The organism is Agrobacterium tumefaciens, from assembly GCF_009649785.1.
In the GTDB taxonomy this organism is placed as follows: Bacteria; Pseudomonadota; Alphaproteobacteria; order Rhizobiales; family Rhizobiaceae; genus Agrobacterium; species Agrobacterium tumefaciens.
In genome coordinates this window covers 57,672-115,342 of sequence record NZ_WJOK01000007.1, presented here as the reverse complement: position 1 = coordinate 115,342, position 57,671 = coordinate 57,672, and the positions used below count along the sequence as shown (strand labels likewise).

47 protein-coding genes and 1 riboswitch (1 of these 48 only partly in view) are annotated in these 57,671 nt (G+C 59.5%); of the genes, 36 read left to right on the top strand and 11 right to left on the bottom strand.

The genetic code is table 11. From position 1 onward, the window contains the following. From GH784_RS09525 to GH784_RS09515, 3 genes are all read right to left on the bottom strand, one after another. A protein-coding gene (locus tag GH784_RS09525) for an HAD-IA family hydrolase (RefSeq protein WP_065704242.1) crosses the window boundary here: on the bottom strand, window positions 1-13 show its start. The gene continues 701 nt to the left of window position 1, outside the view; only the first 13 of its 714 coding nucleotides appear in the window; its start codon is at window positions 11-13; the stop codon falls past the left edge of the window. Window positions 14-269: 256 nt separating this feature from the next. Further along, window positions 270-1,643 carry an aspartate aminotransferase family protein gene (locus tag GH784_RS09520; protein WP_065704240.1) on the bottom strand — a complete coding sequence of 458 codons (1,374 nt, stop codon included), beginning with the start codon at window positions 1,641-1,643 and terminating at the stop codon, window positions 270-272. A gap of 14 nt (window positions 1,644-1,657) precedes the next feature. Further along, window positions 1,658-2,494, bottom strand: a complete 837-nt coding sequence (locus tag GH784_RS09515) for a GNAT family N-acetyltransferase (protein WP_065662552.1) — start codon at window positions 2,492-2,494, stop codon at window positions 1,658-1,660. A gap of 324 nt (window positions 2,495-2,818) precedes the next feature. Between GH784_RS09515 and GH784_RS09510 the strand changes: the two genes are divergently transcribed. After that, on the top strand, window positions 2,819-3,487 hold the full coding sequence (locus GH784_RS09510; protein ID WP_003511068.1) for a haloacid dehalogenase type II: 669 nt from the start codon (window positions 2,819-2,821) through the stop codon (window positions 3,485-3,487). Window positions 3,488-3,501: 14 nt separating this feature from the next. After that, window positions 3,502-4,776 carry an NAD(P)/FAD-dependent oxidoreductase gene (locus GH784_RS09505; protein WP_065659587.1) on the top strand — a complete coding sequence of 425 codons (1,275 nt, stop codon included), beginning with the start codon at window positions 3,502-3,504 and terminating at the stop codon, window positions 4,774-4,776. A 269-nt stretch (window positions 4,777-5,045) separates the two neighbouring features. On the opposite strand, the gene GH784_RS09500 is transcribed toward GH784_RS09505, so the two are convergent. The 6 genes from GH784_RS09500 to argE all read right to left on the bottom strand — a co-directional run bounded on the left by GH784_RS09500 (window position 5,046) and on the right by argE (window position 11,802). Continuing rightward, window positions 5,046-6,503, bottom strand: coding sequence for an NAD-dependent succinate-semialdehyde dehydrogenase (locus tag GH784_RS09500; protein ID WP_065704238.1), 1,458 nt, complete (start codon window positions 6,501-6,503; stop codon window positions 5,046-5,048). Window positions 6,504-6,518: 15 nt separating this feature from the next. Beyond that, window positions 6,519-7,562 carry a tartrate dehydrogenase gene (locus GH784_RS09495; protein WP_065704236.1) on the bottom strand — a complete coding sequence of 348 codons (1,044 nt, stop codon included), beginning with the start codon at window positions 7,560-7,562 and terminating at the stop codon, window positions 6,519-6,521. Window positions 7,563-7,575: 13 nt separating this feature from the next. Next, entirely contained in the window at window positions 7,576-9,039 is a 1,464-nt protein-coding gene (locus GH784_RS09490; protein WP_065704234.1) for an aldehyde dehydrogenase family protein, read from the bottom strand. Between the two features lie 307 nt (window positions 9,040-9,346). Next, the gene (locus GH784_RS09485; protein ID WP_013761644.1) at window positions 9,347-9,703 is read right to left on the bottom strand and encodes a cupin domain-containing protein; all 357 of its coding nucleotides are present in this window, start codon (window positions 9,701-9,703) and stop codon (window positions 9,347-9,349) included. A 26-nt stretch (window positions 9,704-9,729) separates the two neighbouring features. Continuing rightward, the gene (locus GH784_RS09480) at window positions 9,730-10,653 is read right to left on the bottom strand and encodes a 2-hydroxyacid dehydrogenase (protein WP_065704231.1); all 924 of its coding nucleotides are present in this window, start codon (window positions 10,651-10,653) and stop codon (window positions 9,730-9,732) included. 24 nt (window positions 10,654-10,677) lie between these two features. Continuing rightward, complete coding sequence (argE, locus tag GH784_RS09475; protein ID WP_065704229.1) at window positions 10,678-11,802, bottom strand: acetylornithine deacetylase; 1,125 nt, start codon at window positions 11,800-11,802, stop codon at window positions 10,678-10,680. Between the two features lie 211 nt (window positions 11,803-12,013). On the opposite strand from argE, the gene GH784_RS09470 reads away from it, so the two are divergent. The 5 genes from GH784_RS09470 (at window position 12,014) to GH784_RS09450 (ending at window position 16,665) form a co-directional block, all read left to right on the top strand. Further along, the gene (locus tag GH784_RS09470; protein WP_065704227.1) at window positions 12,014-12,892 is read left to right on the top strand and encodes a GNAT family N-acetyltransferase; all 879 of its coding nucleotides are present in this window, start codon (window positions 12,014-12,016) and stop codon (window positions 12,890-12,892) included. A 39-nt stretch (window positions 12,893-12,931) separates the two neighbouring features. Next, window positions 12,932-13,167, top strand: a riboswitch (cobalamin riboswitch). Window positions 13,168-13,332: 165 nt separating this feature from the next. After that, window positions 13,333-14,364, top strand: coding sequence for an ABC transporter substrate-binding protein (locus tag GH784_RS09465; RefSeq protein WP_019564729.1), 1,032 nt, complete (start codon window positions 13,333-13,335; stop codon window positions 14,362-14,364). Continuing rightward, on the top strand, window positions 14,361-15,389 hold the full coding sequence (locus GH784_RS09460; protein WP_003511052.1) for a FecCD family ABC transporter permease: 1,029 nt from the start codon (window positions 14,361-14,363) through the stop codon (window positions 15,387-15,389). The genes GH784_RS09465 and GH784_RS09460 overlap by 4 nt, the downstream gene beginning before the upstream one ends. After that, on the top strand, window positions 15,386-16,186 hold the full coding sequence (locus GH784_RS09455; RefSeq protein ID WP_065659581.1) for an ABC transporter ATP-binding protein: 801 nt from the start codon (window positions 15,386-15,388) through the stop codon (window positions 16,184-16,186). The genes GH784_RS09460 and GH784_RS09455 overlap by 4 nt, the downstream gene beginning before the upstream one ends. After that, a complete protein-coding gene (locus GH784_RS09450; protein ID WP_065704224.1) occupies window positions 16,183-16,665 on the top strand; it encodes a pseudoazurin in 483 nt (160 codons plus the stop codon). The genes GH784_RS09455 and GH784_RS09450 overlap by 4 nt, the downstream gene beginning before the upstream one ends. Window positions 16,666-16,838: 173 nt before the next feature. Here the strand turns inward: GH784_RS09450 and GH784_RS09445 are convergent, their stop codons facing one another. Further along, window positions 16,839-17,663 carry a class I SAM-dependent methyltransferase gene (locus GH784_RS09445; RefSeq protein ID WP_065704223.1) on the bottom strand — a complete coding sequence of 275 codons (825 nt, stop codon included), beginning with the start codon at window positions 17,661-17,663 and terminating at the stop codon, window positions 16,839-16,841. A gap of 113 nt (window positions 17,664-17,776) precedes the next feature. Between GH784_RS09445 and GH784_RS09440 the strand changes: the two genes are divergently transcribed. The 10 genes from GH784_RS09440 to GH784_RS09395 all read left to right on the top strand — a co-directional run bounded on the left by GH784_RS09440 (window position 17,777) and on the right by GH784_RS09395 (window position 30,777). Then, the gene (locus tag GH784_RS09440) at window positions 17,777-18,910 is read left to right on the top strand and encodes an ABC transporter substrate-binding protein (protein WP_003511043.1); all 1,134 of its coding nucleotides are present in this window, start codon (window positions 17,777-17,779) and stop codon (window positions 18,908-18,910) included. 94 nt (window positions 18,911-19,004) lie between these two features. Beyond that, window positions 19,005-20,144 (top strand): ABC transporter substrate-binding protein, encoded by a 1,140-nt coding sequence (locus GH784_RS09435; RefSeq protein ID WP_065704520.1) that lies wholly within the window; start codon window positions 19,005-19,007, stop codon window positions 20,142-20,144. After that, entirely contained in the window at window positions 20,141-21,208 is a 1,068-nt protein-coding gene (locus tag GH784_RS09430) for a FecCD family ABC transporter permease (RefSeq protein ID WP_019564724.1), read from the top strand. Before GH784_RS09435 ends, GH784_RS09430 begins: the two co-directional genes overlap by 4 nt. Further along, window positions 21,202-21,954, top strand: a complete 753-nt coding sequence (locus GH784_RS09425; RefSeq protein ID WP_003511038.1) for an ABC transporter ATP-binding protein — start codon at window positions 21,202-21,204, stop codon at window positions 21,952-21,954. Before GH784_RS09430 ends, GH784_RS09425 begins: the two co-directional genes overlap by 7 nt. A 209-nt stretch (window positions 21,955-22,163) precedes the next feature. Further along, window positions 22,164-22,664, top strand: a complete 501-nt coding sequence (locus tag GH784_RS09420) for an RNA polymerase sigma factor (protein ID WP_013761633.1) — start codon at window positions 22,164-22,166, stop codon at window positions 22,662-22,664. A gap of 111 nt (window positions 22,665-22,775) precedes the next feature. After that, window positions 22,776-23,771, top strand: a complete 996-nt coding sequence (locus tag GH784_RS09415; RefSeq protein WP_065704222.1) for a FecR family protein — start codon at window positions 22,776-22,778, stop codon at window positions 23,769-23,771. 148 nt (window positions 23,772-23,919) lie between these two features. Continuing rightward, window positions 23,920-26,754 (top strand): TonB-dependent receptor, encoded by a 2,835-nt coding sequence (locus GH784_RS09410; protein ID WP_065704220.1) that lies wholly within the window; start codon window positions 23,920-23,922, stop codon window positions 26,752-26,754. Between the two features lie 105 nt (window positions 26,755-26,859). Continuing rightward, entirely contained in the window at window positions 26,860-27,615 is a 756-nt protein-coding gene (locus GH784_RS09405; RefSeq protein WP_013761630.1) for a calcium-binding protein, read from the top strand. 14 nt (window positions 27,616-27,629) lie between these two features. Beyond that, window positions 27,630-29,477: a type I secretion system permease/ATPase gene (locus GH784_RS09400; protein WP_065704218.1), complete on the top strand. Its 1,848-nt coding sequence runs from the start codon at window positions 27,630-27,632 to the stop codon at window positions 29,475-29,477. Next, window positions 29,464-30,777, top strand: a complete 1,314-nt coding sequence (locus GH784_RS09395; protein WP_065704215.1) for an HlyD family type I secretion periplasmic adaptor subunit — start codon at window positions 29,464-29,466, stop codon at window positions 30,775-30,777. The genes GH784_RS09400 and GH784_RS09395 overlap by 14 nt, the downstream gene beginning before the upstream one ends. Before the next feature lie 33 nt (window positions 30,778-30,810). On the opposite strand, the gene GH784_RS09390 is transcribed toward GH784_RS09395, so the two are convergent. Next, window positions 30,811-33,162, bottom strand: a complete 2,352-nt coding sequence (locus GH784_RS09390; protein WP_065704212.1) for a helix-turn-helix transcriptional regulator — start codon at window positions 33,160-33,162, stop codon at window positions 30,811-30,813. Window positions 33,163-33,298: 136 nt separating this feature from the next. Here GH784_RS09390 and GH784_RS09385 point away from each other — a divergent pair, with 136 nt between their 5' ends. The 19 genes from GH784_RS09385 to GH784_RS09295 all read left to right on the top strand — a co-directional run bounded on the left by GH784_RS09385 (window position 33,299) and on the right by GH784_RS09295 (window position 57,649). After that, the gene (locus GH784_RS09385; RefSeq protein WP_003511023.1) at window positions 33,299-34,327 is read left to right on the top strand and encodes an ABC transporter permease; all 1,029 of its coding nucleotides are present in this window, start codon (window positions 33,299-33,301) and stop codon (window positions 34,325-34,327) included. Then, window positions 34,327-35,208 carry an ABC transporter permease gene (locus GH784_RS09380; protein ID WP_025595598.1) on the top strand — a complete coding sequence of 294 codons (882 nt, stop codon included), beginning with the start codon at window positions 34,327-34,329 and terminating at the stop codon, window positions 35,206-35,208. Before GH784_RS09385 ends, GH784_RS09380 begins: the two co-directional genes overlap by 1 nt. A 4-nt stretch (window positions 35,209-35,212) precedes the next feature. Continuing rightward, window positions 35,213-36,859: an ATP-binding cassette domain-containing protein gene (locus GH784_RS09375; protein ID WP_065704211.1), complete on the top strand. Its 1,647-nt coding sequence runs from the start codon at window positions 35,213-35,215 to the stop codon at window positions 36,857-36,859. 17 nt (window positions 36,860-36,876) lie between these two features. Beyond that, a complete protein-coding gene (locus tag GH784_RS09370) occupies window positions 36,877-38,433 on the top strand; it encodes a hydantoinase/oxoprolinase N-terminal domain-containing protein (protein WP_025595602.1) in 1,557 nt (518 codons plus the stop codon). Continuing rightward, on the top strand, window positions 38,426-39,559 hold the full coding sequence (locus GH784_RS09365; RefSeq protein ID WP_013761623.1) for a DUF917 domain-containing protein: 1,134 nt from the start codon (window positions 38,426-38,428) through the stop codon (window positions 39,557-39,559). Before GH784_RS09370 ends, GH784_RS09365 begins: the two co-directional genes overlap by 8 nt. A gap of 43 nt (window positions 39,560-39,602) precedes the next feature. Further along, complete coding sequence (locus GH784_RS09360; RefSeq protein WP_065704209.1) at window positions 39,603-41,198, top strand: ABC transporter substrate-binding protein; 1,596 nt, start codon at window positions 39,603-39,605, stop codon at window positions 41,196-41,198. A 115-nt stretch (window positions 41,199-41,313) separates the two neighbouring features. After that, window positions 41,314-42,390: a DUF917 domain-containing protein gene (locus tag GH784_RS09355; protein WP_065704207.1), complete on the top strand. Its 1,077-nt coding sequence runs from the start codon at window positions 41,314-41,316 to the stop codon at window positions 42,388-42,390. Next, window positions 42,387-43,925 carry a hydantoinase/oxoprolinase N-terminal domain-containing protein gene (locus GH784_RS09350; protein WP_065704205.1) on the top strand — a complete coding sequence of 513 codons (1,539 nt, stop codon included), beginning with the start codon at window positions 42,387-42,389 and terminating at the stop codon, window positions 43,923-43,925. Before GH784_RS09355 ends, GH784_RS09350 begins: the two co-directional genes overlap by 4 nt. 45 nt (window positions 43,926-43,970) lie before the next feature. Further along, complete coding sequence (locus GH784_RS09345) at window positions 43,971-44,915, top strand: isoaspartyl peptidase/L-asparaginase family protein (RefSeq protein ID WP_065704203.1); 945 nt, start codon at window positions 43,971-43,973, stop codon at window positions 44,913-44,915. 117 nt (window positions 44,916-45,032) lie between these two features. Next, window positions 45,033-45,938 carry a LysR family transcriptional regulator gene (locus GH784_RS09340; protein WP_065704200.1) on the top strand — a complete coding sequence of 302 codons (906 nt, stop codon included), beginning with the start codon at window positions 45,033-45,035 and terminating at the stop codon, window positions 45,936-45,938. Between the two features lie 180 nt (window positions 45,939-46,118). Continuing rightward, entirely contained in the window at window positions 46,119-47,063 is a 945-nt protein-coding gene (locus GH784_RS09335; RefSeq protein ID WP_003511005.1) for an ABC transporter permease, read from the top strand. After that, a complete protein-coding gene (locus GH784_RS09330) occupies window positions 47,060-47,878 on the top strand; it encodes an ABC transporter permease (protein WP_003511004.1) in 819 nt (272 codons plus the stop codon). Before GH784_RS09335 ends, GH784_RS09330 begins: the two co-directional genes overlap by 4 nt. After that, on the top strand, window positions 47,875-49,509 hold the full coding sequence (locus GH784_RS09325; protein WP_065704199.1) for an ABC transporter ATP-binding protein: 1,635 nt from the start codon (window positions 47,875-47,877) through the stop codon (window positions 49,507-49,509). Before GH784_RS09330 ends, GH784_RS09325 begins: the two co-directional genes overlap by 4 nt. A gap of 13 nt (window positions 49,510-49,522) precedes the next feature. Next, window positions 49,523-50,365 carry a serine hydrolase gene (locus GH784_RS09320; protein WP_065704196.1) on the top strand — a complete coding sequence of 281 codons (843 nt, stop codon included), beginning with the start codon at window positions 49,523-49,525 and terminating at the stop codon, window positions 50,363-50,365. A 29-nt stretch (window positions 50,366-50,394) separates the two neighbouring features. Further along, on the top strand, window positions 50,395-51,939 hold the full coding sequence (locus GH784_RS09315; RefSeq protein ID WP_065704517.1) for an ABC transporter substrate-binding protein: 1,545 nt from the start codon (window positions 50,395-50,397) through the stop codon (window positions 51,937-51,939). A gap of 127 nt (window positions 51,940-52,066) precedes the next feature. Continuing rightward, a complete protein-coding gene (locus tag GH784_RS09310) occupies window positions 52,067-53,509 on the top strand; it encodes a M20 family metallopeptidase (RefSeq protein ID WP_065704195.1) in 1,443 nt (480 codons plus the stop codon). A 362-nt stretch (window positions 53,510-53,871) separates the two neighbouring features. Continuing rightward, window positions 53,872-54,801: a sugar ABC transporter substrate-binding protein gene (locus tag GH784_RS09305; protein WP_003510994.1), complete on the top strand. Its 930-nt coding sequence runs from the start codon at window positions 53,872-53,874 to the stop codon at window positions 54,799-54,801. A 242-nt stretch (window positions 54,802-55,043) separates the two neighbouring features. Further along, complete coding sequence (locus GH784_RS09300; RefSeq protein ID WP_003510992.1) at window positions 55,044-56,585, top strand: sugar ABC transporter ATP-binding protein; 1,542 nt, start codon at window positions 55,044-55,046, stop codon at window positions 56,583-56,585. A gap of 32 nt (window positions 56,586-56,617) precedes the next feature. Then, entirely contained in the window at window positions 56,618-57,649 is a 1,032-nt protein-coding gene (locus GH784_RS09295) for an ABC transporter permease (protein ID WP_003510990.1), read from the top strand. Window positions 57,650-57,671 lie beyond the last annotated feature (22 nt).

Below are 57,671 nucleotides of genomic sequence, written 5' to 3'. Positions count from 1 at the left end.
GTTTCTTGGGCAATGTCGGTCTCCGCTTTGCCGCGCAGAGCCCTTGGGAAGGCTGCGGCATTTTATTCTGTTCCCGGACGGGATCCTTGTCCCGTTCCCATTCTTGCTAACGCCCTTTTTTATGGCGTTTAGTGCTTTTTCTGTTGATAGTTTGGCAGTTCCAGCGCGCCGGATTCTCCGAAAAGGATCGGGTCTTCGGCAGAATATTGCGAATATGTGCGGCGTTGCGACATTTCGAGAAGGTGCCGTAACGCCATCCACCGTTCGCCTCAGGCCATGGCGGCCCGCACTGCCGGGTCCTCGAGCGTCTGGTCGAGGGTTTTCCGCGTCCGCTCTATAATGGCGTCGATCTCGTCATCGGTGCAACACAGCGGCGGCGCATAGCCGAGGATGCCGTTGGCGAAGGCGCGCACGATGAGGCCGTTTTCCCAGGCGCGGTCAAAAACCTTGCGTGCAGGGGCCGCCGCAGCCGGCAGCGGGGTTTTCTTCTCTTTGTCGGTCACGAGTTCGATAGCGGCAAGCATGCCCCGGCCACGTACATCGCCAACCAGCGGATGGCTTCTCAATCCTTCCAGCCCGGCCATCAGCCGCTGACCGGCGCGCCGGCCGTTTTCCAGCAGCCCGCCCTCGTAAAGTTTCAGCACTTCGAGACCAACGGCGGCACTGACGGGATGGGCGGAATAGGTATAACCGTGCCCGACCGCGGCATCGCCGGCGAAGTCGGCTGTTGTATCATAAACATGGTCGGCCATGAAGACGGCGCCCATCGGCACATAGCCCGAAGTCAGACCCTTGGCGGCTGTGATGAAGTCCGGCACGATATCTTCGTCGGCACAGGCAAACAGTGGTCCCGTGCGGCCGAAGCCGGTGATGACTTCGTCGGCAACGAAGAGAATGCCGTAGGAACGGCAGAGTTCTCGCATGGCCTTGATCCAGCCAGGCGGCGGCACCAGAACGCCACCGGAGCCCTGAATGGGCTCGGCATAAAAGGCGGCGACCCGCTCCGGGCCGATAGCCTCGATCTTGTCCTTCAGGATTTGCAGGGAAGAGGCGATGATGGCGGCGGGGTCGCTGCCGACCGGATTGCGATAGGCATAGTGAGACGGAATTTTGTGCTGCCAGTCGTAAGGCACGCCGAAACCTGCATGGAAGGCAGGCAGCGCAGTCAGGCCTGAACCGGCGGTGGTGGAGCCGTGATAACCCTGTTCGATGGAAATGAACTGGTCGCGCTGCGGCTGGCCTTTGGCGTGCCAGTAATAGCGGATGAAGCGGATGGTGCTGTCCACCGCGTCGGATCCGCCAAGCGTGAAATAGACGTGGTTGAGATCGCCGGGCGCGCGGTCGGCGAGTTCGGAGGCGAGGCGGATGGCGGGTTCGCTGCCAATGTCGAAATAGGCAGTGGCATAGGGCAGTTCACGCATCTGCTTTGCCGCCGCTTCCACGATGCTGTCATGGCCATAGCCTGCATTGACGCACCAGAGGCCGGCAAAACCGTCGATCAGCTGGTGGCCGGTCATGTCGGTAATCGTGGCACCCTTTGCCGATTTCAGCACGCGAACGCCAAGCTTTTCATGGCCGCGGAAGGAAGAGACAGGGTGCACCAGATGGGCGCGGTCGAGCTCGATCAGTGAATTGCTTAACATGGGTCTCTCCGGATTCAGCCCAGCGCCTGGCTGGTCAACGCGAATGTTTTCAGTTTTTTGTCGGCAGAGGTTTCCGCCTTCGGCCGGCGCATGGCGATGCCGCCACCGACATGGGCAAGACCGTATTCGGCAAGCCAGGGACCGAGTCCCGTCTCGGTGGTGGTGTCTACGCGCAGGAATGCGCCGGGGCGCTCGGAAACGACGAAGGCAATCAAATCCTTCGCGATTTCAGCAGTTTCCGCGACAATCGGGCCGATGACTTCACCACGGCCAAAGGCGCGAAGGCCTGCAAAACCCATGATGGCGCCATGCTGTTGAACCACCGCAAACCGTGCCCTATCCGCAAGCTCGGTAAAGAGTGCTGTACGATCCGCACCGAATGCCTGCGCGTCGAGTGCGGCAAGCTCGGCCGGTACAATCGTTTCTGCCCATGCCACGTTAGCGGGCTTATCGGCGGCCGTAGGAATTCCCTGGTGCTGACGCACCTCGCCGCATGCGACGAACCCCATCTTCTCATAGAGTGGGAGGCCTTCAGCGGTGGCGGTCAGACGGCACTCGCGATTTTCCGCAGCATCGACGACCGCCTGCATCAGTTTGCGTCCGAGACCACGGCCGCGCATGGCCTCGTCCACGATCACCATGTTGACGGTGGCGCAGGTGTCTCCCAGAAGCGTGGCCATTGCGGTTCCGACGACGCGACCGTTTTCGATAGCGACGAAACCCTTGCTCAGTGAAAGGACGAGCGCCCAGTCTTCCCGGCGGTGTGGCCATCCGGCCTGGCGGGAAAGCTCGACGGCGGCGTCGAGGTGTTGCGGCTCAAATTTCTGGATATCGATGAGGCTGGCTTGCATGGCCCAACTCCGTTTTATTCTTCATGTTCATTGATAGACCGGCGGCAAAAGAACATTGTCCCGACGAATGGCAAGGTTCGATATGTTTCACTGTTGCTTTTACCCGCCGCCGCATCTTATGCCGCACATCATCTGCTTCCATCCGCAGAACGGGGGTGGGCGGCGGCTTCCGGTTTTGTCGCACGCAACTCTCTGCCAAACTGGCGGCCGCATACGCAACAATCTGCTTTCGCGAATGGCAATTGCAGTGCGTCGACCGGGCAAAGGCCTCTATGATCTTGTTATTGCAGCCACCACCCATCCCCAAGCAAGGACGACGACGACATGACCATCTTCCGCCCGAAATACATCACTTTCGATTGCCACGGTACGCTGATTCATTTCCAGATGGCAGAAGCTGCCCGCGATCTCTATGGTGATCGTCTGGGCGAGGCCGAGATGCAGCAATTCATCAAGGACTTCTCTGCATATCGCCTGGACGAGGTCATGCATGACTGGAAGCCTTACGCCGAAGTTGTCCATAACGCCCTGTCGCGCACCTGCAAGCGCAACGGTGTGGCCTTCAAGGACGAAGATGCGGTAATGGTGTATGAGCGCGTTCCGACATGGGGTCCGCATGCGGACGTTCCGGCCGGTCTGGCGAAGGTTGCCAAGGAAATTCCGCTGGTCATTTTGTCTAACGCCATGAATTCGCAGATCATGTCGAATGTGGCAAAGCTTGGCGCGCCGTTCCATGCTGTCTATACCGCCGAACAGGCGCAGGCCTACAAGCCGCATTTCAAGGCTTTCGAATATTTGTTCGACATGCTCGGCTGCGGCCCGGAAGATATCCTGCACGTGTCGTCCTCCTTCCGCTACGACCTGATGTCCGCGCACGATCTCGGCATCAAGAACAAGGTCTGGGTCAACCGCGGCCACGAACCGGCAAACCCCTATTACGGTTATACGGAGATCTCCGATATTTCCGGTCTCGCGGGCGTCGTTGGACTGTAAGGAAGGACCGGATCATGAAGCTCGTCTCCTATTGGCACGACACGGCGCCCCTGTTTGCGGGGGCGGCGCAAGGTCCTGTCGAAGGCCATTACGATGTGGCCGTCATTGGTGGCGGCTTCACGGGTCTGGGTGCTGCGCGCCAGCTGGCAAAAGCGGGCGCGCGCGTGGTTGTTCTTGAAGGACAGCGCGTCGGCTGGGGTGCTTCCGGGCGCAATGGCGGCCACCTCAACAACGGGCTGGCCCACTCCTACCTCTCCGCCAAGGCGGAACTCGGCAAGGAGCGCGCCATCGCGCTCTACAAGGCGCTGGATGCCTCGATCGACACGCTGGAAAGCCTGATCGCCGAGGAAGGGATCGATTGTAATTTCCGCCGCGCCGGCAAGCTGAAAATGGCTTCGAAACCGCAGCATTTCGAAAGTCTGGCGAAGAATTTCGAGGCTGTTCATGCCGAGGTGGATCCCGACACGGCGCTTCTGTCGGTTGACGATCTCAAGGCGGAAATCGGCTCTCCCTTTTATGGCGCCATGCTGTCCAAGAAGAGCGCCATGATGCATATGGGCCGCTATGTGGCCGGCCTTGCGCAGGCTGCCAGCCGCCATGGTGCGGTGATCTTTGAAAATGCGGCGGTGACGAAACAAACTCAGAACGGCAAGACACACACGCTGGAAACGGCGCGCGGCAAGGTCACCGCGGATAATGTTCTTGTGGCAACCGGCGCCTACACGCCCTCCGGCTTCGGCTATTTCCGCCGCCGCATCATCGCGGTCGGCAGTTTCATCATCGCCACGCGGCCGTTGACGGATGCCGAGATCAAGGCGTCCGTTCCGGGTAACCGCACCTACGTCAACACCATGAATATCGGCAATTATTTCCGCCTCGCACCGGACAACCGGTTGATCTTCGGCGGCCGCGCGCGCTTTTCCACGACATCGGACCAGCGTTCGGATGCCAAAAGTGGCGCGATCCTGATGGATAGCCTTCACCGCATATTCCCGCAGCTTGCGCATGTGCCAATCGATTATTGCTGGGGCGGACTGGTTGATATGACCAAGGACCGTTATCCCCGCGCCGGTTTCCATGACGGCGTCTGGTACGCCATGGGCTATTCCGGCCACGGCGCCCAGCTTTCCACCCATCTGGGCATGATCATGGCTGACGCCATTCTGGGCCGCCCGGACAACAACCCGCTGAAGGGGATGGACTGGCCGGCGGTGCCTGGCCATTTCGGCAAGCCCTGGTTTCTTCCCTTGGTAGGGCTTTACTACAAGATGCTGGATAAGATTCAGTAGCGCGTTAGTTCATTTCTTCATCATGCCGGACTTGATCTGGCATTCAGCCACTGCGCGCCTGCACTGTGAATAGTCTCTTACGATCAATGACGTGATCGCGCTGGACCCTGGATCTGGTCGGGGGTTACGACACGTGAATGCCGTGGCTTTGCCAAACCAATTCATGCCTCCGGATTTTTCTTCCACCCCTGGGAGTGCTGCTTTTCAATTTCGCACCAAAAAAGAAGGGCCGCAGAGCGGCCCTTTAGGCGGGGAGAAAGAAACAGTCTTCAGGCAAGTCCACCGATGTGGAACGTCTTCATTTCCAGATATTCCTCGATGCCGACCTGTGCGCCTTCGCGGCCGAGGCCGGATTGCTTGACGCCGCCGAAGGGGGCGACTTCGGTGGAGATCGCGCCGGTATTGAGGCCGACCATGCCGAACTCCAGCGCCTCGCCCACGCGCCAGGCGCGTTTGAGGCTTTCAGTGTAGAAGTAGGCGGCAAGGCCGAAGGGCGTGCCGTTGGCGATCGCAATCGCCTCCTCTTCCGTCTCGAAGCGGAAGAGCGGGGCGACTGGCCCGAAGGTCTCTTCGCTCGCCAGCCGCATGGCGGTTGTTGCGCCCGTCAGCACCACCGGTGCGGTATATTGCGAACCTTCAGGCAGATCATGAGGCTTGGTAATGATCTCGGCGCCCTTGGAAACGGCGTCATCGATATGCGCGCGGATTTTGGCGATTGCCGGCTCGTTGATCATCGGACCGATGGAAACACCTAGCTCCGTTCCGGGTCCGACACGCATGGCATCGACGCGATCAGCCAGTTTTTTCGCAAACGCATCGTAAACGCTCGCCTGAACGAGAATGCGGTTGGCGCAGACGCAGGTCTGACCGCCATTGCGGAATTTCGAAACGAGCGCGCCTTCGATGGCGAGATCGAGATCTGCATCGTCGAATACGATGAAAGGGGCATTGCCGCCGAGTTCCAGCGACAGTCGTTTTACACTGTCGGCCGCACCGCGCATCAGCAGCGAACCGACACGGGTAGAGCCCGTGAAGGAAATTTTCCGCACCGTCTCATTGGCCATGATCTCGTTGCCGATCTCCGTCGGCATGCCGGTGACGATGTTGATGACGCCAGCCGGGATGCCTGCACGTTCGGCGAGAACGCCGAGCGCTAGGGCCGAATAGGGCGTGAATTCCGAGGGCTTGATGACCACGGTGCAGCCAGCCGCCAATGCAGGTGCGACCTTGCGGGTGATCATGGCGTTCGGGAAATTCCACGGTGTGATGATGCCGCAGACACCGACCGGCTCCTTCAGCACCACGATACGGCGATCCGGCGTCGGAGAGGGAATGGTGCCGCCGCTGATGCGTCGGCCCTCTTCCGCAAACCACTTGACGAAGGATGCTCCGTAACGGATTTCGCCCTTGGCCTCTTCAAGTGGCTTGCCCTGTTCGATGGTCAACATCAGGCCGAGATCGTCGATGTGTTCGATCATCAACGCGAACCATTTTTCCAGAAGCGCCGCGCGCTCCGCGTGCGTTTTCTTCTTCCACGGCACGAAGGCAGCGTTGGCGGCTTCGATGGCCGCGCGGGTTTCCACGCTGCCCATATCCGGCACGGTGCCGATCACCGCCTGCGTCGCCGGGTCGATCACGTCGACCGTCTTGCCTGATGCGGCCGCTTTCCATTCCCCGCCGATCAAACCCGTTTGGCGAAAGAGTTCCTTGTCCTTCAAGCCCTGCATTATCTGTCTCCGAAATCAGTCGAGAGCCGCAAGAACTGCGGCAGTTATTACGTCTGTGTTGTCCTTGCCCGGCACGGTGCCAATGCCCTGGCCGGTCGCCTTTTCCAGCGCCGCCATGACCCGCCTGGCCGCATCCGCCTCACCCAGATGCTCCAGCATCATGGCGCCGGACCAGATGGCGGCGATGGGGTTGGCAATGCCGAGATGGGCGATGTCAGGGGCCGAACCGTGCACCGGCTCGAACATGGAGGGTGCCGTGCGGTTGGGATTGATATTGGCGGAGGCGGCAAAACCGAGGCCGCCCTGAATGGCCGCACCAAGATCAGTCAGGATATCGCCGAAGAGGTTTGAGGCGACAACGACATCAAGGCTTTCCGGCGCCATCACCATGCGCGCCGCCATGGCGTCGATATGGTAGCTGGAAACTTCAACATCCGGATATTCGGCGGCGAGCTTTTGCGTCACCTCGTCCCAGAACACCATCGAATATTTCTGGGCGTTGGATTTGGTGACGGAAGCCAACTTGCCGCGACGCTTTTGCGCCTGCTCGAAGCCGAAGCGCAGGATGCGTTCCACGCCCTTGCGGGTGAAGATGGAGGTTTCGACAGCGACCTCGTCTTCGGTGCCCTGATGCACGCGTCCGCCGGCACCGGAATATTCACCTTCGGTATTTTCGCGGATGCAGAGAATGTCGAATCCATCCGCTTTCAACGGTCCCTGCACGCCGGGCAGAAGCCGGTGCGGGCGGATATTGGCGTATTGCACAAAAGCCTTGCGAATCGGCAGAAGCAGGCCGTGCAACGACACCGAATCCGGCACCTCCGCTGGCCAGCCGACCGCGCCCAGCAGAATGGCGTCGAAGCCGCGCAGGGTCTCGATGCCATCCTTCGGCATCATCGCGCCGGTCTCCTTGTAGAAGGCGCAGGACCAGGGGAATTCGGTGCCTTCAAGCGCAAAACCGGAGCTTTTTGCTGCGGTGTTGAGAACCTGCCAGGCGGCATCAGTCACGCTTTTGCCGATGCCGTCTCCGGGAATGAGTGCGATGCGATGCGTTTTCAAGATGTTTCCCCTGTTACAGTCCGATCAGGACGCTTTTGCTCTTGCGGTTGGCGAGATAGGCCTCCCGCCCGAGATCCTTGCCGATGCCGGAGCGTTTGTAACCGCCGGTCGGCAGGATATGGTCGCGGGAGCGGCCATAACGGTTGACCCAGATCGTTCCTGCCTGGATGGCGCGAGACAGGCGCATGACGCGCGAGATATCGCGGCTGAAAAGACCCGCGGCAAGACCGTAGGTAGGATGATCGGCGAGCGCCAGCGCCTCTTCTTCCGTCTTGAAGGTTTGCAGGGTCAGCACTGGCCCGAATATCTCTTCTGTGACAGCAGGTGAGGTCTGGTCGACATTTGCGATCAAGGTCGGCTGGTAGAAATAACCCGGACCGTCCATGATCGCGCCGCCCGTCAGGCATTCGCCGCCATGGGCGACAGCCGCCTGCACGATGCCGTCAATGCGCTGGCGCTGCACTTCGGAGATGATCGGCGAATACTGTGTTGCTTCGTCCCAGGTCGGGCCGGGCTTCACCGTCTTCATGCGGGCGACGATTGCGGCGGAAAGCGCCTCTGCGACACTCTCTTCAACGATGATGCGCGAGCCGGCAACGCAGGCCTGCCCGGCATTGGACAGAATGTTGCCGGCGATCGCGGCGGCGGCTTTTTCGATATCGGCATCTGCAAAAACCAGCTGCGGACTTTTGCCGCCCAGTTCCAGCGTCATGGGCTTGACGCCGGTACGCGCGATATTTGCCATGATGGCCGAACCTGCTGCCGTCGATCCGGTGAAGCTGACCTTGGAAATTTCGGGATGGCCGGTGATGGCATTGCCTGTCACTGGCCCGTCACCCAGCACGATGTTGATAAGCCCGGCGGGCAGCCCTGCCTTGATGGCGAGTTGCGCCATGAAAATGCTGGAGAAGGGCGTCATCTCCGATGGCTTGAGCACCACGGCATTGCCGGCTGCGAGTGCCGGGCCAAGCTTCCAGCCCGCCATGGACACCGGAAAATTCCAAGGCGTAATGGCGCCCACGACGCCATAGGGCTCGGTCATGATCATGCCGACGCTTGTGTCGTCGGTCGGCACGAGATCACCGCCCTCCTTGTCCGCAAATTCGGCAAAGAAGCGGATCTGTTCGGCAGTGACGGCGATATCGCCGGCAATCAGGTGGCCCACGGGCCGGGTTGAGGAGAGCGCCTCGATTTTCGCCAGCGTCTCGGCTTCCTGCTCGATCAGGTCTGCCCAGCGTTGCAGCACCCTGGTGCGCTCACGCGGGCGCACGCCGCCCCAGTTACTGCTCTTCAGTGCGGCTTTGGCGGTTTGCACCGCCTCATCGACAAGTGCCGCATCCGCCTTCGGGCAACCGGCATATTCGATGCCGTCCGAAGGACGATGCATGTCGATGCCGTTTTTAGCCGGGATCAGCCGGTCGCCGATGAAATGGCCGATCGGCAGGGACAGGCTGTCTGGATCGAAGCTGAGCGTCATGGATGATCCTCTGTGGATATGCGCCAAAGCTACTCCCTGATGGCAAGCAGCATCGACCGACTGCGGCGGGGGCGGTGAACGAAAATCCTGTTTTGCTGGTGGCCCACAGCGCAATCTTCGGCGGGCATGAAGACCGCGCCGAAAACCTTGCGACGGGTCCGATCGAGGGCCGTAAATCCGGTCGAAAGGCATCCGGGCAGGATACCCATGTAAACCATGGCTGGCATCCACCTGCGGATTGCCAGCCATCGCTGTTCTCAAAAATGCCTCTGCATCAGCCGGGATGCCAGGCATGCTGTTCGGCAAATCATCCGTTCACGGTCACATAGATCTTGCGCACGGTTTCGATTGTCTTCCAGACGCCAACGAAACCGGGCTTCATGACGAAGCTGTCGCCCGCCGTGTAACGCAGCGGCGCGCCGCCCTCCGGTGTGATCTCGATGACGCCTTCGAGAATGTGGCAGAACTCGAATGTCTCGCCCTTGATCGAGCGGCTTTCGCCGGGGGTCGCTTCCCAGATGCCGGTATGCACGGTGCCATCACGGGCTTCATCTAGCGGCCAGGTTTTGAACGACGGGTCGCCGGCGATGAGGCGTTCGGGCAGGGCCTTGGAGGCTTTCGGTTCAAAGGCGGGATTGGTGTCGATGGTCTTGAGGAGAGACATGGGTGTCCTTTCTTGGAACGGTAGGATCAATATCCGCGGCTACGGTCAACGAGGCCGAGCGGTTCGAGACCGGATTCGTATCGTTTGATATTTTCGACGACGGTGCGGGCAGCGGAATGGGGCTGGGTGACGCTGGCAATATGCGGCGTCAGGAGAATTTTCGGATGGGTCCAGAAGCGGTGGTCTTTGGGCAGGGGCTCCGGATCGGTAACGTCAATCACCGCACCTGAAAGCCTGTCGCTGTTGAGTGCATCGAGCAAAGCGTCATGATCGAGCTGTTTGCCGCGCCCGGCGTGAACCAGAGCAGCCCCTTCGGGAAGCATCCCCAGACGCTCGGCGTTCAGAAGCCCCGTGGTCTCTTCGGTGAGAGGCAGCAGGCAGACGAGAATATCGCTGGTGGAGAGAATGGATTTGAGGCCGTCGTCGCCATGATGGCAGGTGACGCCATCGATCTGACGCTGTGAGCGGCTCCAGCCGGAAAGCGGAAAGCCGAAAGGTTTCAGCCGCTCCAGCGCCGCAACGCCCAGCATGCCGAGGCCGAGAACGCCCACCCGGCACTCTTCCGCCTGACGCTGGGGCAGGGCATTCCACAGTTGGTGGCGCTGCTGGTTTAAATAGACTGGCAGGTTGCGGTGGAGGGAAAGTACACCGAGGCAGATATATTCCTGCATCATGCGGATGATGCCCTCATCCACCATGCGTACGACCTTTACCGTCTCAGGGATCGCCTCGATGTGAAACTGGTCGACACCCGCGCCGATCGAAAACAGGACTTCGAGATTGCGGTAACGGGCAATGTCCTGCGGTACCGTCCAGGTGATGAGGTAACGGACTGCATCGGGATCGACAGTTGATGCATCCATCGAAAACGGCAGATCAGGCAGTTCTGCAGCTAGAGCCTGCCGGAAAATCTCGCCGCGCTTGGCGTCGGAATTGAAGAGAAACGTCATCTGAAATCTATGCTTCCCGAAGGTTCAAGCCGCACAGCGGCTTGCGAGTGTTTCCAGCATCGACTGGCAGGCCGAAAGTTCGCCCGTCGTTATGAACTCGTCCGGCTTGTGGGCGCGGCCGATATCTCCTGGTCCGCAGATGATGGCGTCGATGCCCGCCGCCTGGAACAGCCCCGCCTCCGTGCCGTAGCTGACGGCGGCGAGACAGGGGGTGCCGGTCAATTCCTCCAGAAGCAGAACAAGCGGAGCATTGGCTGCAAGCGAAAGCGCCGGATAATCGCTCATAGGCGTCCATTCGATATCGACACCCTTTGCTGCAAGAACCTCGACGCTTGCGCGAACCGGCCCGAGGAGTTCAAGCGGCGATATGCCGGAAATCGCCCGCGCTTCCAGCTCGATGGCCGAGAAATCGGGGATGATGTTGATCGCCTGGCCGCCCTTCATCGTGCCGACCTGCAGCGAGGAGTAGGGTGGCTCGAAAGTCGCTTCAAAGGGGCCTTTCGTCAGCTCATGTGCCGTCTCTACGGCCTTTGCCATGATGCCGGTCATCAGATGAATGGCATTCACCCCCTGATCAGGCCGGGATGAATGGCCGGAACGGCCACGGATGGTAATGCGAGCTGCTGCTTTGCCCTTGTGTGCACGAACCGCCCGCATATTGCTCGGTTCGCCGATAATTGCGCCGGCCGGTGCGGCGCACAGTTCAGGCAATCTGGCGAGAAGATGCGGAACGCCACGGCAACCCGCCTCCTCGTCATAGGAAAAGGCGATATGCACGGGACGTTTCAGCGCCATGCGCGAAAATGCAGGCGCCGCGGCGAGAACCGTGGCCAGAAAACCCTTCATGTCGGTGGTTCCGCGCCCGTAGAGACGATCATTTTCCGCCCGCAGTATAAAGGGATCGGAAGACCATTCCGGCTCGCTGGCGGGTACGACATCCATATGGCCGGACAAAACATAGCCGGCGCGATCGGCCGGGCCGAAGGTGGCGAAGAGATTGGCGCGGTCGCCCTCCGGTCCCGCAAGCAGCGATACTTTCGCGCCGTGGCTTTCAAGATAATCGGCGATCCAGCCGGCAATATCGCCATTGGCGGTTCCAACGACCGACGGGAAACCGACGAGACGCTCAAGGATTTCGATTGCGTTCAATGGTCGTCTCCGCTGACCGGATTGTCATCCCGAAAGCTTAGAATGGACTGCGACGTTTATCTGCTGAAATGCGAATGATTTCGGTAGATTGTTGTGACCTTCCAGTGCTTTCAGAAAATTCGTGCTGGCGTAACCGGCTACCGTCGGATGTCGTGGGCTAGGCCGGGACCGGATGAAGGTTGTGAGCCGTAGGGGATGAGGGCCGTTGGTTATGGACCTGCTCAAAGTCGATAGTTTCGAGCTGCGGACCGTGGATATCGCGGACGTGGATGCCGATCATCTGCATGCACTCTCCATGGCCGTCGGATGGCGATATCACGCGAATGAATGGTGTTTTCTGCGGCAATGCGGCGTGGGTCTCGCCGCCCTCGATGAGATCGACCGTGTTGTCGCAACCGCGATGCTCTTTCCCTATGATCAGGGGTTTGCGACGCTTGGCATGGTCATTGTTTCCCCCCGTTTGCAGGGGCAGGGCGTAGCACCATGGCTGGTGCAGAAACTTGTCGCGAAATTCCCCACTGTCTCCCTGCGATTGAACGCGACGGGAGCGTCGCGGCGGTTGTTTTCAAGGTTGGGTTTTGCCGGTGATACGGAAAAAGTATATCTGTTCCGGGGAAGGGCGAATTGCCTTTTCGAGATACCGCCGCCCGGCAGAAAACAACGAATAGAGCCGTTATCCGCAGGTCATCTGACTGATGTGGTGGAACTAGACCGGGCGGCTTTTGGCGTTTCGCGCCGGAACGTTTTGCAGCGACTTTTGACGCAGAATGCGGGTTACGGTGTGTTTGAGGCGGACCGTCTTACCGCTTTTGCGCTGCGCCGTGCGGCGGGGCGGGGCCACATTATCGGTCCGGTCGTTGCGGGTGCGGACATGGATGCGATTGCGCTTGTGAGGCGGCATTTTACCGATCTGGATGATGAGCTGGTGCGTCTCGACACCATCAGCGACAATAGTCTCTTTATTGATTTTATTGCGCAATCCGGGCTGGTCGTGATTGAAACCCTTACCACCATGTCCAAAGACGCGCCGCAACCGGCGCTTTCCGGCGCTACAAAAATTTTCGCGTTGGCGGGTCCGTCTTTGTGCTGAGCTGCAGCACTATCGCAATTGACGCCCCGGCGCTTGCCCCTTATGTCAGAAAGCGACGGTTCCTGAAGCCGAAGGGCAAAGGGATTAATAGGGAACATGGTGCGGGTGATTTCTATCGCCCAATGCCGTGGCTGCCCCCGCAACTGTAAGCGGATTGCCGTTCATCCTCGTGACGCCTGAAAAGCGTCATGCCACTGCACCCTTCAAGGTGCGGGAAGGCAGATGAACGGCGTATATTCGTGAGCCAGGAGACCTGCCGTCATAATATTGACCATCGTTACGGGCGGGGATGCCCGGAAGAGGAGCTTATTATGACCTTTCCGTCCGCGGAAACGTATTTAGAGTCCCGTTCTCCATCTCCACACTTGTTGTCGCTCTGTCACTACGCGTTTTGACGCGCGGCCTGCGGATCACGCCACTTTATTTAGACTGGAGAACATATGTTTCATTTCAAACGCCTGCCGGTTTCCGCCGGTCTTCTGGCTGTCGCATTAGCGGCCTTGCCCGCCGGTGCCGCTCAGGCTGCCGAAACCACCTATCCGCTGACGATCAATAGCTGCGGCCACGAAATCACCTTCAAGCAGGCGCCCGCCCGCACAGTATCGGTCGGCCAGAGCACGACCGAGGTTCTCTATCTGCTCGGCGTGGCCGACAAGGTCGTAGGCACGGCGCTGTGGATCGGCCCGGTTCTGAAGGGTTACGAAGACGCCAATGCCAAGGTGGAGCGGCTTGCCGACAATGATCCGAGCTTCGAGGCGGTGGTTGGCAAGAGGCCGGACCTCGTGACGACGCAGTTCCAGTGGCAGATCGGTCCCGAAGGTGTTGTCGGAACACCGGAGCAATTCGCCGAACTCGGTATTCCCGTTTATACTTCGCCTGCCGATTGCATGGGCAAGGACAATTCCGGCGGCGGCGACGGCGTGCGCAAGTCCGTTTTCACCATGGACCTGATCTACCAGGAGGTCCGCGACCTTGCGAAAATTTTCAACGTGCAGGATCGCGGCGAGGAAGTCGTTGCCGACCTGAAAAAGCGTGAGGAAGCCGCCCGCGCCAAGATCGCTTCGGCGAATGGCAAGATTTCAGCAGTCTTCTGGTTTTCCAGCGCCGAGCTGGATATCGATCCCTACGTGGCGGGCCGCAATGGTGCGCCGGGTTACATCATGTCCGCGCTCGGGCTGAAGAACGTTATCGAAAGCGATGAGGAATGGCCGACTGTTGGCTGGGAAACCATCGCCAAGGCCAATCCGTCCGTGATCGTTGCCGGCAAGATGGACCGCCGGCGTTTCCCCGCCGATGACGTCGCCGTCAAGCTCAAGTTCCTCGCTACCGATCCGGTTGCCAGCATCATGCCCGCCGTCAAGGCGGCCCATGTCTTCGAAATGGACGCGCAGGCGATGAACCCGACCATCCGCACGATCGAAGGCATTGAAACGCTGGCCGAGGCGATTTCAACAGCCGGTCTCGCCAAGTGAACGGTCTTTCCGTCAATCTTGGCAGGGCGGGTCTGGCTTTTGCCGCACTCGCCCTGCTGCTCGTCGCGCTGATGGCCGGTGCGGCCATCGGCGAGACTGCCATTCCGTTCGACGTGGTGGCAAAGACCATTGCCAATCGTGTCTTCCATGCGGGTTATCCGCTGGAGCCGCTGGATGAGGGCATCGTCTGGAGTTACCGCCTCAGCCGCGCCGTTGTTGCCGCGTGCTGTGGCGCCTCGCTGGCGCTGGCCGGTGCGGTGCTTCAATCACTTCTGCGCAACCCGCTCGCCGATCCCTATATCCTCGGTATTTCAGCAGGCGCCTCAACCGGTGCCGTGGCCGTGGCGCTTCTGGGCTTCGGGGCGGGGTTCCTGACGATGCCGGCCGGCGCCCTGATCGGGGCTTTTGTGGCTTTTTCGCTTGTCAGCCTTCTGGCGGTGCGGGCAGGGCACGGCAACAGCGCCATCATCCTGGCGGGGGTCGCCGGTTCGCAACTGTTCAACGCCATGACGTCGTTCATCGTCACCAAATCCGCCAATGCCGAACAGGCGCGCGGCATCATGTTCTGGCTGCTGGGCAATCTTTCGGGCGTGCGCTGGCCGGATGTCTGGCTGGCTTTGCCGGTCAGTATTGCGGGTCTTGGGGTGTGCCTCTGGTACGCACGCGCGCTTGATGCTTTCGCTTTCGGCGGTCAGGCAGCAGCTTCGCTCGGTATTCCGGTGCGCCGGGTCTATGCGGTGCTGATCTCGGTTTCGGCGGTCATGACGGCAGTCATGGTGTCGCTGGTCGGTTCCATCGGCTTCGTCGGTCTCGTCATCCCGCATGCGGCGCGCATCTTCGTTGGCGTTCGCCACGGCATGTTGCTGCCGGTGACGGCGCTGACCGGTGCAATTTTCATGATCATCGCAGATATTCTCTCGCGCACCGTCATTCCGGGGCAGGTGCTGCCGATCGGCGTGATCACTGCGCTGGTCGGCGCGCCCGCCTTCGCCTTTATTCTCGGGCAGAAGAGAGGCCGGTCATGAAATTATCCGCCCACGATCTGCATTTCCATGCCGGCAATCTCGACATCGTGCGCGGTGTTTCGCTGGAGGTCGCCACGGGCGAGTTTCTGGGTATCATCGGGCCGAACGGTTCGGGCAAAAGCACGTTGCTTTCCATGCTGGCCGGCATTCGCATGCCGCGTCGGGGTCATGTCATGCTTGGTGAGGAACGGCTTGCCACATTCGGGCGGCGCGAACTTGCCCGCAGGCTGGCCTTTGTGGAGCAGCAGGCCGAAACCACCGAGCGCATCAGCGCGCGACAGGCCGTGGAACTGGGGCGCACGCCCTATCTCGGCCCGCTTTCCGCATGGTCGCCAAAGGACGACGCCATCGTCGATGCGGCGCTCGGAAATGTCGATATGGCGGACAAGGCCGAGCGAAACTGGCATCACCTTTCCGGCGGCGAACGCCAGCGCCTGCACATTGCCCGCGCATTGGCGCAGGAGCCGCATATTCTGCTGCTGGACGAACCGACCAACCATCTCGATATAGGCCACCAGATCGGTCTGCTCGATCTGGTGCGCAGGCAGGGACTGACGGTTGTGGCGGCGCTGCATGATCTCAATCACGCCGCCATGTTCTGCGACCGCGTCGCCATCATGCATCGCGGTGAAATGATCGCTGTCGGCCCACCGCGCGAAGTTCTCACCTCTGCGACCATCGCCGATGTGTTCGGGGTGCAATCCGTCGTCACCACGGATGAAAGCGGATTTTCACATATTCGTTTTCTGCCGGCCCACGGTGCGGCCGATCACGCAAGGAAAGCAACGGCACGATGATGAAATTGAAAAGACTTGCAAATCTCCGCTTTTGCGCCCGACAGCTTTGCGTTTCCGCGGGACTTGCCATGGTTGTGGCCACAGGGTTTTCCATTCAAGCCGGAGCCGAGACCTTCGAGGTGAAGATGCTGAACCGTGGCGAAAAGGGGTCCATGGTGTTCGAGCCCGATTTTCTGAAGATCGCTCCCGGCGACCGCGTGCGCTTCGTGCCGAGCCACAAGAGCCATAATGCCGCGACGATCGATGGTATGGTTCCCGAAGATATTGAAGGTTTCAAAAGCCGGATCAACGACGAATTCGAGACCGGTTTCGAAAAGCCAGGCTTTTACGGCATCAAATGCTCGCCGCATTACGGCATGGGCATGGTCATGCTGATCAAGGTGGGGGACGCGGTTTTGCCGCAGAGCTACAGGACGGTAGAGGTCCCAGGCCGGGCGAAGCCGCGCTTTGAGGAGCTATTCGAGCGGGCGGAAAAATGAGGTGCCTTCGTCGCGTTTTCATGCGTCATGCCGGACTAGATCCGGCATCCAGCCAAGGCGCGTCTTCACCGTGAGAAACTATTATTACGCGATCAAGGACTTGGTCGCACTGGACCCCGGATCACATCCGGGGTGACGGTGAGCTGGGCGGCAGCTTGTGGGCTTTGGTCGCCCTATCCCTTGTCGGACGTGTGCGGCTTCACGGCGCATATTGCATAACGGTGCTGCAATCCCCGCAAGATGCCTTTCAGCAGACTGAAATTTTTTGCCTGGGCACGATGAATGGCCTGAAGTTCCTGATCGATGGCAACGGGCTCGAAGCCGGTTTCACGCAACAGCGCTGCAACGTCACCAGCTCTTGCACCCTGTGAAAAATAGACCCGCGATAGAATGCTGTTGAAGGTGTTTTCCGGATCCGCCGGCTTGTGCGGCTGGTCCGGCTTCACAAGGCCGATGCTTTCCAGACCCGCCGCCAGCTTCTTGACCAGTCTTTCGCGCCAGCCGGTGTTGACGAAATCGCCATCGACGATCAGCAGGCGTCCGCCGGGTTTCAAGACACGGAACCATTCGGCAAAGCTTGCCTTCGGGTCAACCAGCGTCCAGACCAGATGGCGGGTGATGATGACGTCGGCGCTTTCGTCCGGCTCCATCGTGTTTTCGGCGTCGCCGACAAAAAAGCGGATATTGCGCCCGCGGGTTTTCGCCTTCGCCCTTGCAAGCTCCAGCATGGTTTCCGACCAATCCATGCCGGTGACCTGAAAACCGAGATCGTCCATCAGGTGCGAGATAACGCCGGTGCCGCTGGCCAGATCCAGCGCCTTGCGGCCTTCTCCCTGGCCCAGATGCTTCAAAACCAGCGCGTGCCAGGCCTCGCGCTCTTCTTCGGAGAAAATCTCATGACCCGGGGAAAGGTCGAAAGTCGCGGCGCGGCCGGACCAATAGGTTTTGATTTCGTCTCTCAGACTGTCGTTTTTGCCATAGTGGATAGTGTCGATCATCGGTCTTCAGCTCACATACCGGTCAGTTAAGAATGGCTCTAAAACATAAAACTTGACTAGTATAGTCAGAAAATAATACAGCCGCGCCAGTCAACACTGGAGAGCAATATCCGATGCGCATCTCAGCCAAATCCGCGGCACTTGCCCTTGGCCTTCTCGTATCCGCAGCGTGGCCTGCATTGGCCGAAAAGGTCACCGTCAAGGATGTGACCGGCCGCGACGTGGAAGTCAATGTGCCCGTTTCGCATGTGATCCTCGGCGAAGGCCGTCAGATCTATTTCCTGGCGGCGCTCGACAAGGAAAACCCTTTCCAGCACGTTGTCGGCTGGCGCGACGACCTGGCGAAAGCCGACCCGGAAACCTATGCGGCCTATCTTGCCAAGTACCCTGATATTGCCAAGCTGCCGACCTTTGGCGGCATGAAAGACGGCACCTTCGACATCGAGCAGGCCATTTCGCTGAAGCCAGACGTGATCCTGATGAACATCGACGCGAAGACCGCGACGCAGGAGGCCGGTTACATCGAGAAGCTCGAAAAGGTCGGCATCCCGCTTGTTTACGTCGACTTCCGCGAAAAGCCGATGGAAAACACCGAGCCGAGCATGCGTCTGATGGGCCAGCTGACCGGCAAGGAAAAGATCGCCGAGGACTTCATCAAGTTCCGCGCGGACTCCATCGCCAAGGTCACCGATACGCTCGAAAAGGCCAATCCGAAGAAGCCCGTCGTGTTCGTCGAACGCGCCGGCGGTTATTCCGACGATTGCTGCATGTCCTTCGGCAACGAGAATTTCGGCAAGATGGTCGAACTCGCCGGCGGCATCAACATGGCCAAGGACATCATTCCCGGCACGTTCGGCAACGTCAATCCGGAACAGATCATCGCCTCCAATCCGGAACAGATCATCATCACGGGTGGCAACTGGAACGGTTATGTTCCCGGCGGCAACTGGGTCGGTGTCGGTTATGGCGCGGATATGAAGGAAGCCCACCGCAAGCTTGAAAACCTGACCAAGCGCCCGGCTTTCACCGGGGTACAGGCGGTCAAGAACGGCAATGTCCACGCTATCTGGCACCAGTTCTACAACAACCCGTATCAGTTCGTGGCCATTCAGGAAATCGCCAAGTGGCTGCACCCGGACCTCTTTAAGGATCTCGACCCCGAGGCGACCTTCAAGGAGCTGCATGCCCGCTTCCTGCCTCTCGACTACAAGCCCGGTTACTTTGTGTCGCTGAAGGACACGAAATAAGACAGGGACGGTGAAGGGGAGCGCCGTCCGATCGATGGATGAAGCCGCAGCCATGCGGCTTCATCATTTTCTTTTGGAAATAAGAGGATTTCTCATGCGGCTTAACGCTCTCAGGCATCTTGCGGTGCTGGCTTTGTCTTTTCTCGCTTTGCCGGCTTATGCCGGAGAAATCACCGATGTCACCGGACGCAAGGTCGAGCTGGACCTGCCGGTCAAACGTGTCATCGTCGGTGAGGCGCGCCAGATCCACGTCATCGCGGCGCTTAAGGGCGACCAGACCTTCGACACCATTGTCGGCTGGCGTGACGATCTCCTCAAGAAGGACCCTGACAGCTACGCCGCCTATGTCGAGCGCTTTCCGCAGATCGAAAAACTGCCGCGCTTCGGTTATGTGCCGCAGGGCGATTTCAGTCTGGAAACGGCCATTACCCTTTCGCCTGACGTGATCACCCTCAATCTGGAAGCGGAAAAATCCGCCAAGGAAAGTGGTTTCGAAGAGAAGGCCGCCGCCGCCGGAATCAAGATCGTCTATCTCGATTTTCGTATCGATCCCGAAAAGAACAGCGAAGCCTCGATTGAAATTCTCGGGAAAATGTTTGGCGCGCAAGAGCGTGCAAAGGAATTCATCGCCTATCGCCGTGCAGAAATCGCCCGCGTGACCGACCGGCTAGCCAGCGTCAAGGACCTGAAGCGTCCCGGCGTCTTCATCGAGCGCGCGCCCGGCATTTCCGGTGAGGACAATTGCTGCCGCACCTTCGGCCCGGTCAATTTCGGCGCGATGGTCGATCTCGCTGGCGGCCATAATATTGCCGACGGCATCATCAAGACGACGTTCGGCGATCTCAATCCCGAGCAGCTCGTCGTTGCCGATCCGGATCATGTCATCGTAACCGGCTCAAACTGGGCAGCTGAATCCGATATCAACCAGTTCGTTCCCGTTGGACGCGGAGCCGACATGGCTCTTTCCCGGAAAAGACTGGCAAACCTGATGAAGCGCACGCCGTTTCCGGAACTGAAGGCTGTCAAACAAGGTAATGTCCATGCCGTCTGGCACCAGTTCTACGGCGCGCCCTACGAGTTCTTTCCGATTCAGCAATTCGCCAAATGGTTCCATCCCGAGCTCTTCGCCGATCTCAATCCCGAGAAGAATTTTGAGGAATTTCACCGGAAATTCCTGCCCGTCACCTACAAGCCGGGCTACTTCGCATCCCTCGAAAAAGGTTCGAATGAATGAGTTCGTTGAATGAAATCGCCGTTGGCGTGAGTGGGCGCGATCAATATCGCGCCCTTGCCGCACGAAGGATCGTTATTCTCTTCGGGCTTTTCATCGCCCTTTGTTTCAGTATGGCTGCCGACATGGCACTTGGTCCGGCGCGCTACACGATATCAGAAGTTCTGGCGACGATTGCCGATCCGGCTGCTGCTGCAAACCAGCTTCGGGTGGTGATATGGGATATCCGCATGCCGATTGCGCTGATGGCGGTCACCGTCGGCGCGTCGCTTTCGGTTGCGGGCGCACAGATGCAGACCATCCTGTCCAATCCTCTCGCCAGTCCGTTTACGCTCGGCATTTCGGCCGCTGCCAGTTTCGGCGCCGCGCTGGCCCTTGTTGGCGGCGTTGCGATCTTTCCCGGTGCCGTCCAGTACATGGTGCCGATCAACGCCTTCATCATGGCGATGATTGCCGCCCTGTTCATTCATTTTGCCTCGACGATGCGCGGCGTAACCGTGGAGACTATCGTCCTTCTCGGCATCGCGCTGGTGTTCACCTTCAATGCCGCATTGTCGCTGCTTGAATATCTGGCTTCCGAACAGGCGCTCGCCGCCGTCGTTTTCTGGACCATGGGCAGCCTTACCAAGGCCACGTGGGAAAAGGTCTATATCACCGGTGGTATTCTTCTCGTTACGGTGCCGATGTTCATGCGCAACGCATGGGCGCTGACGGCGCTTCGGCTGGGTGACGACAAGGCAGCCAGCATGGGCATCAATGTGCGTCGGCTGCGGCTGCAGACCATGCTGACGGTCAGCCTTCTGGCCGCGATTCCGGTTTCTTTCGTTGGTACCATCGGTTTCGTCGGGCTTGTCGGCCCGCACATAGCCCGCATGGTGGTGGGCGAAGATCAGCGGTTCTTCCTGCCGGGCTCGGTGATCTGCGGGGCGCTGCTGCTGTCGGCGACCTCTGTTATCAGCAAAATCCTCATTCCCGGCGCAATTCTGCCAATCGGCGTCATCACGGCGCTGGTTGGCGTACCGTTCTTTTTCGCGCTCATTTTCGGCAACAGGAGACGCGCATGGTAGCGCTCGCATTGAAGGATGTCGGCGCTGCCTACGGCCGCACGACTGTTCTCTCCAAGGTCGGCATCGATACGCTGGAAAGCGGCAGTGTCACGGCGGTTATTGGCCCGAACGCTGCCGGCAAGTCCACGCTTTTCAAGCGCATCGCCAGCCTGATCTCCGGTCCCGGGCTTGTCGAGTTGTCAGATACGGCACGCGGCAACCGGGCCATCTGCTACATGCCGCAGGACACCGGCGCCAACGCCGTGCTGACGGTTTACGAATCCGTGCTTCTGTCCGCCAAGCAGGGCGGCGGGTGGCGTGTTCACGACGATGAGCTGTTTGAGATCGACGCCATTCTCAAGGCGCTGAAAATCCACGATCTCGCCTTCCGGGGGCTCGGCGAATTGTCTGGCGGTCAGCGGCAGCTTGTGTCCCTGGCGCAGGCGCTGGCCCGCAAGCCGGAGGTACTGTTGATGGACGAGCCGACATCTGCTCTCGACCTCCACCGGCAGGTCGAGGTTCTGGGGTTTGTGACCGACCTTGCCCAGAAGACTGGCATGATCGTGCTGATCGCCCTGCACGACCTCAATCATGCGCTTCGTTATTGCGAGAATACGATGGTGATCGCGCGCGGCGAAATGGTGGTGAGCGGCAGCACCGAGACGGTGATAACTCCGGCCATGCTGCGCGATATCTACCGCATCGATGCGCGTATCGAACCCTGTTCGCAGGGCAGGCCGATGGTTATAGTCGACGGCGCTATCTGACGCTATCACAGGGCCCGGCCGCGCCTGCCGCCGGGTCTGCGAGTCTCTGGCTGTTGCAGGACCCGCGACCGCACAAATTCTTGATAATAATAGTCATGAAATAGCTGTTCGGTCGAGAGTTTGGGTGCTAGAGGTTTAGACGGGAAAACTGCTTTGTCGTTTGGGGGCTTGCAGTTTCGTTTATCCTTGAAATTTCTCTCGGTTGAGACATGGGCATACGGGAAGATGACAAGCGTTATAACGCTTACGTCGCGCACAGGGTTGACCTGATCAAATACGCCACGCTTATTTTAGGGTCGCGGGCGGACGCGGAGGACGTGGTTCAGGAGGCATTCCTGAAATTCGTTCCCGAAGGTTCCGGCAATCCCTCCAACCTCAAATCCTATCTTTTCCGCATCGTCCGCAACCTCGCCCTCGATAATCGCCGCCGCAACCGGCAGGACCTGCGGGAGCGTCCCGACGATACCCCGTTCTGGGGCATACCGCAGGGTCACGGCACACCAGAAGAGCACGCCCTGTTCTGCGACGAGGTCCGACAGATGCAGATTATTTTGGCCTCTCTGCCGGTCCAGGCGCGTGTGGCATTGGAAATGCATAGATTTGGCGGTTACAATATGGAAGAGATCGCCCGTCACCTCGGCGTATCCGTGGCTAGCGCCCACCGTCTGATTAAGAGTAGTATTGCCGCCATTACCAAAGAAATGCAGTAAAATAGCCTTTATTGTTTCATCTTGTGAAAAAAAGTTCTCCCTCAAACGTCTTTATAGCAACACGGAAGACGAGGCATCTCCTCCGCCCAGTCAAAGGAACTGACCGGCTCAATGACAATTGATCCCGATAAAAAAATAACATTGCCGACCGGGAAGGCGGAGGAGGCTGCCGACTGGCTGATACGCCTGCAGACGGGTTCGGCGGAACCGAGGCTGAAGGCGGAATTTGATCAATGGTTGGCTGCTTCGCCGGCAAATCGTCTGGCCTGGGAGCGGACATGCAAGACTTGGCGCAATCTCGGTCTGGTCGAGCCGGGTTTAAAAAGCCTCTGGGAAGACGCGCCGCACCTGCCTGACGTTGCCGGAAAACAGGCATCGCGACGGCGCTGGTCCTTGCGGCATTATGCCGGCATGGCGGTGGCAGCAGTGTCTCTCTGTCTTGCGGTACTGTTCGTTCCCACGCTTTTCGTCCATATCAAGGCCGAATATCAGACCAGTACCGCAGAGAGCCGCACCATAACCCTTGAAGACGGCAGCAGGGTGCAGCTTGCCGCGGCAAGTGCGCTTACCACTGATTTTGCCAATGGCCGCCGTAATGTGAAGGTGCTGAAGGGCGAAGCTTTTTTTGATGTCGTGCCGGATAGCGACCGTCCCTTTGTCGTGGAGGCGAAAAACCTGACCGTCCAAGTGCTCGGCACGGCTTTCGATGTCGACATGACGGATGGCGTGACGCAAGTCGCTCTTGCGCATGGTTCCGTGGAAGCTTCCTTCCGCAACGCGCCACCAACGCGGCTGGTGCCGGGTGAGATGCTGGTTGTCGACGCCTCCGGTACAATCCGGAAAGAGACCGTTCCCGTCGAGGATATTGGTGGCTGGCGCAACGGCGAGCTTTACGTTGTGGATGCGACGATCGGTTCTGTCGTCGAGCAAATCCAGCGGTATCATCCCGCATGGCTGACGATGGCGGACAAGACGCTTGCAGAGCAGCGTGTGACTGGCTTCTACAATCTTCGCGATCCGGACCGTGCGCTGGAAGCATTGGTGGAACCCTATAAGGGCAAGGTTCATGCAATTGCCAATACTGCCCGCATCATCACCCGTTTCTGAAGCGCCATAAAACAAAAAATCGTATTTATTTTCAGTCGTTTATAAAAAATTCTCCGAAACCCTGAAAAAAACCGCCGAGGCAATCGTCTTTTTGTTGAGTAATCCGGTCAAGATATAGCCGGAGCGAAGACAGGAAGACAAAAGCAGTATGCGCCTCCAGATACGTATGAACGGTTCAGGGAAAAACGCGGCAAAGCCGGCACGTATGACCGTGCTTTTGGCGACAACGGCGGTGGTCGTTTCAATGTCGGTACCGGCTTTTGCGCAGAGCGGACCGAATGCCGCCAATGGTCAGCGCTCCGGTGGCGAGCAGGGTGCAACGCGGCCTTTTAATATTCCCGCCCAGCCGCTGTCCTCCGTTGTCGGCGTTTTCGGGCGGCAATCCGGTCTGCAGGTTACGCTTGCCACGCCGTCCGCCGGCAATGTGCGCACCAATGCCGTTACCGGCAGTTTTACGGTGCGGGATGCGCTGTCCCGGCTTCTGGCCGGCACGGGCGTGAATTTCCGGTTTACCGGAAGTGGCAGAACCGTCGTCATCGGCTCGGGCCAGGCCGCTGCCGATCTTTCCGAGGCGGAAGGCACCACCGTTCTGGAAGAAATTACAGTGACCGGAAAAACCGGACGCAATTCCATTGCCGGCACCGGTTATCAGGGAACGCCCGACTGGGTTTATGAAACACCCGCCAGTGTCAGCGTCGTCAGCCGCGAGGCGATCCAGTCCGCCGGCGTGCGTAACACGCGCGATGTCTTCAACCGCGTCTCCGGCGTCTACGCCGGTGAGGGCAACGGCAGCTTCCCGACCGTTTCGCCCAATATACGTGGCTTGCAGGAAAGCGGCCGCGTGGTCGTCTCCATCGATGGTGCGCGGCAGAATGCGCAGCGTGGCGCAGCTTTCGGCGGGGCCACGAGTTACACCGCGAGCGCCGGGCAGGGTTACGTCGATGTTGCCTTTATCCGTGCTGTCGAGATCGAGAAAATAACCAATGCGAGGTCGGGTAACGCGGGTTCGCTTGGCGGGAAGGTCGAGTTCCGTACCGTCAGCGCCGCCGATCTGATCCCCGAGGGTGCGAACAAGGGGGCGGAGGTGAATGTCTCCCGTGGCACAAATGGTTACGATTTTCAGGGTTCGGTTCTGGCCGCAGTTCGTGAGCCGAATGGCCCTCTCTCCTTTGTTGCCGGTTACAGCCGCACGATCATGGATGAATACAAGATCGGAACAAGAGGCGAGGCACGAAGCACCGCTTTGACGATGAAGGACCTGCTCGGCAGGGACGGTTGGTCGACCTTTTTCAAGGGCGAAGGTGACTTCGGGGATGTGCAGACTTCGTTGTCATGGATGCATCAGCAGAATGATTTTGTTCAGGGTGCGTCCACCGTGGTCGACAGGGAAAGTGTACGCAACGACAGCGTCGTCGCGAAGCTGGACTGGGACCCCGAAAGCGAACTCATCGATTTCAAATCTTCGTTGTGGCTGAACGACAATATGACGCACGAACTGCGTGCAGAGCGTATTGGGTATGCCGCTGAGACGAATCTTGACATGGGCTTACGCAGTTTTGGCGTCAGTGTCGAAAACACCAGTCGCTTCGATACAAAAGCGGGTGCGTTAAGTTTGAATTATGGTGGGGAAGCATTTCGGGATATTGCATCGTCGATTGCCACCAGTTCCGCAATTAGCGAGAACCCCTCGTTCGCGAGTAGCTATACGGCTTTCAGTCCTGCCGGACGGCGTGATGTTGCCAGTCTGTTTGTAAATGGCGAATTAGAGCCCGCCGATTGGATCAAGCTGAGTGGCGGCGTGCGTTATGACTGGTCACGTCTGAAGGGATTGGCGACTTACTACAATCAGGTAACTGTTGCGACGGGTTCAAACCGTGTTGTAGGCGCGATAGACAATTATCTCACCTATGTATCGCAATACTCGCGGCCGACTTACGATCGTGTCTACGCGATCTGCACTACGGGTGTATTTGGTGGTCGCACTTTCACTGCGACACAGAGGACAGGTTCCTGCAACACTCTGAACAACGTCTGGCCTGCAACCAGGGGTGAAATCATCAACGGCCAATGGCGGGATGCTGGAACTACGTATTTTGATACGACTTATTCGACGGAGTATCCCTCTTACGACGTGGAAATAGACCGTACCTACAGTGCCTGGCTGCCGTCCGCTACGATAGAACTGAAACCCGTTGACTGGTTCCGGCCTTATGCGAGCTATTCCCAGAGCCTGCGACCGCCGACAATTCTCGAGGCTTTTTTTGCCGGCGCACGCCCTGGAGATTCGGCCGGCTACGAATACGCCCCGAACCAGTCCCTGCGCGCGGAAAAAGCGACGACCTACGAAATCGGCGCGAATATGAGCTTTGACGGCGTGCTGCTGGACAACGATTCCGTCCGCATCAAAATGGCCGCCTTTCGCCGTGAGGTTAAGGATTATATCGCTCTCGGTTATCTCGTTACGGATCAGGTGGCGGATCGGACCTATACCAGCTTCGTCAATCTCGACGGCACGACCTATATGCGCGGCCTTGAATTCGAGGGCAATTACGATGCGCGAAGCTTCTGGCTTGGTGGCTCAGCGACGCTGCTGAAGACCGACTGGCCGGACAACACGCAGGTATTTTCCAACGGCACCACCACGACAAGCGGCGAGATTGTCGCATGGCCGGGCGATGTTGCGCCCAAGGTGAAGCTGACGCTCGATGGCGGCATGCGTTTCTTCGACGAAAAATTCTCTCTGGGTGCGCGGCTCAACCATGTCACGCCGACACAATCGCGGACGCTCGATACGGAGGGTAATCTGCGGGAGGTAACCGATCCCTACACGACGGTGGACCTATACGGCTCCTATACCTTCAACGAAAAGGCGACGCTTCGTTTCGCGGTCAACAACCTGACCGACCGCAAATACATCCCGGCAGCCAGTGCCTATACCGCGCCGGGCCGCACTTTTGTCGCGACGATGAACGTGAAGTTCTGATGCGCGGAAGAAATTCTCCGGGCTGGGGTTGCAGCCCATCCCGGAGATGAAACGCCTTCGTCACATGACAAAGGTATCCCTATTGGCCAGCAAAGGAGTACACCTATGGCTACCACAATTCAACTGACACAGTCTTCCTCCGACTTGATCGGTTACCTCAACGGTTGGACGAGCGGTTTCGGTTCGACCTATGGTGCGTTCTACGACGCTCAGACCAGCTCTCTCGCCACCACCACTATCGATCCGAACACGACCTATGAGGCGTGGGGCGATGGCAGCAACGGTGGCAAGGGCATTGTCATGAGCGGTGCCCTGCAATACTCCCAGGGCAACCTGACAGGTTCGGTCGACAGCATCGTTCTCGGCACCGGCTACAGCCAGTCCACCAGCGGCATCGCCGTCAGCCAGCAGGAACTGCTGATCGATCCCGACGGCTCCTACTCGCTCGCAGGCGCGCGCGATCTTCTCGATCTCGCCGTTTACCAGCTTGCCCGTTTTGGCTCGCTGGCTGGCTTCTATGACTACTTCGCGGCTACCGGCACTGTGATCGAAGACACTGCTTCCTCTAACACCCTTACGGGTTTTGCTGGTAATGATACGTTCGTTTTCTCTGGCGGCAGTGATGTTGTACAGGCTGGCCCGACCGGAACATACGGTTATCAGGACGGCACCGACAAACTGGATATTTCCGCTTGGGGCGCCGGAAGCATCGATGACGTCATTGTAGGCAGCAATGCAAACGGAGACGCAGTTATTGAAAACATCTTTGGCGGCGACAGCATCACTCTCGTTGGTGTAGATTCCAGCGTACTCGACGCATCGGACTTCATTTTCGCCAGCGCATCGGCGCTCGCCGCTTAAAGGAAAATCAGGCTGTGGGCTTTCAAAACCACCAGCAGACACCGCCGCAGTCCCTCACTGCGGCGGTTGTTTCGCCCCTTAAAAGCACGTTTTTCGGTGTGGCGCTCGTCAGCGGTGTGGTCAACATCCTGGCGCTGACGTCGCCCCTGTTCATGCTTCAGGTTTACGACCGGGTGCTGGCCAGCGGCAGTTTGCCGACACTTGTCGGCATCGCCATTCTTGCGCTCGGCCTCTATGGCTTCCAGTGCCTGCTCGACATCATCCGCGCCCGGGTCCTGATCCGTATCGGCGAGGACTTCGACATGCGCTATTCCGGCAAGGTGCATGATGCGGTGGTGCGCCTGCCGCTCGTCAACCGTATGCCGGGGGACGGCCTGCAGCCGCTGCGCGATCTCGACAACGTGCGCGGTTTTCTGTCCGGCACGGGGCCCACCGCCTTTTTCGATCTGCCTTGGATGCCGCTCTACCTTGGCATATGTTTTCTGTTCCATTTCTGGATCGGCGTGACGGCTCTTGCCGGTGCCGTTCTGCTTATATCCCTCACCATCTTAACCAATATGTTCTCGCAGAAGCCGATCCGCGACACCATGGTCGAAAACATGGCGCGCAACCGGCAGCTGGAAGCCTCGCGCCGCAACGCCGAAGTCGTGCAGGCCATGGGGCTCGGCGGCCGGCTTGGCAAACGCTGGCAAATCTCCAACGAGGCTTACCTCGCCGCCAACCGCAAGGCGGGCGATGTGGCCGGCGGCCTCGGCAATATCGCAAAATCCCTGCGGATCGTGCTGCAATCGGCCATTTTGGCGGTCGGCGCATGGCTGGTCATTCAGCAGGAGGCGTCAGGCGGCGTGATGATCGCCAGTTCGATCATGATGGGTCGGGCTTTGGCGCCCGTCGATCTTGCCATATCCAACTGGAAGTCCTTTGTTGCCGCTCGCCAGAGCTGGGCACGGCTGAGGGAGCTTTTTGCGCAGATGCCGGTAACGGCGACCGCAATGGCACTGCCGAAGCCTGAGAGAGAATTGAAAGTCGAAAACGTCACCATCATTCCGCCGGGAGAGAGAAAACCGACCGTCGCGGGCCTTGGTTTCGTCATGACCGCCGGGAATGCGCTCGGTGTCATCGGCCCGTCCGGCTCGGGAAAATCCACCCTTTCGCGCATTCTCACCGGAGCCTGGATGCCCGCCGCCGGCAAGGTGCGGCTTGATGGTGCGAGCTTCGATCAATGGGATCGCGAAGCCCTCGGCCGCCATATCGGTTATCTGCCGCAGGGCGTGGAGCTTTTCGACGGCACGATCGGCGAAAACATTTCCCGTTTCGAGGACAATCCCGATCCCGACGCAATCATTGCCGCTGCGAAAGCCGCCGGTGCGCACGAACTGATCCTGCGCTTCGAAAAGGGTTATGACGGCGATATAGGTGAGGCCGGTTCGGCGCTTTCGGCAGGACAACGCCAGCGTATCGGTCTCGCGCGTGCGCTTTATGGCGATCCCTTCATCGTCGTGCTGGACGAGCCGAATGCCAATCTCGATGCGGAGGGCGAGGCCGCCGTCGTCAGGGCGATCGCGTCGGTCAAGGCGCGCAACGGTATCGCCATCGTCGTTGCGCATCGGCCCAGCGCGATCGGTGCCGTTGATTTCATTCTGATGATGGAGGAGGGGCGGATGAAGGCCTTCGGTCCGCGCGACGAGGTTCTCTCGAAAGTGCTGCGCACTCCGAATGCTCAAGCGGCGAAAGGTTTCACTGCATCCGCGCACACGGTTTCACCATTGCGTGTCGTCGCGAATACCCAACCTAAGACGGTGGCGCTGCAAGAGAGTGGCGAAGAGAACAGGCAGGAAGGAGATACGGATGTCAAAAATTGACCAGCGCACGCAGGTGTCCCGCTCCATCCGCAAACATCTTCTTGCCGGTCTTGCCGCAAGTGTAGCACTGCTGGCCGGCGTCGGCGGATGGGCAGCGACGACAAATCTTGCTGGCGCGGTCGTCGCGTCCGGTCATCTTGTGGTCGATTCCTATATCAAGAAGGTACAGCACCCCAAGGGTGGTGTCGTCGGTGAAATTCTGGTGAGCGAAGGTGGCAGGGTAAAGGCCGGCGACGTCGTCATGCGTCTCGACGCCACCCAGACCCGCGCTAATCTCGCCATAGTGACCAAGCGGCTGGATGAGCTGAGCGCGCGCATGGCAAGGCTGGAGGCCGAACGGGACGATCTGCCGGAACTCGTTTTTCCACAGGCTCTGGTGGCGCGCAAGGACGATCCCGATGTCGCTTCCGCCATGCGCAGCGAAACCAGGCTGTTCGAATTCCGCAAATCCTACCGTGAGGGGCGCAAAGCGCAGCTTGTGGAGCGTATCACCCAGTTCGAACATGAAATCGAAGGGTTGAGGGCACAGGAAATCGCCTACGACAACGGGCTTGCGGTTTTGCAGGCTGAGATAACCTCGCAGAAATCCTTGCGGGAGCAGGGCATCGTGTCCGTGCAGCGGCTGAACAGCCTGCAGACCCAGGCCGCGACATTTGGCGGTGAACGTGGCGAAAAAATCGCCTATCAGGCGCAGACGGCGGGCAGGATCACCGAAACGAAACTGCAGATTCTGCAGATCGATCAGGAACTGCGCACCGAAGTGGGCCGGGAACTGCGCGAGATACAGGCGCAGACGGGTGAACATGTCGAGCGGAAGGTCGCTGCGGAGGACGAGCTGAAGCGCATCGATATCATCGCGCCGCAATCCGGCATGGTGCATGAAATGGCGGTGCATACCGTGGGCGGCGTGGTGACGCCGGCCGACCCGATCATGCTAATCGTGCCTGATGGGGACGAACTGGCACTCGAGGTGCAGATCGTGCCGAAGGATATAGACCAGTTGCAGGTAGGGCAAAAAGCGATGCTGCGGATGACCGCGTTCAACCAGCGTGTCACGCCGGAACTGGAAGGCCATGTCAGTCGCATCGCCGCCGATATCACCACCGATCAGAGGACCGGCCTCTCCTATTATCTGGCGCGGATTTCCATACCGGTTGCCGAGCGGGAAAAGCTGAACACTGCGCCGCTGATGCCGGGCATGCCCGCCGAGGCGTTCATCCAGACCAGCGAGCGCACAGCGCTGTCCTATATCGCCAAGCCGCTGACGGACCAGATCAACCGCGCCTTCCGGGAAGAATAGCGGGCTTTTCTGATTGGCAGTCACGACTTGAGATCAAAGCCAGCCCAGCGCTTTCGCTGCGCGGATCGCTTCCGCGCGGCGTTTGCAATCCAGCTTGCGGAACAGGTTTCCGAGATGGAATTTTACCGTCACTTCCGAGATGTTGAGGGTCTGCGCGATCTTCTTGTTCGACATGCCGCTGGCCAGCAATTGCAGCATCTGTGCTTCCCGCTGTGAAAGCCCGCCATGCAGGGCGCGTGCCTGCGGCGAGTTGACCGAGGCGGCGAAAATCGACAGCGCGTTCCGGACATCGGAAGAGGTTTCGATGAAACCGCGGATACGGCGATTGTTCAGAAGCGGCGACAGGAATATGCGCTCCTCCGACAGGACGCCGTTGCAGCCAAGGCGCGTCGCCGATTCAAGTGCGTTGAGGATATGGGCGCGGGCGCCGGCACTGTCACGACGCTGGTGTGCGGCATAGCTCTGCCATATTCTGAGCGCGACCTTTTCGCGGTTGGTGACCTTGGGGTTGGCGATCATTGCATCCATCTGCCGGGCGAGATAGGCGCGCGGCGTGAAAAGATGTACCGCGTCGCGGAGCCAGGCCATCACATAGGCGATTTCGTCGCGCCGTGTGAGCCGGGCAAGGTCCTCATTCGCGCTCTCCACCCAGTTGCGACCCATCGGCATGCGAATTGCCGATAGCGTCGCTGCCGCATCCGCCCAGCGGTTGGCGTTCTGGTAGGCGATTGCCGTTCTGATCTCCATCATCGCATGGAATTGCAGCCCTTCCGAAAGGTGAATCCACAGGCCGTCGAGAAAGCCCGGACGAACGGTCATCGGAAAATGATCGATCAGCACCTGCGAGGCATAATGCAGGGCAAACTGCATCAGGCTCGGCCATATCTCGGCGGCGGCGAAGTGGTCGAATTCATGCTCGACGAAGTGCAACAGGTCGCGCGGTTTTCCCGCCTCATAGGCAAGGCAGGCTTCCGCCAGCCGCAGCATTCGGAACTCCTGCGCGGCGTCGTGTGGCACCTGTTCCAACCTCGTGCGCGCATCCTGTGCCGCGCGACGGGCCAAGAGCACATCACCGCTCATCAGTCGCAGGACGATCTGGTGCAGATGGATGAAGAATTCGAGCAGCGGCTGCCCGCCCATCTTGCGCAGATAGATAAGCGCGCGGGCGGCAGCGGCCTCGGCCTCGCGAAAATTACGGCGGCGGATTTCGAATTCCAGCAGCGCATTGTAATAGGCCGCCCATTTGCCGTGATCGTCCATGGGGTAATCGGCCATGAATTCCCCGAGGCGCGTTATCACAGCGTCATTGGGGGTCAGGTCCTCGGCAATCATCAGGTTCAGCCGGAAGGTGCGGGCGGCAAAGGAAAAACGCGAACCGCGGGCAAGCACCTTGAGTGGATCGAGATAATCCGAACCGAGGCTCTTGCCAAGCAGATGGCGCACGCGTTGCAATTCGCCCTGTTTCAGCAATGCTCGGGTGACGGCGAAGAGGACTGTTTCATTCGCCGCGATCATGTCCTGCGAAAACCGCATGATGATCTCGCGAAACCTGTCGACGCTGCTTCGATAGATCAGTTCGCGCCCATGGGCGCGTTCTAGGATTTGCGCGGCGTGGGTCTCATAACCGCGGTCAAGCAACATGGCCATTGCCGCAAGCGCCCGCCCTTCCTTCTCGAATGCGGAAGCGACCTCTACCACTGCCCTGCCAGCCTGTAATGTGGCGAGACGTTCTCCCGCTGCCACGGTCAGAAGCCTTATCAGTGTGTCGTGTTTTTCCGGGTTTGCGATCAGGAAGGGAGGCAGAAGTTCTGCCCATTCAGCGTCGGGTTCTGCCGAGGGATTTTCCAGCCAGAGCGAAAGCGCGACCGTCTGGGCCGGTGACAGATGCGGCAGATAATTTTCCCGCAGATAGTCGACGCACAGTTTTTCGTCGGCGAGGCGAGCGAGAGACAGAAAGGCCGGCCACCCCGCATAATCATGGAGCGCCAGACGCTTCTGTTCTGTTGGAAGGCCCGCTGTCTCATCTTGGCCAAAGGCCAGTTCATTTGCTCCGATCGTCAGCGAACCACGATGCAATATTTGCCGCGCCAGCCCGCTGATACGTTGATCCGGACGGCAGGCGATGACCACGAAACGCACGGTTTCCAGAATAGGGGCGGGCATGCGGACCGCGCGTGCGAAGACCGGCACATCCCATAGCAGCCAGCCTTTCGCCGCCTCATCACTTCTGGGCTGGTGCGTCCGGCATACCTCGGTCCCCAGCTCTTGTGCCAGCAAGTCCATAAGAACGCTTTTCCCGGCGCCCGCCGGCGCGCGCAGAAAGATCACGCCTGCGGTTTCGCTGGCGATACGGCGGCAGAGTGTGGTGCGCGGCAGAAGCGTCATTCAGACAGGGATAGGAGATCTGAATTCAAAAACCTATACTCATTTATCAAAAAACTATACCTTTCTGCGATTGTTCAAAAGGACATGTGGTGAAAACTTGTGCTCAGGAAACTGATGCACAAGGAACGGTCCACCGATGCAGCAACATCCGCTGGTCGCGATTTTGAACAGGCTCGGCGCTTTCGTACTGGTCATGATCGCCCTGTCCATCATGATTTTTGCTCTAGCCCGTGTGGTGCCGGGTGATCCCGCCCGCATGGCGCTCGGCCCTGCGGCAACACAGGAACAAGTTGATGCGCTGCGCGGCGAGATGGGTCTCGATAAGCCGCTCGCCGCCCAATACCTCGACTATATCGGCAACGCCCTGCACGGTGACCTGGGCTTCTCGCTGGTTTCCCAGCGCCCCGTCACCACCGATCTGGCCCAGACCGTTCCTGCGACCGTCGAACTGGTTCTGGTCTCAGTCATCTTCATGTTTGCCGTCGCCATCCCGCTCGGCGTCATCACGGCGCATTACCGCGACCGTCCGCTCGACCATATCGGCCGTATCCTCTCGCTCACCGGCGTGACGATCCCGAGCTTTCTGTTTGCCATCACGCTGCAACTGCTGGCCGCTCGCTTTCTCTCCGGGTGGCCGATCATCGGTAGGATCGATCATTCACTTGGCTGGCAGGGTGGCCCGACGGGCTTCATACTGATCGACGGTACGCTTGCCGGACGGTTCGATGTGGTGCTGGATGCGCTGAAGCACCTTGCGCTGCCGGCCTTCGCGCTCTCCATGGCCGGTATCGGCCAGATCACCCGCATCACGCGTTCCTCGATGATCGAGAACCAGCGCAAGGATCACGTGCTCACCCTGCAAAGCTTCGGCGTGCCGGAGCGGGTCATCATCTTCCGTTATCTGCTGAAGCTTTCCTCCATCGCGCCGCTGACGATCATGGGGCTCGAATTCGCCTCGCTGATCGGCAATGCCTTCGTGATCGAAATGGTCTTCGCCTGGGGCGGATTCGCATCCTACGGGCTGAACGCCATCCTTCAGAAAGACCTCAATGCCGTGACTGCCGTGGTGCTGGTGGCCGGCCTGTTCTTCATCGTTGCGAACCTGATCGTTGATGTCCTGATCTCGATCATCGACCCGCGCCTGCGCCGCAAGGAGGCTCGCTGATGGCTGATATGAAAATGGTCGAACCCACCGATCGGGGCTTAAGCGCCGGTTACATGATGTGGTACCGCTTCAGCCGCAATCCGGCAGCGGTCATCGGTTCGCTGATCCTGTTGTCGGTGCTGGTTCTGGCGATCTTTGCGCCCTGGCTTACACCCTATCCCAAACATATCGGCGCGGTTGTCGATTTCCGTGCCCGCCACATGCCGCCGGATCTGGAGCACTGGTTCGGAACCGACAAGGCCGGACGCGACATCTTTTCCCGTACTGTCTTCGGGCTCAGGGTCTCACTTCTTCTCGTCATCGGCGTGCTCGGCATCTCGGTCCCGGTCGGCACCGTGCTTGGCCTGGTCGCCGGTTATTTCGGCGGCTGGACCGAGAAAATCATCAGTGGCCTGACGAATGTGATGCTGGCCATGCCGCCCCTCGTCATGGCGCTGGCGGTCTCCAACCTGCTGGAACCCACCTTGATGAACGCCATGATCGCGATCACGCTTCTATGGTGGACCTGGCATGCGCGGCTGATCTATTCGGTGTCGAAATCCATCGCATCCGAGGACTACATCGAAGCGGCACGTCTTGCAGGTGCGGGTCCGCTGCACATTCTCTTTCGCGAAATTCTGCCCAATTGCGTCTCGGTCATATCAGTCAAGACGACGCTGGATGCGGCATTCGTCATCCTCTTTGGTGCGACGCTGAGTTTCCTCGGTTTCGGCGTCAAGCCGCCAACTCCCGATCTCGGCTCGATGGTTGCCGATGGGCGCCAGTTCATGCCGGATTTCTGGTGGGAGGTCCTCTGCCCCGGCGCGGCCGTGCTTTACGTGACGCTGGGTTTCAATCTGCTGGGCGACGGCCTGCGTGACATGTTCGACGTGGAAAGCTAAAGCCATGACTGAACCGCTTCTCAAAGTCGAAAACCTCAACGTCAGCTTCACCAATTACGGCCGCACGCGCCAGGTGCTGCGCGATGTCGCCTTCACAGTCTCAGCCGGCGAGCGGGTGGCGCTGATCGGCGAAACCGGATCGGGTAAATCGGTCACCGCCAAGGCTATCATCGGCACTTTGCCGAAGAATGCCACTATTGCCTCCGGCGCCATTGTCATCGACGGGCGGGATGTGCTCGCCATGCCGCGAAGGGAACGCGAGGCGCTGAAGGGAACGGCGTTTTCGCTGATCATGCAGGACCCGCTGTCTTCCTTCAATCCGGTCTTCAAGATCGGCACGCATCTCGATGATGTCATGCGCTTTGCCGACAAGCGCAACGGCATCAACTCGTCCAAGACAGAGCGCCGCACCCGTATCGCAGCGGTTCTGCGCCGCGTACAGCTTGGCGATACCGAGCGGGTCATGAATGCCTATCCGTCCGAGCTTTCGGGCGGCATGCGCCAGCGCGTGTTGATCGGGCTTGCGCTGCTGCATCAGCCGAAGCTCCTCATCGCGGATGAGCCCGGCACGGCGCTCGACGTCACCACGCAGGACGAAATTCTCAATCTCATCAACCAGCTGGTTGCCGAAGAAAATATGGCGCTGCTGATGATAACCCATAATCTCGGTGTCGTACGTAAGGTGGCGGATCGGGTCGTGGTTATGCACCATGGCGACATCGTCGAGACCGGTCCCTGCACGCAAATCCTGCACGCTCCCGTGGCGGACTACACGCGTTCGCTGCTGGATGCGGTGCCGCCGCTCTACGGTCCGCGTGTCGCCGATCTGGCGCAGAGCACACGCTCGCCGATCGTTACCATCGAGGGCCTGAACAAGATTTACGGCAGACGCAACGGTTACCACGCCGTGCGCGATGTGAACCTGACGCTGAAGGACGGCGAAATTTTCGGTCTTGCGGGCGAGTCCGGTTCTGGAAAAACCTCGGTCGCCCGGATGATCATGGGACTTTCTCGCCCGACCTCCGGCAATCTTGTCATCGACGCCCCGTCTCCCGGCCGTGGCAAGCGGCTGACGCAGATCGTCTATCAAAATCCGGGCACTTCCCTTAATCCGAAGCGCACGGTCAGGCAGACGCTTACCCTACCGTTGAAATCCATCGGTATGGACGGTGAGGCGCGCGAACGCCGGATGCAGGAACTGATGGGGCTGGTGCGATTGCCGCAATCCTATCTCGGTAAATATCCGCATGAACTTTCCGGCGGACAGAAGCAGCGTGTCGCCATTGCCCGTGCACTCGCGGCTGAACCGAAGATCCTCATCCTCGACGAGCCGACGGCGGCGCTTGATGTCTCCGTGCAGAAGACCGTTATCGACCTTCTGCTGCAGCTGCGGGAAGAGCTTGGCCTGACCTATCTGATGATCTCGCACGACCTCTCGCTGATGCGCAATTTCTGTTCGCGCATCGCCATCATGCTGCGTGGCGAGATCGTCGAGGAAGGGGTGACGTCTGCGGTTTTCGCCGAGCCGAAGCATCCCTACACCCGCGCCCTTATCGCGGCGATCCCCGTCGTTACCGACAAGGAAGAGCGCCTGAAACCCACCGTGACAGAGGAAGAGCGTATGCGCTTCCTCGTAAAAACGACCGATTGATAAAAGAGGAGCCTGACGTGTATCGCGTTGGAATTGACGTCGGCGGCACAAATACCGATGCCGTTGTGTTACAGGAAAAGACTGTTCTGGCGGGGGTGAAAGCCTCCACCACCGAAGATGTGACGTCCGGTGTCATCGAAGCCCTTGAAAAGGTGATCGAGGCGTCGGGCATCGACAGGGCACACATCGGTGCCGTGATGATCGGCACCACGCATTTCACCAATGCGGTGATCGAGCGGCGGCATATGGACGAGGTCGCCGCCATCCGGATCGGCCTGCCGTCCGGCGCCGGCCTGCCGCCGATGGTCGACTGGCCGGATGACCTCCGGGAAATCGTTGGTAACCACGGTTATCAGGTCCGCGGCGGATATGAATTCGACGGTCGCGAAATCTCAGCCCTCGATGAGGACGAGATTGTCCGCATCGCCGCCGATATCCGCGCAAAGGGCCTGAAGGCCGCGGCCGTCACCTGCGTCTTCAGCGGCATCAATGATGCGATGGAAGTGCGGGCGAAGGATATCCTGCAGGAGCGCTGCCCCGGCCTGCCGGTGGTTATGTCCAAGGATATCGGACGGCATGGTCTGCTCGCCCGCGAAAGTGCTGCGATCATGAATGCCAGCCTTCTTTCGCTTGCGGACCGCACCGTTGCCGCTTTCGGCGAGGCGCTGAAGGCAGCGGGCATAACCTGCCCGTTCTACATCACCCAGAACGACGGCACGCTGATGGCAGCGGATGTGGTGCGCGGCTTCCCTGTGCTCACCTTCGCCTCCGGCCCGACGAATTCCATGCGCGGCGCTGCTTTCCTCACCGGCCTCAAGGATGCCGTGGTCGTGGATGTCGGCGGCACCACCTCCGATGTCGGCTCGCTGTCGCACGGCTTTCCGCGCCAGGCGTCCACGACGGTGGATATTGGTGGCGTGCGTACCAATTTCCGCATGCCGGATGTGTTCTCGATCGGTCTCGGTGGCGGCTCGCTGGTGGTCAATGGCGAACATGGCCTCACCGTTGGCCCGAAATCAGTTGGTTACCGCGTCCGCCGTGAGGCGCTCTGCTTCGGCGGTACGACCCTGACTGCAACCGATATCGCTGTCGCCTCCGGCAAGGCAGACGTGGGCGAGAAGGCTCTGGTTTCCACTCTGGACAAGCGGCTGGTGGATGCCGCAGTCAAAAAGATCAACGACATGCTCGAGTCCTGTGTGGAGCGCAGCCGCATCTCGTCATCACCGGTGCCGGTGATCGCCGTTGGCGGCGGCTCCATTCTCATGCCTGACCGTATCGGCGATCTGGACGTCATCCGCCCCGAGAATTTCGCGGTGGCGAATGCCGTGGGTGCAGCGATCGCGCAGATCAGCGGCGAGACGGACCGCGTCTTCTCGCTGATCGAGGGGCGCACGCGTGAAAGCGCGCTTGCGGAGGCGGAGGCCGAGGCACGCGAAAAGGCGATTGCGGCTGGCGCACTGGCCGAAACGCTGGAAGTCATCGAGCGCGAGGATATGCCGCTTGCCTATCTGCCCGGCAATGCCACCCGCATTCATGTGAAAGTCGTTGGAGAAATGGGAGCCAACCATGGCTGAGACGCGCAAGCTGAAATATGACGAAGCGGCATTGCGTACGCTGACGAGGGAAGATCTCGACGCGCTGGAAATCGGTGCGGGCATTCTCGGCACCGGCGGCGGCGGCAATCCCTATCTGGGTAAGCTGCTTGCACTCGAGGCCATGAAGGCCGGTTACGAGATGAAGATCCTTGCGACAGACGCCATCGAGCCGGACGCGCTTTGCATGTCCATCGGCGGCATTGGCGCCCCCGTTGTCGGTGTGGAGCGCATTCGCGAGGGTCGTGAGGGTCTGCGTTGCCTGCGCGCTATGGAAGAGCTGATCCGCACGCCGGTAGACGCCATCGTCTGCGAGGAAATCGGCGGCTCGAACTCCATGAACCCGCTGGTGACGGCGGCGCTTGGTGGGCTGCCGATCCTCGATTGCGACGGCATGGGCCGGGCTTTCCCAGAGATGCAGATGACGACCTTCTCCATCTACGGCCACAGTTCGACGCCATCGGTGATGTGCGACCTGCACGGCAATGCCGTGATCTTCAGCCACGCCGTTTCCGAAGTCTGGCACGAGCGCATGGCCCGCGCCTGCGTCGTTTCTCAGGGCGGCGGCGCAATGCTAGCGACCGCGCCGATGCAGGCGCACTACGTGCACCAGTATGGTATTCCGAAAACCTACACCAAGGCGATCGCGCTCGGCGAGGCGGTGATCCGTGCCCGCAAGCAGCAGGAAGACCCGATTGCGGCAGTCTGCGCGCTTGAAGGTGGACGGCGCATCTTCAACGGCAAGATCACCGATCTGAAACGCCATCTGCGCGGCGGTTTCGCCGTGGGCGATGTCGAGCTTTCCGGCTTCGACGATTGCTCGGGCCAGACGGCGAGCGTGGCGATCCAGAACGAATTCCTGCTGTTCCGCCGTGACGGCAAGGTGGAAGTGACCGTCCCTGATCTGATCGTCTTGCTCGATGTCGATACCGGTTACCCGATCACCACCGAAGTCCTGCGTTACGGCCAGCGCGTGGCCGTGGTCGCGATCCCCTGCCACGATCTGCTGCGCAGCGCCCGCGCGCTCGAAGTCGTTGGACCGGCGGCTTTCGGTTACCCGGACATTCCTTTCTCACCGCTGCCCGTCCCGGTCGGCAAGGCTGCCTAACCATAAGCGGGGCAAATGACCCGCAATAAAGAGGAGAACGACAATGAAAATGCCAGGACTTCCTTCCCGCCTTGCCGTGCTTGCGCTCGGCACGGCAATCGCGTTGCCGCTTGTTTCTTCCGCTGCTTTTGCGGATGACAAGGTTTCGGTCGCGGTCAACACCATGCAGATATTCAGCTCGCTCGACCCGGCGAAAGTGACTGACTATACCGGCTACATGGCCATCGTGAACATGTATGACGGCCTGACCACGGTGAACGCCAAGGGCGAAATCGTGCCGCATCTGGCAAAGTCCTGGGATATTTCTGCAGACGGCCTGACCTATACCTTCCATCTGCGCGACGATGCGAAGTTCCAGGATGGCACGGCGGTGAAGGCTGCCGATCTCGTCTGGTCGGTGCAGCGCCTGCTCGGCATCAACAAGGGGCCGTCGAACCTCATCGTCGGCGTACTGAAGCCCGAAAACGTCAGCGCGCCTGATGATGCGACGCTCGTCATGAAGATCGAGCGTCAGTTTTCGCCCTTCATGGCCTCCACGCCGCTGATGATGGCGTTGAACAAGACGTTGATCGAAGCCAATGCCAAGCCCGAAGACAAGTGGGGCGAGGCTTATGTGGGCGAACATTCCGCCGGTTCCGGCCCATACAAGCTCGTCAGCTACAACCGTTCTGCCGATATGGTCATTGCCCGCAATGCGGACTATTTCCTTGGTTGGACCAAGGGCAAGCCGATCGACGAAGTACGCTTCGCCCAGACGAGCGACGACGCTACCGTCAAGGCGCTGGCTGAAAAGGGCGAACTTGGCCTTTCCTCGCACGGCCTTGGCAACGACACCTATGAATCCATTGGCCGGATGAAGGATTACAAGCTCATCCAGACCCGCACCGCCGGCGGTTTCGTCATCAAGCTCAACACCAAGGTTTACCCGACCGACGACGTTCACGTTCGTCGCGCCATTGCCTATGCGACGGATTACAAGACGATCCAGGAAGTGATCTATCCCGGTTTCGACATGCAGGGGCCGCTATCCGACGCTTTCAAGGACGCGCATAACGGCGATATTCAGCCCGGCGTCTACGATCTGGAAAAGGCGAAGGAAGAACTGGCGAAGTCGAAATATGCCGGCCAGAAAATCACGCTGGTCAACAGCTATGTCGCTTCGCTGGCCTTCGAGGCGGAAGTGGCGCTGCTTTTGCAATCCAGCCTCGAGCAAATCGGTATTACGCTCGATATCAAGCCAGAGCCGTGGAACCGTATCGTCGAGCTTTCCTCCAAGCCTGAAACGACGCCTGCGTCGACGCAGGTGAATATCTCGCCGACCTATCCGTCTCCGGATGCGATGTTCTACAACCAGTATCACTCCAAGGCATCAGGCACATGGATGTCGATGGAATGGCTGCAGAACGCGGAAATCGACGGGCTGATCGACAAGGTCCGTGCCACGACCGATACCAGCGAACAGAACGCAACCTACAAGGAACTGCAGACCAAGATCGCCGATCTTCAACCGGATGTCTGGGCGGTTGCGCCGAACCGCCGTTATGCGGCGAACAAGTGCCTTCAGGGTTACGAGTTCATTCCCATGCAGAGCTGGGACCTGAACTTCTCCAACTTCCATTGGGACTGCAAGGCGGAGTGATCTCCGTCCCATGAAAAGCGGTCCCGCCGCAGGGCGGGGCCGATGAGACTTGGAACGATAAAGGGAAGGAGCATCGCTTGCGCCGGAAAGGCTGCGGCATGCCCGAGGATGACGCATGATCCAGGAATTTTCCGAAGACGATATCGAACCTCTTGCCACCGGCGCCTGGATTCTGGGAACGGGCGGTGGAGGCAATCCCTATATCTCGACGCTCAATCTGCGCCGTCTTTATGCCGAAGGCAGACGGGTGAAGGTCATGGACCCCATGGCGCTTGCTGATGACGACATGGTTGCGGTCGTCTCCAAGATGGGTGCACCGCTTGTTGGTCAGGAACGGCTGGGAGACCCCGTTCATCTTGCCCGCGCGGTCGAGGTCATGGAGGATTATCTCGGCAAGCCTTTCCGGGCGATCATGAGCGTGGAAATCGGCGGTTCGAATGCGTTATCGTCCTTCCTCGCCGCCGCCATGCTCGACCGTCCCGTCGTGAATGCCGATGCCATGGGACGTGCTTATCCCGAAGCGCAGATGACCTCATTCGCCATCGGCAATCTGCCGATGTCTCCATTATCGCTGGTCGATGTACGAGACAATGAGGTGATCGTGACACGCGCTGCATCGTGGAAATGGATGGAGCGCATCTCGCGCAAGGTCTGCACCGAAGTTGGTTCCACCGCCGCCACCTGCAAGGCGCCGCGCACCGGCAAGGAAGTGAAGGAATGGGGCATTCATTACACCGTCACAAAGGCGACCGAACTCGGGCGCGCGGTGATGGAGGCGCGTGCACGCCATGATGACCCGGTTCAGGCGGTTCTCAACCATGAGGGTGGCAAACAGCTGTTCCGCGGCAAGGTGGTGGATGTCGCCCGCGAGACCACCGGTGGCTTTCTGCGCGGCAGTACGACCATTGAAGGCATCGACGCCGATCGCGGCTCACGCATGGAACTTGCCTTCCAGAACGAGTGGGCGGTCGCCTTCCGCGACGGCCAGCCGGTCGCCATGACGCCGGACCTGATCTGCCTTCTCGACACTGTTTCGGGCAGCGCCATCGGCACGGAATCGGTGCGCTATGGCCAGCGTGTCACGGTTATCGCCCTGCCGGCACCGGAACTCTTGACGACGCCTGCCGGCATTGCTGCCGTTGGCCCGCGTGCCTTCGGTTATGACATTGATTTCAGATCGGTATTCCCATGAAACGCATCGGTATTGACGTTGGCGGCACCAATACGGATGCCGTTCTGATCGATGGAGACGCCATCGTTGCCTCGATCAAGGTTCCGACCACGCAGGATGTCCTGTCCGGCGTGAAGGCGGCCCTCGCTCACGTGTCTGGCCATGTCGGCGCGGCAGATCGCCCGATCGATGCGGTTATGATCGGCACCACCCATTTCACCAATGCTGTCGTGGAGCGCGCCCGGCTGGAGCGAGTTGCGGCCATCCGCATCGCGCTGCCGACCGGTTCTTCACTGCCGCCCATGTGCGACTGGCCGAAGGATCTCTACGAGGCCGTCGATCCGCTGATCTTCATGGTTCATGGTGGCCATGAATACGATGGCAGTCCGCTGGTGCCGATGATCCCGGATGAAGTCCGTGAAGCGGCGATGAAAATCCGCGATGCAGGCATTACCTCGATCGCCATTTCGGCAACCTTTTCGCCGCTGACCACGGAGTGCGAGGTGAGGGCGGCAGAGATTGTCCGTTCGGTGATCCCCGACGCACGCATCACGCTTTCCCATACGCTGGGCCGTATCGGGCTTCTGGAGCGCGAAAACGTCGCACTTCTGAATGCCGCCTTGCAGACGCTTGGCAGGACCACGGTACAGGCATTTTCGGATGCGCTGCGCGAAGCAGGTGTAAAGGCGCCGTTTTATCTTACACAGAATGACGGCACCGTGGCGCTTGCGGATGTGGCTGCCGCAAACCCCGTGCACAGCTTCGCTTCCGGCCCGACCAATTCGATGCGTGGTGCGGCTTTTCTCACAGGGCTTTCCGATGCCATGGTGGTGGATGTCGGCGGCACCACCTCCGATATTGGTTGCCTTGTCGGTGGTTTTCCGCGTGAGGCAAATAATATTGTCCATATTGGCGGGGTCCGCACCCTGTTCCGCATGCCCGATCTTCTACCTGTAGCACTGGGCGGCGGCACCATTGTCGACCCGCAGACAGGCAAGATCGGCCCGCGCTCGGTTGGGTATCGCATCCTGACCGAAGCCCGCGTTTTCGGTGGCGAGACACTGACGGCATCGGATATCGCCGTTGCGGCAGGCCTGATCGAGATGGGTGACAGGGATCGTGTGAAGGGCCTCGATCCGGCATTCGTGCAGGCGACGCTCGGCCGTATCCGCGACATGGTGGCCGACAGTTTCGACCAGATGAAGACATCAGCCGAAGACGTGCCGCTGGTTGCGGTCGGCGGCGGCGCATTCCTGATACCGGAGCAGGTGCCGGGCGCATCCGAGGTGCTTCGTGTGGAAAATGCAGGCGTTGCCAATGCGCTCGGCGCAGCGATGGCGCAGGTGTCCGGTGAGGTAGATCAGGTCTTTTCCGGGTTGAGCCGCGACGAAGCCCTTGCGAAAGCCGAGACCGAAGCGCAGAACGCAGCGGTCGCTTCGGGAGCGGAGCGCGCGAGCCTCAAGACGCTTGAGGTGGAGGATATTCCCATCGCCTATCTGCCTGGCGGCGCTCGCAGGGTCCGCGTGCGTGTTATCGGCGATATCGCCTTTCATTGATGGTAAGAGGCCCTGCCTGTGGCGGGGCAACAGTGGAGTGAGGATATGACGAAGATCGCACTGGCCATTCACGGTGGTTGCGGGGTTATGCCGGAAGACAGCATGACTCCGGAGGAATGGGAAGCGGCGCGCCACGATCTGGCGGTGGCACTGCGCGCCGGTTATGGTGTGCTCAAGGCTGGCGGAACTGCGCTGGAAGCGGTTGAGGCGGCAGTCGTCGTTATGGAGGACAGCCCGCATTTCAACGCAGGCCATGGGGCGGCGCTCAACGAGAATGGCATTCACGAACTCGACGCGTCGATCATGGATGGCAAGACCCTTGCGGCAGGCGCAATCAGCGCCTCCCGCGCCATCCGCAACCCGGTAAAGGCGGCCCGGGCGCTGATGGAGGATGAACGCGCAGTCTATCTCACCGGTGAAGCGGCTGACCGGTTTGCGAAGGAGAAGGGGCTTGCCACGGAGCCTCAATCCTACTTCACCACGCAAAAGCGTGTCGAGGCGCTGGCGGCCATGAAGGCCCATGCCACCGCAGGTACGGAAGCGACGGAAAACGAAAAACACGGAACCGTCGGTGCCGTGGCACTCGATGCTGCTGGGCATCTCGCAGCCGCGACATCCACCGGCGGCTACACCAACAAGCCTGACGGCCGGGTGGGTGACAGCCCGGTGATCGGGGCGGGCACCTATGCACGCGACGGCGCCTGCGCCGTTTCCGGCACCGGCAAGGGTGAATTTTTCATCCGTTACGTCGTCGGCCATGAGATCGCGTCCCGTGTCGCCTATCTCGGGCAGGATCTGGAAACCGCCGCCGGCAACCTCGTCCACAAGGATCTGGCGCCCTACGATATCGGTGCGGGTCTTGTCGCCATCGATGCCGAAGGTGGCATTGCCGCACCCTATAATACGCCCGGCATGTTCCGTGGCTGGGTGACTCCATCAGGAGAGGCCCGTGTTGCCACCCACGACAGGGTCTATGACGTGGAATTGTAACCGGCGACCGACCGGGCCGAATGACAATGCTAAAAAAACCGGTGACATGAAGGCCTATCGGCGGCAAAAGGTCTGAACCGAAACCGGCTCGTCCTTTCATCCCATGGTGCTGGCCTCATGAATATCAAGCAGCTCGAAGTCCTTCGCACGCTTCTTTCCACCGGCTCGACCATCGCCACCGCCAAGGCCATGGGGCTAAGCCAGTCCGGTATCAGCCGGCTTCTGGCTCAGCTCGAGGCGGACCTGTCGCTGACGCTGTTTGCCCGTGACAAGGGGCGGCTGATCCCGACGCCGGAGGCAGCGCTTCTCGCGCGTGACGCGGAAAATGTGCTGCTTGCTGTCGATCGCATGTCCGGCCATGCCGAAGATCTGCGCAATGGTGCTGCCGGTCCGGAAATCGTCCGCATCGGCCTGCCGAGCAGCATGTGGGAGAACTTCGCGCCCGCCATGCTGATAGACTATGTCAGGGATTTCCCCGGCGTGCGCATCGAGACTTTCTTTGAAACGACCACCGCCATCAACAGGCTGGTTGGCGAGCGGGTGATCGACCTCGGTTTCCTGCGCATGGAAGGTGAGATTGGACCGGGCATTGATGTCGAGCGTGTCGCCACCGGCAAAAGCGTCTGCGTGGTCCGTCAGGATCACCCTTTAGCCGAGCTTGCCGAGATAACGGTGAAGGACCTGCGCAACATTCCGCTCATTCTGATCGGCCGGCAGCGGCCGAACCGCATGGCGCTCGAGCAGGTCTTCAAGAAAGCGGGCGTCAAGCCCATGGTGAAGATCGAGACCCACACCAACAGTTCCGCATGTGCCTATGTCGCGCATGGTCTGGGCGTTACGATCATCAGCAGTTTTTATGCTAACCTCTACAGGCACCTTCCCGTCGTGGCGCTGCCCTTCATTCCGCAATCAACCCAGGAGTTCGGTCTTGCCCGGGCCTCGGGCGCACCGCTGTCCATCGCGGCGCAGGCACTCAGCGACGCCTTGAAGCAGCAAATCCAGCTTTCGCAAAAAATCGACTGAAAACAGGGTTTTTCGCGAGAAATCTCATTGTCCCTGTCAGGATGAAACGTGCCACCATTCTGCATAGGCATATGACGTTTATGCATAATATTGCGCGTTATTTATCAATCCGTCATAGTCATTCGCAACGAAACCGATAGAGGCGGGAGCACGTTCCCGGCCATCAATCGTGGGGAACCGATGATAAGATTCATACTGAGCCGTCTTTTGATGGCGCTGCCGACGATCGCCTTTGTGTCGATCACGGTCTTTGCGCTCATCCGCTTCATTCCGGGTGATCCTGCCGCCCTGATGCTGGGCGACATGGCGCAACCGGAACAGATCGAGGCGATGAGAACAGAGCTTGGTCTCGACAAGTCCATGCCGCAACAGTTCGTCATCTGGGCGGGCAATGTGGTGCAGGGCGATTTCGGCCGGTCCATCGTCAACGACGAGGCAGTATTGCCGCTGGTCGTGTCGCGGTTCCTCGTCAGTGCCGAGATCGTCGTCGTCGCCGTTCTGCTCGCCAGCCTGATTGCGGTTCCGGCGGGTGTGATCGCCGCCTGGAAACAGAACAGCCTGACCGATCTTGCACTGGTTGGAACGGCAACCCTGCTTTTGTCCATACCGACATTCTGGCTCGGGCTTCTGCTTCTGCTGTTCTTCGGCCTAAAGCTCGGCTGGCTGCCGGTGCTGGGATACGTGTCGATCAGCGACAATCTCGTTGGCGGCATGCTCTATCTCGTCCTGCCTGTCATGACGCTGGTGATCCACGAGATGGGTGTCTTGATCCGCATGGCCCGCGCCTCCACGCTTGAAGTGCTGCGGCTGGATTACATTACCCATGCCCGCGCCAAGGGACTTTCGGAGAGTGCCGTCCTCTGGCGGCACGCCTTCAAGAATGCCTTTGGTCCGACATGGACAATGATCGGCCTCATCCTCGGCAATCTTCTCGGCGGCATCGCCGTCATCGAGACGGTCTTTACCATTCCGGGGCTCGGGCGGCTGATGGTCGACAGTATCTTTGCGCGTGACTACCCCGTCATACAGGGCTGCCTGCTGTTCGTTTCCCTGTCCTACGTGCTGGTCAATCTCTTCGTCGACCTTCTTTATCCCCTCTTCGATCCGCGTGTGGTTGCCGAATGAAAAAGTTCACACTCAACGGGCTTATCGGCGGCGTTCTCATCGGCCTCCTGCTCATCACCGCCATTACCGGCCTGTTCTGGACGCCCTATGATCCGATGAAGCTCGGTTTCGCCTCGCGGCTGGCCGCGCCCGGTCCCAGCCATCTTCTCGGCACCGACGAATTCGGGCGCGATGTTCTCAGCCGCCTGATGGTCGGCGCGCGTGCCAGCGTCTGGATCGGCTTCCTGACGGTCAGCTTCGCGACGATCTGCGGCACTCTGATCGGTCTTGTCAGTGGTTATGCGCGCGGCTGGGTTGATGGCGTCATCATGGCCATCAACAATGCGCTTCTCGCTTTTCCCGGCATTCTCCTGGCGCTTGGCCTTCTCGCGGTCTTTGGTGCCAACCAGTACGGCATCATCTTTGCGCTCGGCATCGCCTACACGCCGTCCATGGCCCGCGTGGTGCGTGGCGCCGTATTGTCGCTGCGTGAGCGCGAGTTCATCGAGGCATCGCTGGTGATGGGCAATGGCGAGATCTACACCATGTTCCGCCACATCCTGCCCAATTGCATCGCGCCGATCACGGTGCTTGCCACATCCATGTTCGGCTGGGCAATCCTCTCGGAAAGCGCACTGTCCTTCCTCGGCCTTGGCGTGCCACCGCCGGCCCCCACCTGGGGCAACATGCTGGCCGCTGGCCGGCCCTTCATCCAGCAGGCCGTCTGGCTCGGGCTTTTCCCCGGTCTCTGCATCGCGCTGACACTGCTCGGCATCAATCTTCTGGGCGATGCCCTTCGCGACAGGCTTGACCCGCGCATGAGAGGTCTCAAATGACGGACAATACTCTTCTTACCGTGCGCGGCCTTTCGCTGGAGGTCGCGGGAAGCCGCCACCGGGTAGTCAAGGATGTTTCCTTCGATATTGCGCCTGGCGAAATCTTCGGCATCGTCGGCGAAAGCGGATCGGGAAAGACGCTGGCCACCCGCGCGCTCATCTCGCTTCTGCCCCCGGCAATTGCCGTCATCGGCGGATCGGTCATCTACAAAGGAAGGGACGTGATGTCCCTGCCGGCAAGGGAACTTCGCCGCCTGCGCGGCGCGGAAATCGGCGTCGTTTTCCAGGAGCCGATGACCTCTCTCAATCCGTCGATGACGATTGGCCGGCAGTTGGAAGAAGGCCTGATCCTTCACACCAAGTTTTCGCCGGAAGAGCGCCGCGAGAAAATTCTCGAGATGCTGAGACGGGTCGGTATCCGCGATCCCGAAGGGGCGCTTGCTGCCTATCCGCATGAGTTTTCCGGCGGCATGCGCCAGCGCATCATGCTGGCCTCGGTCATGCTCCTGAAACCGGCGCTGCTGATCGCCGACGAGCCGACGACGGCGCTCGATGCCGTCATCCAGCGCGACGTCATGGAGCTGATGGTCGAACTGACACGGGCGGAGGGAACAGCCGTCCTTCTCATCAGCCATGACCTGCCGATGGTGGCCCGCTATACGAGCCGTATCGTGGTCATGGAGAAGGGCGCGATTGTCGAACAGGGTCGCACCGAAGACCTGCTCGATGCGCCGCAGCATCCCTATACGAAAAAGCTGCTTTCCTCTCTGCCCTTCCGGGGCGAGCCGCGTATCGTCGACACCAGCAAGGCGCCGATGATTTCAGCCCGAAACATTGTTGTCGATTATGCCGGACGCAAGTCACTGCTGAAGAAAGCCAAGCCGAAGCGGGCGCTGCATGGGGTCAGCATCGATATTCACGAGGGTGAAGTCGTGGCACTGGTCGGTGGCTCCGGCTCCGGCAAGACCACGCTTGGCCGCACCATTGCCGGTCTCGTAAAGGAAAGCGAAGGGCAGATCCAGTTTCAGGGGCGGGAACGCAACGAAGACTGGAACGACTATCGCCTGAATTGCCAGATGGTGTTTCAGGATCCCTATTCCTCGCTCGATCCGCGAATGACCATTCAGGCGCTGGTGGAGGAGGCGTTGCGTCTCGTCTCCGGCCTGGATCAGGCTGCCAAGCGCAAGCGGGCGCTGGAAACGCTGGAAGAGGTGGGGCTCGGCGCAGACTATGCCAGCCGTTATCCGCACGAGCTTTCCGGCGGCCAACGCCAGCGCGTGGCGATTGCCCGTGCCATTGCCCGCCGTCCGCGGTTCCTGATCGCCGACGAACCGGTTTCCGCCCTTGACGTGACGGTGCGGGCGCAGGTGCTCGATCTCTTTTCCGATCTGCAGAAACGTTACGGCTTTTCCTGCCTGTTCATCAGCCACGATCTCGGCGTGGTCGAACAGGTGGCCGACCGTGTCGTCGTCATGCAGGACGGCCGTATCATCGAAGAGGGCGACCGCGACACGATTTTCGACAGCCCGAGAGAGGCCTACACACGCCGGCTCCTCTCGGCCATTCCCGCCCTCGACCAGAATGAAAAGGGCGGTGTGACACTCAAATGGCGTCTGGAAGAAGAAGTTTAACAGGAACATGACAATGACTGTGGCTGCCCAACTGAATGCTATCTGTGATGCACAGCCTTTTGTGACGCGCTTCATGGTGCGCAATCTCCTGACCGGCGAAGAGATCGGACGGGGAGAAAACGAGGAGACCCCATCGGGCAGCACCCGCAAGACGTCGATCATGATGGCCGTGCTCAAGGCGGCCAGCGAAGGGCGGCTCGATCTCGACCAGCCGGTCACCTACGAGAAGAGGCTGGCGGAAGAGGTGGCCAGCGGCATGTTCCGCTATCTGACGCCGGGCATCGTCATTTCCCTGCGCGATGCGCTCGCCGGCATGATGGTGCTGAGCGACAATGTCTGCACCAAGATGGTGCTGGAGCGGCTGACGCTTGAGGAAGTGGACAGCTATTGCAAGACGCTCGGCATGGCCAATACCCACCACCGTTTCCTCATTCCGCCGTTGGCGCTGGCGGCCGATCATCCGCTGAAGACCGTCACCACCACCTCGGCGGCGGACCAGGTGCTGCTGCTTCAGGCCATTCTTGATGCCCAGTCCTCGCCAGAGGCGCAGGCAAAGCTCGGCTGCAGTCCGCAATTGTGCGGCTGGGCAATGCAGACGCTGAAAAACCAGATATTGCGCTACGGAATCCGCTCCCGCCTGCCGTTCGAGGCTGTGGTGGCGAGCAAGAGCGGACGCGGCAAGCGCGGGCGTATGGACGCCGGCATCGTCTACAGAAACGGCGCGCCGTCTTTCATCATCACCGCCTATACCGATGAAGTGCCGCAGGTGATGCCTGACGGCACGCCGGGATACACCATCGCGCTCGAAACGATCGGCCGGCTGGCGCAGGCCTGCTGGGACGGCTTTCAACAATGATAATCAACGACAACAAAGAGGGTAGAACAGTGAACAAACTTCTTCTCGCAGGCGTGGCCCTGCTCGTAACAGCCAATATCGCGGCGGCTCGCGACATCACCATCGCGCAGAGCTCCGATCTGCGCAGCAGCAATCCCGGCGTCAATCGTGACGGCAATACGGACGGGGTGATCCTGCACATCGTCGAAGGCCTCGTCGGTTACAACAATGGCGGCGAAGTAAAGCCGCTGCTTGCCGAGAGCTTCGAGGTTTCGCCAGATGGCCTCACCTATACGTTCAAGCTGCGCGCGGATGTGAAATTCCATAACGGCAAGCCGCTCACCGCAGAAGATGTCGTCTGGAACTGGACGCGCTATCTGAAGCCCGAAACCAAATGGGCCTGCCTGAATGATTTCGTGGAAGGCGGTGCCGCGCATGTCACCGGCGTCAAGGCTACGGACGCCTCCACGGTTCAGATTACGCTTGAAAAGCCGTCAGCCGTTTTCCTCGGCCTGATGTCGCGGCCCGAATGCGGTTATACCGGCATGATCTCGCCGGAATCTGTTGCCGCTGACGGCAACTTCGTCAAGCCCATCGGCACCGGTCCGTTCCAGTGGAACGAATGGAAGAAGGGTGAATATATCCGCCTCGCCAAATTCGCGGATTATGTTTCGCCTGTAAATGACGGCAAGCCGGATGGCATGGTCGGCTCCAAGCGGCCGCTGGCCGACGGCATCAAGTTCATGGTTATTCCGGACGCCTCGACCGTGAAGGCGGGCCTCGAATCCGGCGTGCTCGACACCGCCGAGATTTCTCCCGATCTCATTCCGGAGTTCAAGACGAATGAGAAGATGCAGCTCATTGTTGCCCGCAACAACGGCAAGAACCTTTTCTATATTCAGACCCGCGACAAGGTGCTGAGCAATCCAGGCGTGCGCCGCGCCATGGCGATGGCGCTTGATCTCGATGAACTGGTCGCCGCCGCATCGAACGGTACGGGCGAAGCCAACGGCTCGATGGTTTCGCAGGACTCGGTCTATTTCGATGAAATCCAGAAGAAGCGTCCGGCCTATGACATCGAGGCAGCCAAGAAGGAACTGGAGGCAGCCGGTTACAAGGGCGAGCCGATCTCAATCATCGCCAACAAACGCGGCAATGTGCCGAGTTTTCCGGCAGCCGTCATGGCGCAGGCCATGATGCAGCAGGCGGGTTTGAACGTACAGATCGAGGTGCTGGACTATGCCACGCAGGTGGATCGTCGCCGTTCCGGCAATTATCAGGTGATCTCGCAGTCTGTCGCGCCGCGTCTCGATCCGGCCCTGATGTATGCATTCTACGTCGGTAACAAGGACAAGAACGCCTCCCTGATGTGGGATGATCCGAAGGCGATCGAGCTGATGAAGGCTGCCTATGTTGAGGCCGACCAGGCGAAGCGCCAGAAGATTTTCGACGAGTTTCACGAACTGATGCTGAAGGAAATGCCCGGCATCTTCCTTTACGACATGGTCGATGTCTGGGGCGCGACCAAGAAGCTCAAGGGTCAGCCGGTCTGGCAGTCGAACGCCCGCCTCTGGGAAGTCTCGGTCGACAACTGATCCAATATTGCCCGCGCCGGAAGCAAAGCCCGGCGCGGGCATTTTCCATCATGACCGTAATGATTTGGCGGCCCCCCGCCGAAGCGTTTGCGTGCGCCCTTAAAGGGCAGGAATGCGAGGACAAGCCATGAACCGTGAAGCTGTGATGTCGATTGCCGCCGAAATCGAGTCAATGAAGCCACATTTCACCACTTTGAGCGACAGCATCTGGGATTTTGCCGAACTCAAATTCGAGGAGAGGCAATCTGCCGGGGTTCTAGCAAACGCGCTTGAGGAGAACGGCTTTGTGGTCCGCCGCGGTGTAGCTGGCATGGACACGGCCTTCATCGGTGAATTCGGCCACGGCAAGCCGGTTATTGCCTTCCTCGGCGAATTTGACGCGCTTGCTGGCATGAGCCAGATGGCCGGCGTGGCCGAGGCAAAACCGCTTCAACCCGACGCCTCCGGCCATGGCTGCGGCCACAATCTGCTCGGCGTCGGCTCGCTGATGGCCGCTATCGCACTTGCCCGGCATCTGAAAGCCAACAACCTGCCCGGCACGGTGCGTTATTATGGCTGCCCCGGCGAAGAGGGCGGTTCCGGCAAGACTTTCATGGTGCGCGCCGGTCTGTTTGACGATGTCGATGCGGCTTTGACATGGCATCCCGCGCCCTTCAACGGCGTGCGCTCCACCAACAATCTCGCGGTGCTGGAATATTTTTATCGTTTCAAGGGCGTTGCTTCCCATGCCTCCAACGCCGCCCATCTTGGTCGCTCGGCGCTCGATGCCGTTGAACTGATGAATGTCGGCGTCAATTTCCTGCGCGAACACATGCCGCAGGATTGCCGGGTGCATTATGCGATCACCGATGCCGGCGGCAAAGCGGCAAATGTGGTGCAGGCAAAGGCCGAAGTGCTCTATCTGATCCGCGCACCTGAAATGCGCCAGGCGCTCGATCTCGCAGCCCGTGTGGACAAGGTCGCGCGTGGCGCGGCCATGATGACCGAAACAGAGGTGGAGATCGTTTTCGATACCGCCTCCACCAATCTCCTGCCCAACATCACGCTCGAAACGGCGATGCATGAAAACATGGTGGCGCTTGGACCCATAGCCTTCGACGAGGCCGATCAGGCCTTCGCCAAGGTCATTCAGGACACGTTCACGGAAGAGGCGATCAAAAGCAGCATCCGGCTCTACCAGATCAAGGGCGACGTCTTTTCCAACGGGAAGATCGACGGGTCGACGCCGCTGCATCTCGGCCTGCGCGATTTCGAGGGGCAGTCGCATTTTCGTGCCGGATCGACCGATGTCGGTGATGTCAGTTGGGTGACGCCGACAGCGCAATGCTGGACGCCCGCATGGGCAATCGGGACCAATCCGCATACATGGCAGGTGGTGGCGCAGGGCAAAAGCCCGGCCGCCCACAAAGCTATGGCACACGCCGCCAAGACGCTCGCATCGACAGGTCTTTCGCTGATGACCTCGCCCGAGCTGCTTGAAAGTGTCAAAAAAGAATGGCTGGAGAAAACCGAGGGTAGTGATTATGTCTGCCCCATTCCGACGGATGTGATGCCCGGTTTTCACGATTAAGACGTGGCGCGTCTTTCGCGCCCGTCCAACTCTTCCATTTGTCTGTGATGTTTTATCGCAGGCAGCCCAGCGACTTCCGCGAAAGTGCTCAGCAAGCGCATGAGCCCCCTCCGCCCACGCCAGGGCGGAGGGGGCTATCCCCGTTTTCTCTGAAAACTCCTGGTCATCACCGCCTTGTGTGCCGTCTCGTTTCACGGCCACGAAGAAAGCATTGACGTTCGAACCAAAAATGGAATAAATATATCGAACAACAGAAATTCGGTTTCATTATTCCGTTTTCTGGATGTGAGGAGTTAGCGGCGGGCTCTCGGGTCCGTTTCCGGCTGGGAGAGGTGGCGCTGGACACCGAGGAGGAGAAAACAATGAAAAAGCTTATTATCAGTGCGGCTATGTCTGTGCTTTTGGGCACGGCGGCACATGCCGAGACCGTCGGTGTTTCGATGGCCCTGTTCGACGACAACTTCCTGACCGTGCTGCGCAACGGCATGCAGGATTATTCCAAGGAGCTGAAGGGCGTCACCCTGCAAGTTGAGGACGCGCAGAACGACGTTGCCAAGCAGCAGAGCCAGATCCAGAATTTCATCGCCTCCAAGGTCGATGCGATCATCGTCAATCCGGTTGATACGGATGCGACGGCGGCCATGTCGAAACTTGCTGCTGAAGCCAAGATTCCGCTGGTTTACGTCAACCGCCAGCCGGTAAATGTGGATTCCCTGCCAGACGGCCAGGCCTTCGTGGCATCGGAAGAAACTGTGGCCGGCACGCTTGAAACCAAGGAAGTCTGCCGCCTTCTCGGTGGCAAGGGCAAGGCCGTGATCATGATGGGCGAGTTGTCCAATCAGGGCGCGCGCATGCGCACGCAGGCCGTTCACGATGTTCTGAAAACCGATGAATGCAAGGGCATTTCCGTGGTTGAAGAGCAGACGGCCAATTGGCAGCGCACGCAGGGTTCCGACCTCGTCACCAACTGGCTGTCCGGCGGTATCGAGTTCAATGCCGTCATTGCCAATAACGATGAAATGGCGATCGGCGCTATCCAGGCTCTGAAGGCCGCGGGCAAGGACATGAAGGAATATGTCGTTGCCGGTGTGGACGCCACGCAAGACGCTCTTGCCGCCATGCAGGCAGGCGATCTCGACGTGACGGTCTTCCAGGATGCAGCTGGCCAGGGCAAGGGTGCTCTCGATGCCGCACTGAAGCTCGTCAAGGGCGACAAGGTTGACAAGAAGGTCTACATTCCCTTCCAGCTCGTTACCCCGGAAAACGTCAAGGACTACGTAGCCAAGAACTGACGACCCTTTACCGGCATTTGCGACCGTTTCAAGCAATATCGGAAGCAAATGCCGGTTCTGGACGGCAGTCGGCGTCTCAGACGCCGAGTTAAACCAGGCTAGAATAGTATTTCAGTGAATTCAAAGTTTTACAGCGCTTATGTGTGTCTTGATCGGCACGGCGCTGTAGGCCTCCCCGGAGGATGGGCGCCTTTTGGCGAAACCTCTTCCCCCGGTCATTTTTGTCTATCGTGGAGGATAAGATGGTCGTCAGCCCATCGACAATGGCCGCCGTGCGCGCCAGCGGCGCCGTGCCCAATGCAGAATATCTTCTCGCAGCGGACGGCATACGCAAGGAATTTCCAGGCGTTGTCGCGCTGGATGACGTTTCGTTCCACCTCAAGCGCGGCACCGTGCATGCGCTGATGGGTGAGAATGGCGCCGGTAAATCGACGCTGATGAAGATTCTGGCAGGTATCTACCAGCCGGATGTCGGAGAAATTCGGCTTAAGGGCGCTGCGATACGCCTCGATTCACCGCTTGATGCGCTCGAAAACGGCATTGCGATGATCCATCAGGAACTCAACCTGATGGCCTATATGACGGTGGCGGAAAATATATGGATTCGCCGAGAGCCGAAAAACCGACTGGGCTTTATCGACCATGGCGAAATGTATCGCCGCACCCAGACATTGCTCGAAAGGCTCGGTATCGATCTCGATCCGGAAATGCGTGTCGGCGAACTATCGGTTGCAAGCCGGCAGATGGTCGAAATCGCCAAGGCGGTTTCCTACGACTCCGACGTTCTCATCATGGACGAACCGACGTCAGCGTTGACTGAGCGCGAGGTGGAACATCTGTTCCGCATCATCCGCGACCTCAGGGACCGCGGTATCGGCATCGTCTACATCACTCACAAGATGAATGAGCTTTTCGAGATCGCCGATGAGTTTTCCGTCTTTCGCGACGGCAAATATATCGGCACCCACGCGTCCACCGATGTGACGCGAGACGACATCATCCGCATGATGGTGGGGCGCGAAATTACCCAGATGTTCCCGAAGGAAGAGGTTCCGATCGGCGATGTGGTGCTGTCGGTCAAAAATCTGACGCTGAACGGCGTCTTCCATGACGTGTCATTTGATGTTCGCGCCGGGGAAATTCTAGGTGTCGCCGGCCTTGTCGGTTCTGGCCGCTCGAACGTGGCGGAAACGGTGTTCGGCGTTACGCCGGCGTCTTCGGGCACTGTGGAAATCAACGGCAAGCCTGTGTCGATCGCAAGTCCGACAGAGGCGATCCGTCACCGCATGGCGTTCCTGACGGAAGACCGCAAGGATACCGGCTGCCTGCTGATCCTCAATATTCTTGAGAACATGCAGATCGCGGTTCTACAGGACAAATATGTCGCCAACGGCTTCGTGCAGGAAAAGACGCTTTCGGAAGCCTGCGACGACATGTGCCGCAAGCTCCGGGTCAAGACGCCCAATCTTTACGAGCGCATCGAAAACCTGTCGGGCGGCAATCAGCAGAAGGTGTTGATCGGGCGCTGGATGCTGACACAGCCACGCATCCTCATTCTGGATGAGCCGACGCGCGGGATCGATGTTGGCGCAAAGGCCGAAATCCACAAGCTGGTTGGCGAGATGGCGCGCAATGGCGTCGCCGTCATCATGATTTCCTCCGAAATGCCGGAGGTTCTGGGCATGAGCGACCGTATCATGGTCATGCATGAAGGTCGCGTGACGGGCTTCCTTGACAGAAGTGAAGCCACACAGGTGAAAGTGATGGATCTCGCATCGCGGTGAGGCGCGCCGGGATTTCTCGAGGAGGAATGACTATGAATACGAACGCCGCCGCCAACGCAGAGTTGGATGCAAAATCCGGACGCAAGCCGCACAGGCGCATACCGCCCGAAGCAAATATATTTTTCGTGCTGATTGGCATCGCGCTGGTTTACGAAATTCTTGGCTGGATTTTCATCGGCCAGAGCTTTCTGATGAACCAGCAGCGCCTGACGATCATGATCCTGCAGGTGTCCGTCATCGGCATCATCGCCGTCGGCGTCACGCAGGTCATCATCACCGGCGGCATCGATCTGTCCTCCGGTTCGGTCGTCGGCCTGACGGCGATGCTGTCTGCCAGCGTGGGGCAGTCCTCCACATGGCCGCGGGCGCTTTATCCGGGTCTGACCGATCTGCCTTTCTTCATGCCGCTGGCTGTCGGCATTCTGGCTGGCGCTTTGGCCGGTTTCATCAACGGGCAGCTTATAGCACGCACGAAAATCCCGCCCTTCATCGCAACCCTGGGCATGATGGTGACGGCTCGCGGCCTTTCCAAATGGTACACCAAGGGCCAACCGATTTCCGGTCTGACCGACGGTTTCACCTTCATCGGTACAGGTGTCTGGCCGGTCGTGGTTTTCCTCGTCGTCGCGGTTATTTTCCACGTTGCGCTGCGTTACACCCGTTACGGCAAGTTCACCTATGCCATCGGCGCCAACCAGCAGGCCGCCCGCGTTTCCGGTATCAATATCGAGGCGCATCTGATCAAGGTCTATGCCATTGCCGGCATGCTGGCCGGTCTTGCTGGTGTCGTCACCGCTGCCCGTGCACAGACGGCCCAGGCCGGCATGGGTGTGATGTATGAACTCGACGCCATCGCCGCGGCCGTTATCGGCGGCACTTCGCTCGCCGGCGGTGCTGGCCGTATTACCGGCACAGTGATCGGCACCATCATTCTCGGTGTCATGACATCCGGTTTCACGTTCCTCAGGGTCGATGCCTATTACCAGGAGATCGTCAAGGGGCTGATCATCGTGGCTGCGGTCGTCGCTGACGTCTACCGCCAGAAGAAACGCGCAAAACGCTAAGCACTCCTCCTCCCGGACCTGG

What these genes read in the sequence shown, in the direction of transcription:
- GH784_RS09510 (WP_003511068.1), top strand. Translation starts at nt 2,819, where the DNA reads ATGACCATCTTCCGCCCGAAATACATCACTTTCGATTGCCACGGTACG.
- GH784_RS09365 (WP_013761623.1), top strand. Translation starts at nt 38,426, where the DNA reads ATGGCTGAGACGCGCAAGCTGAAATATGACGAAGCGGCATTGCGTACG.
- GH784_RS09325 (WP_065704199.1), top strand. Translation starts at nt 47,875, where the DNA reads ATGACGGACAATACTCTTCTTACCGTGCGCGGCCTTTCGCTGGAGGTC.
- GH784_RS09470 (WP_065704227.1), top strand. Translation starts at nt 12,014, where the DNA reads ATGGACCTGCTCAAAGTCGATAGTTTCGAGCTGCGGACCGTGGATATC.
- GH784_RS09320 (WP_065704196.1), top strand. Translation starts at nt 49,523, where the DNA reads ATGACTGTGGCTGCCCAACTGAATGCTATCTGTGATGCACAGCCTTTT.
- GH784_RS09450 (WP_065704224.1), top strand. Translation starts at nt 16,183, where the DNA reads ATGATGAAATTGAAAAGACTTGCAAATCTCCGCTTTTGCGCCCGACAG.
- GH784_RS09390 (WP_065704212.1), bottom strand. Translation starts at nt 33,162, where the DNA reads ATGACGCTTCTGCCGCGCACCACACTCTGCCGCCGTATCGCCAGCGAA.
- GH784_RS09355 (WP_065704207.1), top strand. Translation starts at nt 41,314, where the DNA reads ATGATCCAGGAATTTTCCGAAGACGATATCGAACCTCTTGCCACCGGC.
- GH784_RS09455 (WP_065659581.1), top strand. Translation starts at nt 15,386, where the DNA reads ATGAAATTATCCGCCCACGATCTGCATTTCCATGCCGGCAATCTCGAC.
- GH784_RS09415 (WP_065704222.1), top strand. Translation starts at nt 22,776, where the DNA reads ATGACAATTGATCCCGATAAAAAAATAACATTGCCGACCGGGAAGGCG.
- GH784_RS09330 (WP_003511004.1), top strand. Translation starts at nt 47,060, where the DNA reads ATGAAAAAGTTCACACTCAACGGGCTTATCGGCGGCGTTCTCATCGGC.
- GH784_RS09375 (WP_065704211.1), top strand. Translation starts at nt 35,213, where the DNA reads ATGACTGAACCGCTTCTCAAAGTCGAAAACCTCAACGTCAGCTTCACC.
- GH784_RS09405 (WP_013761630.1), top strand. Translation starts at nt 26,860, where the DNA reads ATGGCTACCACAATTCAACTGACACAGTCTTCCTCCGACTTGATCGGT.
- GH784_RS09385 (WP_003511023.1), top strand. Translation starts at nt 33,299, where the DNA reads ATGCAGCAACATCCGCTGGTCGCGATTTTGAACAGGCTCGGCGCTTTC.
- GH784_RS09435 (WP_065704520.1), top strand. Translation starts at nt 19,005, where the DNA reads ATGCGGCTTAACGCTCTCAGGCATCTTGCGGTGCTGGCTTTGTCTTTT.
- GH784_RS09380 (WP_025595598.1), top strand. Translation starts at nt 34,327, where the DNA reads ATGGCTGATATGAAAATGGTCGAACCCACCGATCGGGGCTTAAGCGCC.
- GH784_RS09440 (WP_003511043.1), top strand. Translation starts at nt 17,777, where the DNA reads ATGCGCATCTCAGCCAAATCCGCGGCACTTGCCCTTGGCCTTCTCGTA.
- GH784_RS09505 (WP_065659587.1), top strand. Translation starts at nt 3,502, where the DNA reads ATGAAGCTCGTCTCCTATTGGCACGACACGGCGCCCCTGTTTGCGGGG.
- GH784_RS09340 (WP_065704200.1), top strand. Translation starts at nt 45,033, where the DNA reads ATGAATATCAAGCAGCTCGAAGTCCTTCGCACGCTTCTTTCCACCGGC.
- GH784_RS09425 (WP_003511038.1), top strand. Translation starts at nt 21,202, where the DNA reads ATGGTAGCGCTCGCATTGAAGGATGTCGGCGCTGCCTACGGCCGCACG.
- GH784_RS09300 (WP_003510992.1), top strand. Translation starts at nt 55,044, where the DNA reads ATGGTCGTCAGCCCATCGACAATGGCCGCCGTGCGCGCCAGCGGCGCC.
- GH784_RS09465 (WP_019564729.1), top strand. Translation starts at nt 13,333, where the DNA reads ATGTTTCATTTCAAACGCCTGCCGGTTTCCGCCGGTCTTCTGGCTGTC.
- GH784_RS09430 (WP_019564724.1), top strand. Translation starts at nt 20,141, where the DNA reads ATGAGTTCGTTGAATGAAATCGCCGTTGGCGTGAGTGGGCGCGATCAA.
- GH784_RS09345 (WP_065704203.1), top strand. Translation starts at nt 43,971, where the DNA reads ATGACGAAGATCGCACTGGCCATTCACGGTGGTTGCGGGGTTATGCCG.
- GH784_RS09445 (WP_065704223.1), bottom strand. Translation starts at nt 17,663, where the DNA reads ATGATCGACACTATCCACTATGGCAAAAACGACAGTCTGAGAGACGAA.
- GH784_RS09520 (WP_065704240.1), bottom strand. Translation starts at nt 1,643, where the DNA reads ATGTTAAGCAATTCACTGATCGAGCTCGACCGCGCCCATCTGGTGCAC.
- GH784_RS09410 (WP_065704220.1), top strand. Translation starts at nt 23,920, where the DNA reads ATGCGCCTCCAGATACGTATGAACGGTTCAGGGAAAAACGCGGCAAAG.
- GH784_RS09305 (WP_003510994.1), top strand. Translation starts at nt 53,872, where the DNA reads ATGAAAAAGCTTATTATCAGTGCGGCTATGTCTGTGCTTTTGGGCACG.
- GH784_RS09485 (WP_013761644.1), bottom strand. Translation starts at nt 9,703, where the DNA reads ATGTCTCTCCTCAAGACCATCGACACCAATCCCGCCTTTGAACCGAAA.
- GH784_RS09395 (WP_065704215.1), top strand. Translation starts at nt 29,464, where the DNA reads ATGTCAAAAATTGACCAGCGCACGCAGGTGTCCCGCTCCATCCGCAAA.
- GH784_RS09515 (WP_065662552.1), bottom strand. Translation starts at nt 2,494, where the DNA reads ATGCAAGCCAGCCTCATCGATATCCAGAAATTTGAGCCGCAACACCTC.
- GH784_RS09310 (WP_065704195.1), top strand. Translation starts at nt 52,067, where the DNA reads ATGAACCGTGAAGCTGTGATGTCGATTGCCGCCGAAATCGAGTCAATG.
- GH784_RS09350 (WP_065704205.1), top strand. Translation starts at nt 42,387, where the DNA reads ATGAAACGCATCGGTATTGACGTTGGCGGCACCAATACGGATGCCGTT.
- GH784_RS09500 (WP_065704238.1), bottom strand. Translation starts at nt 6,503, where the DNA reads ATGCAGGGCTTGAAGGACAAGGAACTCTTTCGCCAAACGGGTTTGATC.
- GH784_RS09490 (WP_065704234.1), bottom strand. Translation starts at nt 9,039, where the DNA reads ATGACGCTCAGCTTCGATCCAGACAGCCTGTCCCTGCCGATCGGCCAT.
- GH784_RS09335 (WP_003511005.1), top strand. Translation starts at nt 46,119, where the DNA reads ATGATAAGATTCATACTGAGCCGTCTTTTGATGGCGCTGCCGACGATC.
- GH784_RS09420 (WP_013761633.1), top strand. Translation starts at nt 22,164, where the DNA reads ATGGGCATACGGGAAGATGACAAGCGTTATAACGCTTACGTCGCGCAC.
- GH784_RS09295 (WP_003510990.1), top strand. Translation starts at nt 56,618, where the DNA reads ATGAATACGAACGCCGCCGCCAACGCAGAGTTGGATGCAAAATCCGGA.
- GH784_RS09360 (WP_065704209.1), top strand. Translation starts at nt 39,603, where the DNA reads ATGAAAATGCCAGGACTTCCTTCCCGCCTTGCCGTGCTTGCGCTCGGC.
- GH784_RS09480 (WP_065704231.1), bottom strand. Translation starts at nt 10,653, where the DNA reads ATGACGTTTCTCTTCAATTCCGACGCCAAGCGCGGCGAGATTTTCCGG.